At 67.9% G+C, this 56,089-nt stretch carries 48 protein-coding genes and 1 pseudogene (1 of these 49 cut by a window edge); 30 read left to right on the plus strand and 19 right to left on the minus strand.

The window, feature by feature from the left end:
• A pseudogene (locus AC1RVW_RS11700) lies at positions 1–1,136 on the minus strand (lytic transglycosylase domain-containing protein); the annotation flags it as partial.
• A 102-nt stretch (positions 1,137–1,238) separates the two neighbouring features.
• Between AC1RVW_RS11700 and AC1RVW_RS11705 the strand changes: the two are divergent.
• Positions 1,239–1,856: a 5-formyltetrahydrofolate cyclo-ligase gene (locus tag AC1RVW_RS11705; protein WP_081265672.1), complete on the plus strand. Its 618-nt coding sequence runs from the start codon at positions 1,239–1,241 to the stop codon at positions 1,854–1,856.
• 9 nt (positions 1,857–1,865) lie between these two features.
• On the opposite strand, the gene AC1RVW_RS11710 is transcribed toward AC1RVW_RS11705, so the two are convergent.
• On the minus strand, positions 1,866–2,849 hold the full coding sequence (locus AC1RVW_RS11710; protein ID WP_081265673.1) for a LysR substrate-binding domain-containing protein: 984 nt from the start codon (positions 2,847–2,849) through the stop codon (positions 1,866–1,868).
• A 173-nt stretch (positions 2,850–3,022) separates the two neighbouring features.
• Here AC1RVW_RS11710 and AC1RVW_RS11715 point away from each other — a divergent pair, with 173 nt between their 5' ends.
• Positions 3,023–3,346 (plus strand): DUF2917 domain-containing protein, encoded by a 324-nt coding sequence (locus AC1RVW_RS11715; protein ID WP_106935654.1) that lies wholly within the window; start codon positions 3,023–3,025, stop codon positions 3,344–3,346.
• A 65-nt stretch (positions 3,347–3,411) separates the two neighbouring features.
• Here the strand turns inward: AC1RVW_RS11715 and AC1RVW_RS11720 are convergent, their stop codons facing one another.
• The gene (locus tag AC1RVW_RS11720) at positions 3,412–3,816 is read right to left on the minus strand and encodes a BLUF domain-containing protein (protein ID WP_106935653.1); all 405 of its coding nucleotides are present in this window, start codon (positions 3,814–3,816) and stop codon (positions 3,412–3,414) included.
• Between the two features lie 92 nt (positions 3,817–3,908).
• Here AC1RVW_RS11720 and AC1RVW_RS11725 point away from each other — a divergent pair, with 92 nt between their 5' ends.
• On the plus strand, positions 3,909–4,679 hold the full coding sequence (locus AC1RVW_RS11725) for a Crp/Fnr family transcriptional regulator (protein WP_172839755.1): 771 nt from the start codon (positions 3,909–3,911) through the stop codon (positions 4,677–4,679).
• Here the strand turns inward: AC1RVW_RS11725 and AC1RVW_RS11730 are convergent.
• Positions 4,663–5,610, minus strand: a complete 948-nt coding sequence (locus tag AC1RVW_RS11730; protein WP_081265677.1) for a LysR family transcriptional regulator — start codon at positions 5,608–5,610, stop codon at positions 4,663–4,665. The genes AC1RVW_RS11725 and AC1RVW_RS11730 overlap by 17 nt on opposite strands.
• Before the next feature lie 130 nt (positions 5,611–5,740).
• Between AC1RVW_RS11730 and AC1RVW_RS11735 the strand changes: the two genes are divergently transcribed.
• The 7 genes from AC1RVW_RS11735 to AC1RVW_RS11765 are packed head-to-tail and all read left to right on the plus strand — an operon-like array spanning position 5,741 to position 13,833.
• Positions 5,741–6,727, plus strand: coding sequence for a tripartite tricarboxylate transporter substrate binding protein (locus tag AC1RVW_RS11735; protein WP_081265678.1), 987 nt, complete (start codon positions 5,741–5,743; stop codon positions 6,725–6,727).
• Positions 6,724–8,880, plus strand: a complete 2,157-nt coding sequence (locus tag AC1RVW_RS11740) for an acetate--CoA ligase family protein (protein ID WP_493200032.1) — start codon at positions 6,724–6,726, stop codon at positions 8,878–8,880. The genes AC1RVW_RS11735 and AC1RVW_RS11740 overlap by 4 nt, the downstream gene beginning before the upstream one ends.
• 12 nt (positions 8,881–8,892) lie before the next feature.
• Positions 8,893–9,762 (plus strand): MaoC/PaaZ C-terminal domain-containing protein, encoded by an 870-nt coding sequence (locus tag AC1RVW_RS11745; RefSeq protein ID WP_493200034.1) that lies wholly within the window; start codon positions 8,893–8,895, stop codon positions 9,760–9,762.
• A 37-nt stretch (positions 9,763–9,799) separates the two neighbouring features.
• Positions 9,800–10,549, plus strand: a complete 750-nt coding sequence (locus AC1RVW_RS11750; protein WP_493200036.1) for an SDR family NAD(P)-dependent oxidoreductase — start codon at positions 9,800–9,802, stop codon at positions 10,547–10,549.
• The gene (locus AC1RVW_RS11755; RefSeq protein ID WP_493200038.1) at positions 10,542–11,354 is read left to right on the plus strand and encodes an enoyl-CoA hydratase/isomerase family protein; all 813 of its coding nucleotides are present in this window, start codon (positions 10,542–10,544) and stop codon (positions 11,352–11,354) included. Before AC1RVW_RS11750 ends, AC1RVW_RS11755 begins: the two co-directional genes overlap by 8 nt.
• A 4-nt stretch (positions 11,355–11,358) precedes the next feature.
• Positions 11,359–12,555 (plus strand): acetyl-CoA C-acetyltransferase, encoded by a 1,197-nt coding sequence (locus tag AC1RVW_RS11760; protein ID WP_493200040.1) that lies wholly within the window; start codon positions 11,359–11,361, stop codon positions 12,553–12,555.
• 15 nt (positions 12,556–12,570) lie between these two features.
• A complete protein-coding gene (locus tag AC1RVW_RS11765; RefSeq protein WP_106935648.1) occupies positions 12,571–13,833 on the plus strand; it encodes a CoA transferase in 1,263 nt (420 codons plus the stop codon).
• Between the two features lie 16 nt (positions 13,834–13,849).
• Here the strand turns inward: AC1RVW_RS11765 and AC1RVW_RS11770 are convergent, their stop codons facing one another.
• Positions 13,850–14,704: a DUF6279 family lipoprotein gene (locus tag AC1RVW_RS11770; protein ID WP_199851853.1), complete on the minus strand. Its 855-nt coding sequence runs from the start codon at positions 14,702–14,704 to the stop codon at positions 13,850–13,852.
• A 31-nt stretch (positions 14,705–14,735) separates the two neighbouring features.
• On the opposite strand from AC1RVW_RS11770, the gene glmU reads away from it, so the two are divergent.
• Complete coding sequence (glmU, locus tag AC1RVW_RS11775; RefSeq protein ID WP_493200043.1) at positions 14,736–16,163, plus strand: bifunctional UDP-N-acetylglucosamine diphosphorylase/glucosamine-1-phosphate N-acetyltransferase GlmU; 1,428 nt, start codon at positions 14,736–14,738, stop codon at positions 16,161–16,163.
• 9 nt (positions 16,164–16,172) lie between these two features.
• Here glmU and AC1RVW_RS11780 read toward each other — a convergent pair whose 3' ends face one another.
• A complete protein-coding gene (locus AC1RVW_RS11780; protein WP_081268440.1) occupies positions 16,173–16,667 on the minus strand; it encodes an Lrp/AsnC family transcriptional regulator in 495 nt (164 codons plus the stop codon).
• Between the two features lie 138 nt (positions 16,668–16,805).
• On the opposite strand from AC1RVW_RS11780, the gene glmS reads away from it, so the two are divergent.
• Positions 16,806–18,686 carry a glutamine--fructose-6-phosphate transaminase (isomerizing) gene (glmS, locus tag AC1RVW_RS11785; RefSeq protein ID WP_081268439.1) on the plus strand — a complete coding sequence of 627 codons (1,881 nt, stop codon included), beginning with the start codon at positions 16,806–16,808 and terminating at the stop codon, positions 18,684–18,686.
• Positions 18,687–18,719: 33 nt separating this feature from the next.
• Here the strand turns inward: glmS and AC1RVW_RS11790 are convergent, their stop codons facing one another.
• Positions 18,720–20,858, minus strand: a complete 2,139-nt coding sequence (locus AC1RVW_RS11790; RefSeq protein WP_493200046.1) for a TonB-dependent siderophore receptor — start codon at positions 20,856–20,858, stop codon at positions 18,720–18,722.
• A 191-nt stretch (positions 20,859–21,049) separates the two neighbouring features.
• On the opposite strand from AC1RVW_RS11790, the gene AC1RVW_RS11795 reads away from it, so the two are divergent.
• Together AC1RVW_RS11795 and AC1RVW_RS11800 are read left to right on the plus strand one after the other, a co-directional pair.
• Positions 21,050–21,490 carry a YbaN family protein gene (locus AC1RVW_RS11795; RefSeq protein ID WP_234382081.1) on the plus strand — a complete coding sequence of 147 codons (441 nt, stop codon included), beginning with the start codon at positions 21,050–21,052 and terminating at the stop codon, positions 21,488–21,490.
• A 48-nt stretch (positions 21,491–21,538) separates the two neighbouring features.
• Positions 21,539–21,931, plus strand: a complete 393-nt coding sequence (locus tag AC1RVW_RS11800) for a carboxymuconolactone decarboxylase family protein (protein ID WP_081268437.1) — start codon at positions 21,539–21,541, stop codon at positions 21,929–21,931.
• 9 nt (positions 21,932–21,940) lie between these two features.
• On the opposite strand, the gene putA is transcribed toward AC1RVW_RS11800, so the two are convergent.
• On the minus strand, positions 21,941–25,681 hold the full coding sequence (gene putA, locus AC1RVW_RS11805; protein WP_493200049.1) for a trifunctional transcriptional regulator/proline dehydrogenase/L-glutamate gamma-semialdehyde dehydrogenase: 3,741 nt from the start codon (positions 25,679–25,681) through the stop codon (positions 21,941–21,943).
• Positions 25,682–25,857: 176 nt separating this feature from the next.
• Between putA and AC1RVW_RS11810 the strand changes: the two genes are divergently transcribed.
• From AC1RVW_RS11810 to AC1RVW_RS11820, 3 genes are read left to right on the plus strand one after another with little or no spacing between them, the layout of a single operon-like run.
• Positions 25,858–26,934, plus strand: coding sequence for a hypothetical protein (locus AC1RVW_RS11810; RefSeq protein WP_493200051.1), 1,077 nt, complete (start codon positions 25,858–25,860; stop codon positions 26,932–26,934).
• Between the two features lie 57 nt (positions 26,935–26,991).
• The gene (locus tag AC1RVW_RS11815) at positions 26,992–27,588 is read left to right on the plus strand and encodes a helix-turn-helix domain-containing protein (RefSeq protein WP_493200052.1); all 597 of its coding nucleotides are present in this window, start codon (positions 26,992–26,994) and stop codon (positions 27,586–27,588) included.
• A gap of 5 nt (positions 27,589–27,593) precedes the next feature.
• A complete protein-coding gene (locus AC1RVW_RS11820) occupies positions 27,594–28,127 on the plus strand; it encodes a GNAT family N-acetyltransferase (RefSeq protein WP_493200054.1) in 534 nt (177 codons plus the stop codon).
• Here AC1RVW_RS11820 and AC1RVW_RS11825 read toward each other — a convergent pair.
• Positions 28,124–29,257, minus strand: coding sequence for an NADH:flavin oxidoreductase/NADH oxidase (locus AC1RVW_RS11825; RefSeq protein WP_493200056.1), 1,134 nt, complete (start codon positions 29,255–29,257; stop codon positions 28,124–28,126). The two genes, AC1RVW_RS11820 and AC1RVW_RS11825, sit on opposite strands and share 4 nt — an antisense overlap.
• Positions 29,258–29,637: 380 nt before the next feature.
• On the opposite strand from AC1RVW_RS11825, the gene AC1RVW_RS11830 reads away from it, so the two are divergent.
• A complete protein-coding gene (locus AC1RVW_RS11830; protein ID WP_493200058.1) occupies positions 29,638–29,907 on the plus strand; it encodes a hypothetical protein in 270 nt (89 codons plus the stop codon).
• A gap of 25 nt (positions 29,908–29,932) precedes the next feature.
• On the opposite strand, the gene AC1RVW_RS11835 is transcribed toward AC1RVW_RS11830, so the two are convergent.
• The 5 genes from AC1RVW_RS11835 to AC1RVW_RS11855 form a co-directional block, all read right to left on the minus strand.
• On the minus strand, positions 29,933–30,235 hold the full coding sequence (locus AC1RVW_RS11835) for a putative quinol monooxygenase (protein ID WP_081268433.1): 303 nt from the start codon (positions 30,233–30,235) through the stop codon (positions 29,933–29,935).
• A gap of 583 nt (positions 30,236–30,818) precedes the next feature.
• The gene (locus tag AC1RVW_RS11840; protein WP_493200061.1) at positions 30,819–31,478 is read right to left on the minus strand and encodes a tRNA-uridine aminocarboxypropyltransferase; all 660 of its coding nucleotides are present in this window, start codon (positions 31,476–31,478) and stop codon (positions 30,819–30,821) included.
• 217 nt (positions 31,479–31,695) lie between these two features.
• The gene (locus tag AC1RVW_RS11845) at positions 31,696–33,036 is read right to left on the minus strand and encodes a metal-dependent hydrolase family protein (RefSeq protein ID WP_106935637.1); all 1,341 of its coding nucleotides are present in this window, start codon (positions 33,034–33,036) and stop codon (positions 31,696–31,698) included.
• Between the two features lie 61 nt (positions 33,037–33,097).
• Complete coding sequence (locus tag AC1RVW_RS11850; RefSeq protein ID WP_493200063.1) at positions 33,098–33,886, minus strand: alpha/beta fold hydrolase; 789 nt, start codon at positions 33,884–33,886, stop codon at positions 33,098–33,100.
• 10 nt (positions 33,887–33,896) lie between these two features.
• Positions 33,897–34,766 (minus strand): fumarylacetoacetate hydrolase family protein, encoded by an 870-nt coding sequence (locus AC1RVW_RS11855; protein ID WP_493200065.1) that lies wholly within the window; start codon positions 34,764–34,766, stop codon positions 33,897–33,899.
• A gap of 182 nt (positions 34,767–34,948) precedes the next feature.
• Here AC1RVW_RS11855 and AC1RVW_RS11860 point away from each other — a divergent pair, with 182 nt between their 5' ends.
• Positions 34,949–35,815, plus strand: coding sequence for a helix-turn-helix domain-containing protein (locus AC1RVW_RS11860; protein ID WP_081268428.1), 867 nt, complete (start codon positions 34,949–34,951; stop codon positions 35,813–35,815).
• Between the two features lie 187 nt (positions 35,816–36,002).
• Here the strand turns inward: AC1RVW_RS11860 and AC1RVW_RS11865 are convergent, their stop codons facing one another.
• The 3 genes from AC1RVW_RS11865 to AC1RVW_RS11875 all read right to left on the minus strand — a co-directional run bounded on the left by AC1RVW_RS11865 (position 36,003) and on the right by AC1RVW_RS11875 (position 37,825).
• On the minus strand, positions 36,003–36,359 hold the full coding sequence (locus AC1RVW_RS11865) for a hypothetical protein (RefSeq protein ID WP_081268427.1): 357 nt from the start codon (positions 36,357–36,359) through the stop codon (positions 36,003–36,005).
• 53 nt (positions 36,360–36,412) lie between these two features.
• On the minus strand, positions 36,413–36,784 hold the full coding sequence (locus AC1RVW_RS11870; protein ID WP_493200067.1) for a hypothetical protein: 372 nt from the start codon (positions 36,782–36,784) through the stop codon (positions 36,413–36,415).
• A 309-nt stretch (positions 36,785–37,093) separates the two neighbouring features.
• The gene (locus AC1RVW_RS11875) at positions 37,094–37,825 is read right to left on the minus strand and encodes a hypothetical protein (RefSeq protein ID WP_155742526.1); all 732 of its coding nucleotides are present in this window, start codon (positions 37,823–37,825) and stop codon (positions 37,094–37,096) included.
• Positions 37,826–37,996: 171 nt separating this feature from the next.
• On the opposite strand from AC1RVW_RS11875, the gene AC1RVW_RS11880 reads away from it, so the two are divergent.
• The 4 genes from AC1RVW_RS11880 (at position 37,997) to AC1RVW_RS11895 (ending at position 46,151) form a co-directional block, all read left to right on the plus strand.
• Positions 37,997–39,196: a cation:proton antiporter gene (locus AC1RVW_RS11880; protein ID WP_493200069.1), complete on the plus strand. Its 1,200-nt coding sequence runs from the start codon at positions 37,997–37,999 to the stop codon at positions 39,194–39,196.
• A gap of 222 nt (positions 39,197–39,418) precedes the next feature.
• Positions 39,419–44,110, plus strand: a complete 4,692-nt coding sequence (locus AC1RVW_RS11885; RefSeq protein WP_493200071.1) for a CapA family protein — start codon at positions 39,419–39,421, stop codon at positions 44,108–44,110.
• Positions 44,107–45,075, plus strand: coding sequence for an alpha/beta hydrolase family protein (locus AC1RVW_RS11890; protein ID WP_106935631.1), 969 nt, complete (start codon positions 44,107–44,109; stop codon positions 45,073–45,075). Before AC1RVW_RS11885 ends, AC1RVW_RS11890 begins: the two co-directional genes overlap by 4 nt.
• On the plus strand, positions 45,072–46,151 hold the full coding sequence (locus AC1RVW_RS11895; RefSeq protein ID WP_106935630.1) for an aldose epimerase family protein: 1,080 nt from the start codon (positions 45,072–45,074) through the stop codon (positions 46,149–46,151). The genes AC1RVW_RS11890 and AC1RVW_RS11895 overlap by 4 nt, the downstream gene beginning before the upstream one ends.
• Before the next feature lie 11 nt (positions 46,152–46,162).
• On the opposite strand, the gene AC1RVW_RS11900 is transcribed toward AC1RVW_RS11895, so the two are convergent.
• The gene (locus AC1RVW_RS11900; protein WP_106935629.1) at positions 46,163–47,104 is read right to left on the minus strand and encodes an SMP-30/gluconolactonase/LRE family protein; all 942 of its coding nucleotides are present in this window, start codon (positions 47,102–47,104) and stop codon (positions 46,163–46,165) included.
• Positions 47,105–47,245: 141 nt separating this feature from the next.
• On the opposite strand from AC1RVW_RS11900, the gene AC1RVW_RS11905 reads away from it, so the two are divergent.
• Positions 47,246–48,019: an SDR family NAD(P)-dependent oxidoreductase gene (locus AC1RVW_RS11905; protein WP_081268559.1), complete on the plus strand. Its 774-nt coding sequence runs from the start codon at positions 47,246–47,248 to the stop codon at positions 48,017–48,019.
• A gap of 21 nt (positions 48,020–48,040) precedes the next feature.
• Here the strand turns inward: AC1RVW_RS11905 and AC1RVW_RS11910 are convergent, their stop codons facing one another.
• Positions 48,041–49,000, minus strand: a complete 960-nt coding sequence (locus tag AC1RVW_RS11910) for a LysR family transcriptional regulator (RefSeq protein WP_081268558.1) — start codon at positions 48,998–49,000, stop codon at positions 48,041–48,043.
• A 143-nt stretch (positions 49,001–49,143) separates the two neighbouring features.
• Here AC1RVW_RS11910 and AC1RVW_RS11915 point away from each other — a divergent pair, with 143 nt between their 5' ends.
• The 6 genes from AC1RVW_RS11915 to AC1RVW_RS11940 all read left to right on the plus strand — a co-directional run.
• On the plus strand, positions 49,144–50,610 hold the full coding sequence (locus tag AC1RVW_RS11915) for an aldehyde dehydrogenase family protein (RefSeq protein WP_493200075.1): 1,467 nt from the start codon (positions 49,144–49,146) through the stop codon (positions 50,608–50,610).
• A 75-nt stretch (positions 50,611–50,685) separates the two neighbouring features.
• Positions 50,686–51,651, plus strand: coding sequence for an ABC transporter substrate-binding protein (locus AC1RVW_RS11920; protein WP_081268556.1), 966 nt, complete (start codon positions 50,686–50,688; stop codon positions 51,649–51,651).
• A 12-nt stretch (positions 51,652–51,663) separates the two neighbouring features.
• On the plus strand, positions 51,664–52,734 hold the full coding sequence (chvE, locus tag AC1RVW_RS11925) for a multiple monosaccharide ABC transporter substrate-binding protein (RefSeq protein ID WP_081268555.1): 1,071 nt from the start codon (positions 51,664–51,666) through the stop codon (positions 52,732–52,734).
• A gap of 41 nt (positions 52,735–52,775) precedes the next feature.
• Positions 52,776–54,302 carry a multiple monosaccharide ABC transporter ATP-binding protein gene (mmsA, locus tag AC1RVW_RS11930; protein ID WP_493200147.1) on the plus strand — a complete coding sequence of 509 codons (1,527 nt, stop codon included), beginning with the start codon at positions 52,776–52,778 and terminating at the stop codon, positions 54,300–54,302.
• Positions 54,289–55,503, plus strand: a complete 1,215-nt coding sequence (gene mmsB / locus AC1RVW_RS11935) for a multiple monosaccharide ABC transporter permease (RefSeq protein ID WP_285413295.1) — start codon at positions 54,289–54,291, stop codon at positions 55,501–55,503. The genes mmsA and mmsB overlap by 14 nt, the downstream gene beginning before the upstream one ends.
• Before the next feature lie 9 nt (positions 55,504–55,512).
• Positions 55,513–56,089, plus strand: partial view of a sugar ABC transporter ATP-binding protein gene (locus AC1RVW_RS11940; RefSeq protein ID WP_493200078.1) — the start only. It continues 947 nt past the right edge of the window; 577 of the gene's 1,524 nt are visible here — the first part of the coding sequence; it begins with the start codon at positions 55,513–55,515; the stop codon falls past the right edge of the window.

Raw genomic sequence — 56,089 nt, forward strand, 5'->3', positions numbered from 1 at the left:
CGGGTGGGCACCACGGTGCGCTGGCCCAGCTCCTCGAGCGCCAGCATTTCGTAGAAGCCGCGCGAGCCGGCAATGCTCTGGTAGAGCTCGCGGGCCTGGGCGCGGCGCTCTTCGCTGCCGCTGTTGGCCAGCGCGCGGGCCTTCCAGTAGACCCAGGTGGGGTCGAGCTGGGCGGTTTCGCTCATGGCGTTGATGGCGGGCGCCACCTCTTTCCATTGGCCGGCACGCAAGGCGGCGCGCACGCGCCAGCCGAGCATGTCGTCCGAGAGGTCGCTGTTCTTGGTGACGTTGGCGAAGTAGGTGCCGGCCTGCGGCGACAGCTTGTTCGCTGCCTGGCGGCCGATGGTGCCCCAGAGCCAGTTGCGCTCCTCGGCCGAGAGCATCGGGCCCCATTTGCCGTCGAGCTGCGATGCGGCCATGTCGGGATCGGCGATGGCCACCTTGATGAGTGCGAGCACCACCAGCTCCTTGCGCGACTTGGCGGCCACGAAGGCGCGCCCGGCCAGGAACTTGGCGGCGCTGGCGTTCACCTCCTCGAACAGCGGCAGCGCGTCGGGCGCGGCGATGGTGACCGCGCCGCGCGCGGCCTGCGGGCGGTTGGCCTCCATGGCCAGGCGCGCCTTCTTCCAGGCGTCGGCCGGCGTCATGAGGCGGGCGGCGACCATGCGGTCGGCCGCGGTGAGGCAGCCGTCGTCGGCGTCTTTCTGCGCGAACCAGTTGCGGCGCACCTCGTCGGCCTGCGCCTGCGTGGCGGTGCCGCTGCGCAGCGTGTCGACCAGCGTGGCGTAGCAGCGCACCTGCGCGTCGTCGCCCATGCGGAAGCCGGCGATGGCGGCGGAGAAGTTGTCCCAGTCGCGGCGCTGGCCGGTGAGCAGCAGCCAGTCGTTGCGCAGGCGGTCTTCCTGGTAGGTGCCGGCATAGCGCGCGAAGAAGTCCTGCACCTCGGTGGGCGAGGCTTCCTGCAGGCGCGCCTTGAGTTCCCAGTAGGCGGCCCAAGGTTCCAGTGCATGCCCGCGGGCCTGCGGCAGCAGGGCCGACAGGCGGGCCTTGTCGCCGCGCTGGAAGGCCTGCTTCATCTGGATGAGCACGTCGTCGTTGGTGTTGTTCTGGGCCGCGGCGGGTTGCTGGGAGAGCAACGCGGCGAGCGCCAGGACAGCAGAAAAGACGAGTGCGGGAGTTGCGCCGCGCGGGCGGCGGCGCTTGGATGCCAAAATGCTTGGGAACTGCATCGGGGGATTATGGACAAGTCAAAGGATGCCGACACCTCGGCGACCGCGAGTTTTCTTAAGGATCAGCTGCGAAAAGCACTGATCGAGCAGCGACTGGCAATGCCCGACCGCCTGGCGCGCGCCGATCTCCTGCAGCGCGTGATGCGGATCTGGCTGGTCGGCCGGCCCGACACCGTGATCGGCGCCTACTGGCCGATCAAGGGCGAGTTCGATCCGCTGCCCGCTCTGCACCGCTGGAAGGAGGACGGCGAGCTCATGGAAGAGCCGCAGCGCCGCCGCATCGGACTGCCGGTGATCGACAAAGTTCACAAGACCCTGACCTTCCATGCCTGGTATCCGGGCTGCCAGATGGAAGAAGACGCCTACGGCATCCCCAAGCCCAAGGACACCGAGCTGATCGTGCCGACGCTGCTGTTCGTGCCCTGCGTGGGCTACAGCGCGGGCGGGTACCGGCTGGGCTACGGCGGGGGCTTCTACGACCGCACGCTGGCGGCGCTGGAGCCGCGGCCGTTCACGGTGGGGCTGGGCTTCACCCACGGCTTCCTGGACGACTTCGAGCCCGAGGCGCACGACCTGCCGCTGGACGCCATCCTGAACGACAACGGCGTGGTCTGGCCGACCAGCTGAGCCCCCGGCTCAGTCGAGGTTGTCCACCGTGTCCGGGTCGGGCACCTCGCCGATGGTCTCGCGCGTGGTGATGGCCTGCGTCTGCAGCCAGTCCCAAAAGGCCTTGATCTCGGGCCGCAGCGCGTTGCGCGGGCCGGCGATGAGCCAGTAGGCCATCGGCGAGTCCATGCGGTGCTGCGGCAGCACCTCGACCAGGTCGCCGTTGGCCAGGCTCTCGGCAATCAGCGAGCTGCGCGCCAGCGTCACGCCCTGGCCCGTGAGGGCGGCCTGCACCATCTGGTAGGCGTAGTTGAAATAGAGCCAGCGCTTGGGTTGCGCGCGTTCCTGGCCGTTCACCTCGAACCAGCGGCGCCAGGTCAGCCACTCGAGGTGGGTGCGGTGGGCGTCGCCGGCCTCGATCAGCGTGAAGCGGGTGATGTCGGCCGGCGTCTTGATGGGCGGGCTGCTCTTCAGCAGCCAGGGGCTGGCCACCGGCGTCAGCGTTTCGCCGAACAGGCGCACCGCGCCGGCCGGCATGACCTCGCGCGGGCCGTAGCGCAGCGCGATGTCGACGTCGGCCACTTCGAGGTCGACCGCCACGTCGCTGGCGTCGATGCGGATGTCGATCTCGGGGTTGTCGCGCTGGAAGGCTTCCAGCCGGGGAATCAGCCACATCGACGCAAATGAGGCGAAGGTGGTCAGCGACACGCTCTTGCGCCCCGCGCTCTGCCTGATCTGTCGCACCGCCGTGTCGATGCGCGGCAGCGACTGCTGCACCGCCAGCAGCAGCTGCGCGCCGGCGCTGGTGAGCTCCACCGCCCGCGTGTGGCGCAGGAACAGCGCCACGCCCACTTCTTCTTCCAGCGACTGGATCTGCCGGCTGACGGCCGACTGGGTGAGCGCCATTTCCTCGGCGGCGGCGCGGAAATTCAGGTGGCGGGCGACGGCCTCGAAGGCGCGCAGATGCCCGGCCGAGATCGGGCGGGAGCGCAAATGGGTTTGCGAATGTTGCATGGGTATGACTTCGGGCGGCAATCCGGCGGCCGGATGCATTGATGCGAAACAGGCATCAGTAGGCTACCTCCTTTTCATTGGACTGCCAACGGGCCAGAAACGATCATTCATTCCCGAACTGCGCAATTGCCTTCTGTCTGTCAAGCGCTTCGGCAAGCCCAGGAGTCCTCATCATGTCCACCGCCGTCTGCACCACCGAATCGCTCTCGTCCCTGTCCGTTCCCGCCCGCACCGCCACTGCTGCAGTGCCGCCAGCCGTGCGCCGCGGCGCCTGGCAGATCGCCCCCGGCGAGGCGATGAGCCTGAAGGCGCGTTCGACCAGCGTGCTGCGGGTCAAGCAGGGCCGCGTGTGGGTCACCCCCGACGCCACGCTCGCCAATCCCAGCGAAGATCTGGTGCTCGCACCCGGGGAATCGCTCACGGTGGCGGCGGGCCAGCGCATCGTCATGGAAGCGTGGGACGGCTACGGCGCGACCTACAGCTGGGACAACGCCTGACCCTCCGCCAACCCTGCGCTCGAGAGAGGCGGCTTCGGCCGCCTTTTTCTTTGCTTGGGCGTTCCTCAGCCGTTGATGTCGAAGCTGGGCCGCAGCGCCAGGAAATGCAGCAGGGCGGTTTCGCCTTCCAGTGCGTGCACGCCCGACATCAGGTGCGGCCCCTCGCTTTCCGCCAGGCCCAGCCCGAAACCGGTGTAGCGCCGGTTGCTCAGTGCGCCTTCATAGGCGATGCGTACATCGACATGGCGCGGGTCGCGTTCGATCCGCTGCATCAGCGCCTGAACCTCCTCGCGCGGCCCTTCCAGGTGCTGGCAGAACCGCAAGCCGTCGAAAACCAGCAGTCCCGTGATGCCATGCTCGGCGTTGCGCCCACGCGCCTGGCTGACGATCGCGCCCACCGTTCGGGGTGACAGGTCCTGCACGAGGGTGCTGCAGTAAAGGATTTCGTAAAGCGTCTGGTCTTGCGTCATGCGTCTTGTCAAGGGAGGGCGCTGCGCAGTCTAGTGACGCAAAAGACACCCTGAAATGTCAAAAGACACAGCCGGACGGCCTATAGTTAAGCGTGAAATTCGAGGACTACCCCGCCGCCGCAGCGCCGCCTCAAGGCGTCAATCCGTGCGACCAGTGCGCGTTGCGCCAGCTCGACGCCTTCCTTCCTGCCACCGACGAAGAACTCAAGACCATCCAGTCGTTCCGGGTCGGGGCCCGGCGCGTGGAGGCCGGAAGCTCGATCATCGAGGAGCATCGGCCCAGTTCGCAGCTCTTCACTCTCTATTCGGGCTGGGCCTTTCGCTACAAGACGCTGAGCGATGGCCGGCGGCAGATCCTGAGCTTTCTCCTGCCCGGCGACTTCATCGGCCTGCAGGACGAGTTCGCCGATGGACAGACGCACGGCGTCGAGGCCGTCACCGACGTCACGCTTTGCGCCTTCTCGCGCGACCGGCTCTGGGGCCTGTTCCACGCCCAGCCCAAGCTCGGCTACGACATCACCTGGCTCGCCGCGCGCGAGGAAAAGATGGTGGACGACAACCTCGTCACCACCGGCCGGCGCAACGCCGGCGAGCGCGTGGCGATGCTGCTGATGCACCTGTACCGCCGCGCCGAGCGCGTGGGCATGGTGCGCGACGGCTGGGTCGAGTTTCCGTTCAACCAGCAGCACATCGCCGACGCGCTTGGGCTTTCGCTGGTGCACACCAACAAGACGATGCGGCGGCTGCAGCGGCTCGGGTTCTACAAGATCGACACCGGCTGGCTGCGCATCATGGAGCCGCATGCGCTGGAGACGCTGGGCGACTACTTCGAGCGGCCGATGCGGCCTACGCCGCTGATCTAGCGGCGGTACCCGCGGGTCCGGCGACAGGCGTCGCCATTCCTTCGTTCTTCTCGACGGTGATTTCCAGAAAGCGCTTCAGCGCCGGGTTTTCGGTGTTGGCCCGGTAGGCCAGCGCAATGCCGATGCGCGCGTCGTCCGGCAGGTCGAGGATCGGCCTGAACACCGCTCCCAGAGACCGCTGGTAAGGCGTGTTGGCAGCCGGCACCAGGGCCATTCCCAGGCCGCTGGCCACCAGTCCCAGCGCCGTCTGCACTTGAATGGCCTCCTGCGTGATGCGCGGCGCCACGCCCGCGCGCTGGAACACCAGGCTTACCGCCGCATGCAGCCCGCCGACGGGCGAGGGGGCGTAGCCGATGAAGGGTTGCCCCTCCAGCGCCGCCAGGGCCACGGCAGGCTTGCGCGCGAGCGCATGGCCGCGCGGCAGCGCCAGGCAGAAGCGGTCTTCCTCGACCATCTGAAAGCGTAGCTCGGGCGGCCGGTTGGTGGGAACGCGCACGAAGCCGAGGTCGAGCGTGCCCGCCTCCACGCGGGAGAGCAGCTCCAGATTCGTGCCTTCCTTCAGGTCGAGGTGAACCGCGGGGTGGCGCAGCCGGAACGCCTGCACCAGCCGTGGCAGCAGGCGCAGCGTGACCGAACCGCTGAATCCGATGGCCAGCTTGCCCGACTCGCCCGCTACCGCGAGCTGCACCGCGGCCTTGATGTGCGTGGCCGCATCGAGGCATTCGCGCGCCGCCTTCAACGCCGCGTCGCCCGCGGCCGTGAGCTTCACGCCGCGCGAGCTGCGCACGAAGAGCAGCGTGCCCAGTTCTTCTTCCAGCTTGCGGATGGCCACCGACAGCGGCGGCTGCGCCATGTGCAACCGTTCGGCCGCGACGCTGAAGCTGCCGGTTTCGGCGAGTGCCAGGAATTGGCGCAGTTGTCTCAGGTCCATCCATACACCCCGTATATAGGAGAGTCCATCAAAAGTATTGGATTGAATATAGCGTGGTCCCTACGATTCGGTCTCCATCACGGTGGCGCTGAGCGGTCAGCGGCACACCGGCCATCAGGAGACAAGACAAATGAACACCATCACACGCCGCGCCGCCGTGGGCTGCTGCATCGCATGGCTGGCCCTCGCCGGCATTTCCCCCGCCGTTCTGGCGCAGGGCGCTTACCCCAGCAAGTCCGTGAAGATCGTCGTGCCCTACCCGCCGGGCGGTACCAACGACAGCGTGGCGCGCCTGCTCGCGCAGCGCCTGGGCGAACGCATGGGCCAGCCCTTCATCGTCGAGAACAAGCCCGGCGCGTCGGGCAACCTGGGCGCCGAGCTGGTGGCGCGCTCGCCGGCCGACGGCTACACGCTGGTCCTGGTGACCATGGGGCACACCATCCACCCGTCGCTCTACAAGAACCTGCGCTACGACATCCGCACCGACCTGGCGCCCATCACCGAACTCACCAGCGGGCCGGCGCTGCTGATGGTGAATCCCGCTCTCGGCATCAACAGCGTGAAGGACCTGATCGCACGCGCCAAGGCCAGGCCCGGCGAGCTGAACTTCACGTCGGCGGGCAACGGCTCATCGACCCATCTGGCGACCGAGTACTTCGATTCGCAGGCCGGCATCAAGATGACGCATATCCCGTTCAACGGCAGCGCGCCGGCCATGATGGACGTGATCGCCGGCAACTCGCAGGTCGTCATGGACATGATGTATTCGGCCATGCCCCAGGTGAAGGGCGGCAAGCTCAAGGCCATTGCGCAGACCGGCGCGAAGCGCTCGCCCGCCTTGCCGGACGTGCCCACCGTGGCCGAGGCCGGCTTGCCGGGCTTCGAGGTGACCGTGTGGAACGGCCTGATGGCGCCGGCCGGCACGCCCAAAGACGTGATCGCCAGGCTCAACACCGAAATCCGTCACGAACTCGACAGCGCCGATTTCAAGGAACGCCTGGCCGCGCAGGGCTACGAGCCCGCGGGAAACACGCCCGAGCAGTTCGGCAAACTCATCGCTGCCGACATCGAACGCTGGTCGAAGGTGGTCAAGACCTCGGGCGCCAAGGCCGAATGAGCGCCGCCGACCAGATGCCCGGATCCCTTGCGGACATGCACGCCGATCTCGCGCTCGGCCGCCTGCTGAATCCCCGTTCCGTGGCCGTGATCGGCGCCTCCGACGACGCGTTGCGCATCGGGGGCAGGCCCATCGCCTACATGCGGTCGCAGGGCTTTTCGGGCCGGCTGATGCCGGTGAACCCGAACCGCACGCAGATACAGGGCCTGCCCGCCTTCGCCAGCGTGGCCGCACTGCCCGAGACGCCCGACGTGGCCATCGTGGCCGTGGCGGCGCACCTCGCGCCACAGGTGGTGGCCGACCTCGGTGCGCGCGGCACGCCCGCGGCCATCGTGTTCTCGGCCGGCTTCGCCGAGATGGGCGAGGACGGCGAGCGGCTGCAGCGGCGCATGGTGGAGGCGGCGCGCGCCCACGGCGTTCGGTTGCTCGGCCCCAATTCGCTGGGAGTGCTCAACCCGCGCATCGGCTTCTACGGCAGCTTCAGCTCGGTCGTGGAAATGGGCTTTCCGAAGCCCGGGCGCGTGGGCATCGCCAGCCAGTCGGGCGCCTATGGCAGCCACATCCTGGGCATTGCGCGCGAGTTCGGCATCGGCGTGTCGTCCTGCGTCATGAGCGGCAATGAATGCGACATCAGCCTGGGCGACCTCGTGCAGGCCTTCGTGAACGACGGCGACACCGACGTGATCGCGGTGTACTCGGAAGGCATCCGCGACGGCGCGCGCCTGCTGGAGGCGCTCGAGGCGGCCCGGCTCGCCCGCAAGCCGGTCGTGATGATGAAGGTCGGCACCAGCGCCGTGGGCAGCGCCGCGGCGCAGTCGCACACCGCGTCCATCGCGGGCAACGACGCGGTGACCGATGCCGTGCTGGCCGAGTTCGGCGTGGTGCGGGCGCGCTCCACCGAGCACATGCTCGACGTGGCTCGCCTGGCCACGCGCCGCATCTACCCGGCCGACAACTCGCTGGGCGTGATCACCGTGAGCGGCGGCGCGGGCGTGATCGTGTCCGACGCGGCCGAACTCGCGGGGCTGCCGATGCCCGAGATGCCCGCCGCCGCGCAGCGTCAACTGAAGGCGCTGATCCCCTTCGCCGCGCCGCGCAATCCCGTGGACTGCACCGCGCAGTTCATGAACGACCTGAGCATTGCCGGGCGCTTTGCCGAGGCTGTGGTGGCCGAGGGCGGCTACCGTTCGGTGCTGGGCTTCTTCACCTACACGGTGGGTGCCGAATCCATTGCCGATGGCCTGCGCGCGCAGCTCAAGGCCGTGCGCGACAAGCATCCGGACCGGCTCTTCGTGCTGTCGATCCTGGCGTCCAGGGAACGTGTGCAGCAGTACGAGGCCGACGGCTTCACCGTGTTCGAGGACCCGGCGCGCGCCGTGGTCGCCATCGAGGCCATGGGCCGTTTCGGCCGGGCTTTCGCGCGCCGGCCCGCGCAGGAGCCCCCGCGGGTGCCTGCGGTGGCATTGCCGGGCGCCACCCCAAGCGAAGCCGAGGCCAAGCGTGTGCTGGCCGAAGCCGGCATTGCCGTGGCGCCGGAGCGGGCCTGCGCGAACGCACGGGACGCGGTGGCCGCGGCCGAAGCGCTCGGCTTTCCGGTCGTGCTGAAGATTCTGTCGCCCGACATCGTGCACAAGTCTGAAATGGGTGGCGTGCTGCTGAACGTGGCGAACGCAGGCGCCGTGCGGGAGGGCTTCGCCCTGCTGATGGAACGCGCCGCCCTGGCCACGCCCGATGCGCGCATCGAAGGCGTTCTGGTCGCGAAGCAGCTGAGCGGCGGTGTCGAATGCATCCTGGGCATCCAGCGCGACCCGGTGTTCGGCCCAGTGGCCATGTTCGGCCTGGGCGGCATCTTCGTCGAGGTGATGAAGGATGTGGTGCTGCGCCGCTGCCCCTTTGGCGAGGACGTGGCAGAGCAGATGATCCGCGGCATTCAGGGCGCGCCGCTGCTGCTGGGCGCGCGCGGCAAGCCGGTGGCGGACGTGAAGGCGCTGGCCGCGATGCTCTCGCGCCTTTCTGTGTTCGCGCACCAGGCCGGCCCGCGCCTGCAGTCGATCGACCTGAACCCCGTGCTGGCCTTGCCGCAGGGGCAGGGCGCCTTCGCCGCCGATGCCGTGGTCGTGCTTTCGTCCGCGTCCGACCCGGTGCCGGGTTGACGGGAGCGTCGCATGGCTCTCGATGTGCAGCGCCTGCTCGCGCGCGAATTCGCACCGGTCGAGCATGCCTATGGCATGCGCGACACGCAGCTCTATGCGCTCGGCGTCGGCCTGGGCGCCGACCCGCTCGATGCCGGGCAGCTGCGCTATGTCTACGAACGCGCCGAAGGCGGGCTTCGGGCGCTGCCCACGCTGGTCAACGTGCTCGGCTACGGCGGCTTCTGGGCCGACCAGCCCGACACCGGCATCAACTGGCGCCAGCTCGTGCATGCCGAGCAGGCCTTCGTGCTGCAGCGTCCGCTGCCGGCCGAAGGCCGCGTGCTGGGCACGAACCGCGTCGCCGCGCTGCACGACAAGGGCGCCGGCAAGGGCGCGCTGATGCTGCAGGAGCGCCGCGTCACGGACGCAGCCAGCGGCGAGTTGCTGGCCAGCGTCAGCCAGACCAGCATGCTGCGCGCCGACGGCGGCTTCGGCGGAGCGCATGGCGCGCCGTTGGCGGCGCCGCACGCCATGCCGGCCCGGCCGCCCGACGCCGTCTGCGACTTGCCGACCTTGCCGCAAGCCGCGCTGCTCTACCGCCTGAGCGGCGACTTCAATCCCCTGCACGCCGACCCTGGCGTCGCGCTCTCCGCCGGCTTTCCAAGGCCGATCCTGCACGGCCTTGCCACGATGGGCATCGCGTTGCACGCGGTGCTCTGCATGCTGCTGGGCTACGACGCCTCGGCCGTGCGCGGCATGCGCGTGCGCTTCACTGCGCCGGTGCTGCCGGGCGAGACGCTGCGCACCGAACTCTGGCGCGACGGCTGCCTGGTGTCGCTGCGAACCACGGCACTGGAGCGCAACACCCTGGTGCTGAACGCGGGCCGCGTGGACCTGGCCTGAACCAACACCCCCCAAGCATCGAAGGAAAGAAACAAGCATGGACCTGCAGATCAAGGACAAAGTCGCCATCGTCACCGGCTCGGCGCGCGGCCTGGGCGCCGCCACCGCGCGCCGCCTGGCCGAGGAGGGCGCGAAGGTCGTCATCACCGACATCCTGCGCGAGCAGGCCGAAGCCACCGCCGCCGCGCTGCGCGACGACGGCCTGCAGGCGCATTGCGTCGTCGCCGACATCACCAAGGGCTCCGAGGTGCAGGGCCTGGTGGACGAGGCCGTCGCGCACTTCGGCGGCTTGCACATCCTGGTCAACAACGCCGGCTTCCCGCGCGACCGCTACCTGGTGAAGATGAGCGAGGACGACTGGGACCTGGTGATGGAGGTGATGCTCAAGGGTGCCTTCCTCGCCAGCAAGGCCGTCATGCCGCGCTTCATCGAACAGGGCTGGGGCCGTGTCATCAACATCAGCTCGCGCGCGCATTTCGGCAATCCGACGCAGGCCAACTATTCGGCCGCGAAGGCCGGCCTGATCGGCATGGCCAAGGCGCTGGCCATCGAGGAGGGGCGCTACGGCATCACGGTGAATTGCGTTGCGCCGGGCTTCATGGAAACCGAGATGGTGCAGGCGCTGGCCACCTACGAAACCATCAAGGAGCGCGCGGTGGCCATGCAGCCGATCAAGCGCGTGGGCAAGCCCGCCGACATCGCGGACGCGGTGGCCTTCCTGGCTTCGGAGCGCGCCGGCTTCATCACCGGCGAGGTGCTTCACGTGACGGGCGGGCGCTATGGTTGAGATCGAGTGCGGCCCGGTGCGCTGCCGCATGCAGGGCGGCGTGGCCGTCCTGACGCTGGACAACCCGCCGCTCAACGTCGTGTTCCGCGGCCTCACCGAGGCGTTGGGCAGTGAGCTCGATGCCCTGGCGCTCGACGCCGACGTGCGCGCCGTGGTCCTGACCGGTGCCGGCACGCGCGCCTTCTGCGCAGGCTCGGACATCGCCGAGTTCCAGCCGTTGATGCAGCCCGGGCGCATCGGTCCGGAAAAGCTCGCGTTGCAGCAGGCGGTGTTCGCCCGGCTCGACGACTTTCCCAAGCCCACCGTGGCGGCCGTCAATGGCCTGGCCTTCGGCGGCGGGCTGGAGATCGCGGTGTGCTGCGACCTCATCGTGAGCGACGAGCGCGCGCGCTTCGCGCTGCCCGAGATCAAGCTGGGGGTGTTTCCCGGCAGCGGCGGGCCGGTGCGCGTCACCCGCCGCGTGGGCCAGGGCCGGGCCAAGGAAATGATGTTTCTCGGCGAACCCGTCGACGCGGCCACGGCGCTGGCCTGGGGCCTCGTCGACCGCGTGGTGCCGCAGGGCACGGCGCTCGAGGCCGCGCTGGCGCTCGCCGCCACGCTCGCCGGCCGGCCGCCGCTGGCACTGGCGCTGTGCAAGCAGGCCATCGGCTTCAGCTTCGACATGCCGCGCGACGCGGCAATAGCGGCCGCGCTGCCGCTGTCCGAACGCGTCTTCACTTCGGCCGAATCGAGGGAAGGCGTGCGCGCCTTCCTTGCCAAGGAGGCGCCGGATTTTCCCAACGCACTGCATTCCGAGAAAGAGTGACACCATGAAACGCGCTGCCATCGTCTCCCCCCTTCGCACCCCCATCGGCGCCTTCGGCGGTTCGCTGCGCGGCGTGCCCGTGGAAGAACTCGGCGCCACGGTCGCGCGCGCCGTGATCGCCCGCACCGGGCTCGACCCCGCGCGCATCGAAGACGTGGTCTTCGCCCATTCCTACGCCAACGGCGAGGTGCCGTGCACCGGCCGCTGGGTGGCGCTTCAGGCTGGCTTTCCCGTCGAGGTGGCCGGCATGCAGCTCGACCGCCGCTGCGGCAGCGGCCTGCAGGCCATCGCCACCGCCGCGATGATGGTGCAGACCGGCGCCGCCGACGTGGTGATGGCCGGCGGCGTCGAGAGCATGAGCAATGTCGAGTACTACACCACCGACATGCGATGGGGCAAGCGCGCGGGCACGGTCAAGTTTCACGACCGGCTCGAACGCGGGCGCGAGCGCTCGCAGCCCGAGTCGCGCTTCGGCCGCATCTCCGGAATGATCGAAACCGCCGAGAACCTGGCGCGCGACTACGCCATCACGCGCGAGGAGGCCGACGCCTTTGCGCTGCGCAGCCATCGGCGCGCGGCGGCGGCATGGGCCTCGGGCAAGTTCGCCGACGAGGTGGTGCCGGTGAGCGTGCCGCAGCGCAAGGGCGAGGCGCTGGTGGTCGACCGCGACGAGGGCATCCGCGCCGACCTGACGCTGGAGCAACTGGCCGGGCTCAAGCCGCTGGTCAAGGACGGCATCGTCACCGCGGGCAACGCCTGCCAGCAGAACGACGCCGCCGCCGCCTGCCTGATCGTGGCCGAGGACCGGCTCGAGGAACTCGGGCTCGCGCCGATCGGATACCTGCACAGCTGGGCCGCCGCAGGCTGCGAGCCTTCGCACATGGGCATCGGGCCTGTGCCCGCCGTGAAGAAGCTGTTCGGCCGCAACGGCCTGGGTTTCGACGACATGGGCCTGGTCGAGCTGAACGAGGCCTTCGCCTGCCAGGCTCTGGCCTGCGCCAAGGGCTGGGGCTGGAACGACCCGGAGCGATTCAACGTCAACGGCTCGGGCATTTCGCTCGGTCATCCGGTGGGCGCGACCGGCGTGCGCATCATGACCTCGCTGCTGCACGAGATGCAACGGCGCGGCGTGCGCTATGGCCTGGAGACCATGTGCATCGGCGGCGGCCAGGGCCTGGCCGCGGTGTTCGAGCGCGCCTGAGCCGGAGCCGCGCGCATGACCTATCCCTTTCTCGGCCGGCTCCGGGTCATCGAGAGTTCGGCCTTCATCGCTGCGCCGCTGGCGGGCCTGACGCTCGCGCAGTTCGGCGCCGACGTGATCCGTGTCGACATGATCGGCGGCGGCATCGACTACGCGCGCATGCCCCGCATGCCGCACCCGCGTGGCCAGGGCCGCAGCCTCTACTGGACCGGGCTCAACAAGGGCAAGCGCTCGGTGGCGGTCGATCTGCGCCGGCCGGAAGGCCGCGAGCTGATCCAGGCGCTGGCCACCGCGCCGGGCCCGGATGCCGGCGTGCTGCTGACCAACATCGGCACGCCCTGGCTGGCCCACGAGATGCTGGCCGCGCGGCGCCCCGACCTGATCAGCTGCACCATCCAGGGCAATGGCGACGGCAGCACGGCGGTCGACTACACGGTGAACTGCGCCACCGGCTATCCCGCCGTCACGGGCGGCGGCTCGCGCGAGCATCCGGTCAATCATGTGCTGCCCGCCTGGGACATCGCGTGCGCGTACCAGGCGGCCTTCGCGGTGCTTGCCGCGGTCGACCATCGGCGCCGCGGCGGGCAGGGCGCCGAACTCAAGCTGGCACTCTCGGACATGGCCTTCGGCATGCTGTCGCACCTCGGCGTGCTGGCCGAAGCGGAGCTGCTGGGGCAGGAGCGGCCTTCCATCGGCAACCATCTCTACGGTGCCTTCGGGCGCGACTTCGGAACCGCGGACGGCGGCCGCATCATGGTGGCGGCAATCTCCGCCGGCCAATGGAAGGCGCTGGTGGCGTGCTGCGGCATCGCGGAACCCGTCGACGCGCTGCAGCAACGTCTTGGCCTCGACTTTGCAGACGAGGCGCAGCGCTTCGAGGCGCGCGACGCCATCGCGGAACTGGTCGAGCCCTGGTTCGCCGCTCGTACGCAGCAGGCGGCGGAAGCGGCGCTCGAACAGTACAAGGTCTGTTGGGGCCGCTACGGCACGGTGTGCGAAGCGCTGGCGGGAGATGCACGCGCGAGCCTGGCCAACCCGGTGTTCGAGCGCATCGACACCCCCGGCATCGGCGCCCACCTCGCGGCGGGTGCGGCGGTGCGTGCAACTTGCATGGAACGCGAAGCCACGTCGCCGGCCGCGCTGCTCGGTACCCATACCGACGAGGTGCTGCATGAAGTACTGGGCCTGAGCGGCGCAGCCATCGGGCGGCTGCACGACGCACGCCTCGTGGCTGGACCGCAGCGCGATCCGACGGTGGCGGACCCGGTCGCTCCCTAGGGGCCGCCCGGCGCCTTCAGCGCGCCGCCACCAGTTGGCGCAGATCCTCCTGGTAGGCCTGCAGCCGGCGCACCGCCTGTGCGCGCTGGCTGGCGGTCGTGCCGTTGTGCAGTGCGGCGGTGTTGCGGCAGCCTTCTTCCAGCAGCGCCTGCTGCTGGTCGCGCCAGCGGCCGGGCGGCGGCTCGGCGACGCGCTGGATGTAGGCGTGAAGCGCGGCGCGCGCCTCGGCCGGCGTGGGCTTGTCGGCGACGAAGCCGCGCAGCAGCGCCAGCGCTTCCTGCTGGCGCTGGCGGCGTTCGGCGTCCGCCAGCTTCGGGTCGAACACCGACTGCGCGACCTGCTGCCTGAGCAACTCGCGCTGCTCGGTGCTCAGGCGGCCGTAGAAGTCCTCGGTGCGGTCGAGGAACTGGTCGTAGCGCTTTTCCTGCACCTGGGCCGGCGTGCGGTCGAGCCATTCCTTGCGATAGGTGGCGTTGTTCTTGGCGTATTTGCGTTCCAGCTGCTGCAGCTGGGCGGCCGTCAGGCTCAGCGCGAGCTGGGCGCCGGCGGTTTCCGCATGGTCGGTCACGGCCAGCAGGCGCTCGCGGATGCGGTCGGCCATGGTGCAGACCTGCGCCGGCGTCACCTCGCCGGGCGCCAGCGCCTGTGCTTCCTGCAGCAGCGAGGCGATGCGCGGCAGCTCGTTCTGCCGGTGCCAGTCCAGAAGCTGGGCGAGTTCGTCGCGCACCTTCGGGGCCTGCTCGCTGTCGAAATCGAGGTAGCCGTCCAGCCACCAGTAGCTCACGGTGGGCAGGTTGTTGTAGGCCAGCCGGATCGCGCTGCAGGCCCCCAGCGCGGCGGCCAGGAGCAGCACGCCGATAATCCGCGCCATTGCCGCGCAACGAAATCGGGAAGAAAAACGCATGAATCAGACTCCGCAACAACACACGCCGGGACCGGTGGACATCGTCATCATGGCCGCCGGCAAGGGCACGCGCATGAAGAGCAAGCTGCCCAAAGTGTTGCATCGATTGGCCGGCCGCGCACTGCTGGCGCATGTGACGGGCACCGCCGGGCGCATCGGCGCGCGCGACGTGGTGGTGGTCACGGGCCACGGCGCCGCCGAGGTCGAGGCGGCCATGGCCGGCGGCATTGCCGGCGCCACGCTGCGCTTTGTGCGCCAGGAGCCGCAGCTGGGCACCGGCCACGCGGTGCTGCAGGCGGCGCCGCTGCTGCCCGACGACGGCACGGTGGTCGTGCTGTCGGGTGACGTGCCGCTCATCGGCGAAGACACGCTGCGCGCGCTGGTGGCGGCCAGCGCGGGCGGCAAGCTGGCGCTGCTGACCATCGAATTCGACGACCCCACCGGCTACGGCCGTGTGATCCGCTCGGCCGCCGCCGGCGACGTTACCGCCGTGGTCGAGCACAAGGACGCCACCGAGGCCCAGCGCGCGGTGCGCGAGATCTACAGCGGCGTGATGGCCGTGCCGGCACGGCTGCTCAAGGGCTGGCTCGCGCGGCTGGACAACAGGAACGCCCAGGGCGAGTACTACCTGACCGACGTCGTGAAGCTCGCGGCCGCCGACGGCGTGCCCGTTGTCGCGCACATCACCACCGACGCGCTGCAGGTGGCCGGCATCAACAGCCCGGCCCAGCTCGCCGCGCTGGAGCGCGCCTGGCAGCTGCGCCAGGCCCAAGCGCTGATGGAGCAGGGCGTGCGCCTGGCCGACCCGGCGCGCTTCGACCTGCGCGGCACGCTCGAGTGCGCCGGCGACGTGGAGATCGACGTCAACTGCATCTTCGAGGGTGCCGTGTCGCTGGGCGAGGGCGTGCGCATCGGTGCCAACTGCGTCATTGCCAATGCGCGCATCGAGGCCGGCGCGGTGATCCACCCGTTCACGCACATCGAAGGCGAGAAGGCCGGCGTGAGCGTGGGCGCGGGCGCGCTCATCGGCCCGTTCGCGCGGCTGCGGCCCGGCGCGCAACTGGGCGCGGAGGTGCACATCGGCAACTTCGTCGAGGTCAAGAACTCCACGCTGGCCGCGGGCGCCAAGGCCAACCACCTGGCCTACCTGGGCGACGCCACCGTGGGCGAGCGCGTCAATTACGGGGCGGGTTCCATCACGGCCAACTACGACGGCGCCAACAAGCACCGCACCGTGATCGGCGACGACGTGCACGTGGGCAGCAACTGCGTGCTGGTGGCGCCCATCACGCTGGGCGCGGGCGGCACCATCGGCGGCGGCTCGACCATCAACAAGTCGACCGAGCCCGGGGCGCTGACCGTCTCGCGCGCCAAGCAGGTCAGCTTTCCCAACTGGAAGCGTCCGCAGAAGAAGCCGAAGGCCTGAGGACGGCCTTCAGGCCCCGGGTGCCGACAGCGGCAGCCGGGGCTCGAACTTGGCGCGCTTGAGGCTGAAGAAAGCCTTGACGTTGCGCACGTTCGCATCGGCCGTGAACAGGCGCTGCGCGAGCGCGCCGTAGTCCGGCATGTCGCGCGCCGCGACGATCAGCACAAAGTCGGGGCCGGGCGACACGCGCCAGCACTGCTGCACCGCGTCGTCTGCGATCACGCGCGCCTCGAAGGCGTCGAGCGAGCCTGCGTCCTGCCTGTCGAGCGAAATCTCGACCACCGCCTGCAGGCCGTGACCCAGCACCGTGGCCAGCCGGTCGGGCGACAGCAGCGCGACCTGGCGCTCGATGAGGCCTTCTTCTCGCAGCCGCTGCACGCGCCGCAGGCAGGTGGGCGGGGAGATGCCGACGTCGGCGGCCAGGCGCTGGTTGGTCTGCGAGGCGTCGCGCTGCAGGGCGTCGAGCAGGCGCAGGTCGGTTGAATCGAGGGTGATTGATTCCATATTCAATCGAATTATGGAATAAATATTTAAATAGCCGAAAGAGAGAAATAAAAGTCCAAATTCAGATGAATTTCGAATGCATATTTCTTGGATGTCTTCCTACCATCGAGCCTCTTCTTCATTCAAAGGCAGATCACCATGTGCGGCATCGTCGGGGCAGCGTCCCATCGCAACATCGTTCCGGTCCTGGTACAGGGCCTTCAGCGGCTCGAGTACCGCGGCTATGACTCGTGCGGCGTGGCGGTGCATGCCGGCGGCCTGACGCGGGCGCGCACCACCTCGCGCGTGGCCGACCTCGTGGCGCAGGTGCGCGACGACAAGGTCGAAGGCCTCACCGGCATCGCCCACACACGCTGGGCCACCCACGGCGCGCCGGTCGTGCACAACGCCCATCCGCACTTCAGCCACGGCCCCGGCGCCGGTGCGCAGGGCGCGCGCCCGGGCCGCATCGCGCTGGTGCACAACGGCATCATCGAGAACCACGAGCCGCTGCGCGCCGCGCTCGAAGCCAAGGGCTATGTGTTCGAGAGCCAGACCGACACCGAAGTCATCGCCCACCTGGTCGACAGCCTTTACGACGGCGACCTGTTCGAAGCCGTCAAGGCCACGGTGCTGCAACTGCACGGCGCCTACGCCATTGCCGTGATCTGCCGCGACGAGCCGCATCGCGTGGTCGGCGCGCGCGCAGGCTCGCCGCTGATCCTGGGCGCCGGCAAGGACGGCGCGGAGAACTTCCTCGCGAGCGACGCGATGGCCCTGGCCGGCGTGACCGACCAGATCGTGTACCTGGAAGAAGGCGACGTGGTCGACTTGCAGCCGGGCAAGTACTGGATCGTCGACAGGAACCACAAGCCGGTGACGCGCCAGGTGCGCACCGTGCTCGCCCACAGCGGCGCGGCCGAACTGGGCCCCTACCGCCACTACATGCAGAAGGAAATCTTCGAGCAGCCGCGCGCCATCGGCGACACGCTCGAGGGCGTGGAAGGCATCGTGCCCGAGCTGTTCGACGGCATCGGGCAGGACGGCGCCACCGGAGCCAGCGCGCACCGCGTGTTCCAGGACATCGACAAGATCCTCATCCTCGCCTGCGGCACCAGCTACTACAGCGGCTGCACCGCCAAGTACTGGCTCGAGAGCATCGCGAAGATCTCCACGCAGGTCGAGATCGCGAGCGAGTACCGCTACCGCGACTCCGTGCCCGACCCCAGGACGCTGGTCGTCACCATCAGCCAGTCGGGCGAAACCGCAGACACGCTGGCCGCGCTGAAGCATGCGCGCTCGCTGGGCATGGAGCAGACGCTGACCATCTGCAACGTCGCCACCAGCGCGATGGTGCGCGAGTGCAAGCTGGCGTACATCACGCGCGCCGGGGTGGAAATCGGCGTGGCGTCGACCAAGGCCTTCACCACGCAACTCGCCGGCCTGTTCCTGCTGACGCTCGCCATCGCGCAAAGCAAGGGCCACCTGAGCGAAGCCGACGAGGCGCGCTACCTGAAGGAGATGCGCCACCTGCCCGTCGCGCTGCAGTCGGTGCTGGCGCTGGAGCCGCAGATCATCGGCTGGGCCGAAGACTTCGCGCGCAAGGACCACGCGCTGTTTCTGGGCCGCGGGCTGCACTATCCGATCGCGCTCGAAGGCGCGCTCAAGCTCAAGGAAGTGACCTACATCCACGCCGAGGCCTACGCCGCCGGCGAACTCAAGCACGGCCCGCTCGCGCTGGTCACGAGCGAAATGCCCGTGGTGGCCGTGGCGCCCAACGACGCGCTGCTCGAAAAGCTCAAGAGCAACCTGCAGGAAGTGCGCGCGCGCGGCGGGGTGCTCTACGTGCTGGCCGACGGCGACACGAAGATCACCAGCAGCGAAGGGCTGCACGTGATCCGCATGCCCGAGCACTACGGCGCGCTCTCGCCGATCCTGCACGTGGTGCCGCTGCAGCTGCTGGCGTATCACACGGCGGGTGCGCGGGGCACCGACGTGGACAAGCCGCGCAACCTGGCGAAGAGCGTGACGGTGGAGTGAGGCTGTGGGCTGCGGTGCCGTCGCGGCGGGCCGTCAGAACTTCGCCTGCAGGCCCGCCACCACTTGCCGGCCCAGTCCGGGCAGCACCGTCAGGTTGTTCCACGAGGCGACGTAGAAGGTCTTGTCGAACAGGTTGTTGACGTCGAGGGTGACGCGAACGCGCGGATTGACCTGCCAGTAGGCCGTCAGGCGCACGGTGGTGTAGGCAGGCAGCCGGTAGGTGTCGGTGGCGTTGCCGGTGCGCTCGCCCACATGCACCACGCCGCCGCCTATGCCGTAGCGGCCGTCGAACAGCCTGTCCTCGCGGATGGCGAACAGGCCGCCGCTGACGCGCGGAATGTTGGCCAGCCTGCGCCCGAGCATCGCCGGGTTGTTGTCGCGGGTGACTTCGGTGTCGGTATAGGCCAGGTTCCCGGTGAGGCGCCAGTGCGCGTCCAGCTGGCCGGCAACGTCGGCCTCGATGCCGCGGCTGCGCGCCTGGCCGGCGGCCACGTTGAAGTTGGCGTTGGTCGGGCTGCGGGTGAGCACGTTGCTCTTGCGGATGTCGAACACCGCCATCGTGGCGGTCAGCCGCTCGTCGGCCGACAGCCATTTGGCGCCGGCTTCCAGCGCGCGGCCCGATTGCGGCGCGAACGCGTTGCCGTTCTCGTCTCCGCCCGAATTGGGCTTGAAGGACTTGCCGGCGCTGGCATAGAAGGACAGCCGGTCGCTCACGAGATACGTGATGCCCACGCGCGGCGAAGTGGCCGAATGGCTCTGGGCGGTGGACTTGCGTGCCAGCAGGTCGTCGTAGTCCTGGTGGAAGCGGTCGAAGCGCACGCCGGCCAGCAGCTTCCATTGCGGCGACAGGTCGATCTGATCCTGCACGAAGACGCCGGTGGCGCGCTGGTCGTCGCGTGTGTTGAACAGGGGCGAGAGCGGCGCCGTGCGGGCCTGGCCGTAGAGCGGCTGGTAGATATCGATCGCATACGGCGCCCTGGCCACGCTCGAATACTCGCCGTACTGACCCATGAAGAGCCGCCAGGACTCCACGCCCGCCAGCAGCGTGTGGCCGATGCCGCCCGTGCTGAACTTGCCCTCGACTTCGGCCTGCACCGACGTGTCGCGCGACGGCAGGCTGCGCCAGCTGTCCCGTCGATTGAGGGTGCGGGCGTCGGCGCGCAGCGTGCTGTTGAGGTCGACCGCGTCGCCGAAGTAGCGGGTCTCGCGGTAGGACGTGCCGACCCGGGCGCGCCAGCCCTGGCCCAGCTCGCGGTCCACCGTCAGTTGATGGGTGTCGCCCTCGATGTGCATGTTGTCCCGGTCGGGCTCGCCGAGGAAGCGGTCGCGCGGAAGAACGCCGACATTGCCGTTGATCTGGATCAGGCCGCGGTCGAGCGGCGCGCGGATGCGCACGAGTTCGGCTTCGTACTGCACCACAGTGCGGCTGTCGGGAGTCCAGGTGAGCGCCGGTGCCAGTACCTGCTTGCGGCTGTCGATCAAGCTGCTGCGGCTGGCGCCGTCCTCGGCCACCGCATTGAGCCGGTAGGCGAAGCTGCTGCCCAGCGGGCCGGTGGTGTCCAGCGTCGTGCGACGGAAGCCCAGCGTGCCGAACTCCACGCCGACGTTGTGCGCGGCGGTGAATTGCGGCTTCTTGGTCACGATGTTGATGGTTCCGCCGGGCTCGCTGCTGCCGTAGAGCGCCGCGGCCGGGCCCTTGAGGAATTCGACGCGTTCGACGCTCGCCACGTCGCGCTGCGGTCCATAGCCCCGGCCCGAGGGAAAGCCATTGAGCAGCGAGCCGCCTTCCGTGTTGCTGAAGCCCCGGATCGCGAAGTTGTCCCAGGTGCCGCCGAAGTCGTTGAGCCGCGCGATGCCGCTGACGTAGTCGATGGTGTCGCCCAGCCGCGTCGCGCCCAGGTCTTCGATCAACTGGCGCGGCACCACCCGCACCGCCTGCGGCACCTCGATCAGCGGGGTCTCGGTGCGCGTTGCCGCGGTCCCGCCGCGCGGGCCTGCGTAGCCGGAAGCCGCGCCCTCCGACTGGTCGTGGATCTCGGTCGTCTTGAGCGTGTTGGCGGAGCCGGCATCCGGCGCCTGCTGCGCGAGCAGTTCGGTCACAGGGGACAGCGCCAGCAGGGCGGCAAAAGCACGCGCGAAAGGAAGAGGAGAAGAAGAGGTTGGAAAAATCACGGGGAAGTTGCGCTGTGAGAGGGCCGATGGCCGGGCGACAGGAGATGCCCGGATCGCGACGTCGAAACAACGCCGCGAAGGGTCGTGATGATAATGAATCTCATTTGTGAATTCCTGTTATCAAGACGCCTTGGTCGGCAACTGCAACGGCCGGTGGCGCTGCGCGTCGTGCGCTGAAAGACAATCGGCTCGTGATCCCCGCCGAAGAAAAGAACCCGCCCGCCGCGGATGCCGCCGTCGCCGTGCCGCGCCCGTTGCCATTGGCCGCCCGCTGGCTGCTGCTGGCCTTTGCCGCGCTGTGCCTGGTGCTGGCCGTCATCGGCGTGATCGTGCCGGGCATGCCGACGACGGTGTTCGTGCTGATGGCCGCGTGGGCCGCGGCGCGCAGCTCGCCGCGGCTGCATCGGTGGCTACTGGAGCACCGGCTGTTCGGCCCCATCCTGCGCAACTGGGAGAACGGGCGCACAGTGAGCCGCCGCGCCAAGTGGAGCGCCACCGCGGCGATGGCGTTCTGCGCCGTCGTCATCGCGCTCACCGCGCACAAGGCCTGGCTCGCGGGCCTCGGCATCGGCTCGATGGCCGTCGTGCTCGCGTGGCTCTGGCGGCGGCCGGAGCCGGCGGTGCCTGACTGATGGCGATGGCCGCTCCACAATGCGGCCTTCGTCCCAGGAGATTGAATAGTGAAGCCACAACCCATCGAGTACGCCGCCGCCTCCGACGACGTCAAGGCCGTGTTCGACGACATCAAGACCTCGCGCAACGTGCCCGACGTCAACAACTTCTGGAAGTACCTCGCCAACGATCCCGCCACGCTCAAGCGCACCTGGGGCAGCCTCAAGGAGGTGATGGCGCCCGGCGCGCTCGATCCGGTGGTCAAGGAAATGGTCTACCTCGCGGTGAGCGTCACCAACAACTGCGGCTACTGCATCGCGAGCCATCATGCGGGCGCGGCCAAGGCCGGCATGACGCCGGAGATGTTCGCCGAGCTGATGGCCGTGGTCGGCATGGCCAACGAGACCAACCGGCTGGTCAACGGCTACCGCGTGCCGATCGATCCGGCGTTCGACAAGTAGAAGGCCGGATCAGCCGATCGTCATCAGGCTTGCGTTGCCGCCCGCTGCCGCGGTGTTGACGCTGAGCGCGCGTTCCACCACCAGGCTTTCGAGCGGAATGTCCGCGTCGCCCGGCGCGAAGGCCCGCACGCCGACGATGGGGCCGGGCCGCGCGGCAATGCGCTGCATCGCGTCGGCCAGGGTGCTGTCGTCGCCGTGGTGCAGCGCGGCGTCGAAGGCCACGGTCGGCGAGCGCCAGTCGCTGGCGATGGCCACGCTCTGCTGCACCTCGGCCGGCAGCGACGCACGCAGGGCCTGCGTGTCGGCATCGGCCGGCCAGATGGCGGTGCTGCCCACCGACAGCACGGCCGACAGTTGCGCCAGCCGGTCGGCCTCGGTGCCGGCCAGGCAGAGCACCGCCTCGCGCGGCACCAGCGTGTAGACGTTTCGCTCGCCGGTCGGGCCGGCCAGCGTGCGTGAATCGCCTGCGCGCGACAGCGATGCGAAGCGCGCGCATTGCGCGGCCAGCGCGTCGCGCCCGGTCTTCCGCGCCCAGCGGGCCAGCGCCGACAGGCCTGCGTTCGGCACCGCCTCGCAAGCGCCTTCGCCACCCATCGCCCGCGCCATCGCATCGTCGGGCCGCTTCGACAGCATGCGCAGCATGTACAGCGGCCCGCCCGCCTTCGGCCCGGTGCCCGACAGCCCTTCGCCGCCGAAGGGCTGCACGCCCACCACCGCGCCCACGATGTTGCGGTTGACGTACACGTTGCCCGCCTTCGCGTGCTGCACGATCTGCGCGATGGTCTCGTCGATGCGCGTGTGCACGCCCAGCGTCAGGCCGTAGCCCGTGCCGTTGATCTGCCCGACCAGCGCGCCAAGGTCGCGCCGGCGGTAGCGCACCAGGTGCAGCACCGGGCCGAACACTTCGCGCTGCAGTTCCGAAATGCTGTCCAGCTCGATCAGCGTGGGCATCACGAAGGTGCCGTGGCGCGTGTCCTGCCCATGCTCGCGGCCCTGGCGGTAGACCTTGTGGCCGCGCGCGCGCATGGCTGCGATGTGGCGCTCGATGCCGTCGCGCGCCTCGGCGTCGATCACCGGACCCACGTCCACGGCCAGCCGCGCGGGATTGCCGATGCAGGCCTCGGCCATCGCGCCTTCGAGCATCTCGACCAGCCGGTCGGCCGCTTCTTCCTGCACGCACAGCACGCGCAGGGCCGAGCAGCGCTGGCCGGCGCTGTCGAAGGCCGAGGCCATCACGTCGGTGACGACCTGCTCCACCAGCGCGGAGGAGTCCACGATCATCGCGTTCTGCCCGCCCGTCTCCGCGATCAGCGGCACCGGCGCGCCGTGGGCACCGAGGCGCTGCGACAGCGTCTTCTGCAGGATGCGCGCGACCTCGGTCGAGCCGGTGAACATCACGCCCTGCACACGCGCGTCGGCGACCAGGCTGGCGCCCACCGTCTCGCCGCGTCCCGGCAGCAGCTGCACCGCGGCGCGCGGCACGCCGGCCTGCCACAGCAGGCGCACCGCCTCGGCGGCGACCAGCGGCGTCTGCTCGGCCGGCTTGGCGAGCACCGGGTTGCCGGCCGCGAGCGCGGCCGCCACCTGGCCGGTGAAGATCGCGAGCGGAAAATTCCACGGGCTGATGCACACTATCGTGCCGAGCGCGCGGTGCGTGTCGTTCGAGAAGTCGCTGCGCGCCTGCGCCGCATAGAAGCGCAGGAAGTCCACCGCCTCGCGCACTTCGGCAATGGCGTTGGCATAGGTCTTCCCGGCCTCGCGCGCCAGCAGCCCGAGCAGGCGCGGCATCTGTTCTTCGAGCAGATCGGCGGCGCGCTCGAGCATGGCGGCACGCTCGGCGGGCGGCGTGGCGGCCCAGGCGCCGGCAGTGCCCGCGGCTTGCGAAACGGCGGATTCGACATCGGCCGGCGTGGCCTCCCGCACCTGCCCGACCACATCGCGATGGTCGGCGGGGTTCAGCACATCGGCCGGTTCGCTTTGCGTGTCGGCGCCCACCGCCAGCATCGGCCCGGCATGCCAGCCCTCATGCGCGGTGGCCTGCAGGCTCTGGCCCAGCAGGCGCAGGCTGTCGTCGTTCGCAAGATCGAGCCCGCGCGAGTTTCGGCGCTGCGTGCGGTACAGCGCCGCAGGCAGCGCGATGGCCGGATGCGGCAGCCCCACCGTGCCTTCCTGCGCGGCCATGTGTTCCACCGTTGCCACCGGGTCTTCCACCAGCGCCTCCAGCGAAATCGTCGGGTCGGCGATGCGGTTCACGAACGAGGTGTTCGCGCCGTTCTCCAGCAGGCGGCGCACCAGGTAGGCCAGCAGCGTTTCGTGCGTGCCCACGGGCGCATAGATGCGGCACGGCCGCCCGAGCGGGCCGACCACCTGCTCGTACAGCGGCTCGCCCATGCCGTGCAGGCACTGGAACTCGTACTGCCCCGGCTCGTAGCGCGACGGATCGGCCATGGTGTAGATGGCGGCCAGCGTGTGCGCGTTGTGCGTGGCGAACTGCGGGTACACCGCCTCCGGCGCGGCGAGCAGCCTGCGCGCGCAGGCGAGGTAAGACACGTCGGTGTAGGCCTTGCGCGTGTAGACCGGGTAGCCGTCGAGCCCGTCGATCTGCGCGCGCTTGATCTCGCTGTCCCAGTAGGCGCCCTTCACCAGCCGCACCATCAGCCGGTGGCGGCTGCGGCGCGCGAGGTCGATCACGTAGTCGATCACGAAGGGGCAGCGCTTCTGGTAGGCCTGGATGACGAAGCCGATGCCGTTCCAGCCCGCGAGCGCCGGCTCGAAGCACAGGCGCTCCAGCAGGTCGAGCGACAGCTCCAGCCGGTCGGCTTCCTCGGCGTCGATGTTCAGGCCGATGTCGTAGCGCTGCGCCAGCAGCGTCAGTTCGCGCAGCACCGGGTACAGCTCCGCCATCACGCGCGCGTGCTGCGCGCGGCTGTAGCGCGGGTGCAGCGCCGACAGCTTGATGGAGATGCCCGGGCCCTCATACACGCCGCGCGCATCCGAGGCCTTGCCGATCGCGTGAATCGCCTCTTCATAGGCGAGCTTGTAGCGCCTGGCATCTTCCATGGTGAGCGCGGCCTCGCCCAGCATGTCGTACGAATAGCGAAAGCCCTGCGCCTCCAGCTCGCGCGCGTTGCCCAGCGCCTGCGCGATGGTTTCTCCGGTGACGAACTGCTCGCCCATCATGCGCATCGCCATGTCCACGCCCTTGCGGATCAGCGGCTCGCCGCCCTTGCCGATCAGGCGCGTGAGCACGGCCGACAGGCCGGTCTCGCTGTGCGTGGCCACCAGCTTGCCGGTCAGCAGCAGGCCCCAGGTGGCGGCGTTGACGAACACCGACGGGCTGCGGCCCGCATGCGTCTGCCACTGGCCGTGGGCGATCTTGTCGCGGATCAGCGCGTTGCGCGTTTCGGCATCGGGAATACGCAGCAGCGCTTCGGCCAGGCACATGAGCGCGACGCCTTCCTGGGACGACAGCGCGTACTCCTGCAGCAGTCCCTGCACGAGGCCGGCACGGCCGCTCGCGTTCTTGCGCGAGCGCAGTTGCCGCGCGATGCGATGCGCCAGCGCATGCGCCTCTTCGGCCTGCGCGCGCGGCAGGCGGGCCTGTTCGAGAAGCGGCGGCAATGCCTCGGGTTCGGCGCGGCGCCAGGCCGCGGTGATCTGCTCGCGCAGCGGCGAAGGGCCGGGTGGCAGGCCATCGGCGAATGCCGCGAACGAGGAGGGCAGGGGGTCGGAGTCGGTTGTGGTGCTCATGGGCGGCTCGTGCTGGAGATATGTTGGATGATCTGCGCCTGATCGCCGAATTTGTGTTCGAAGATTTGTTGTTCGACAGATTAAATCGCTAGGTTCAGAGCGGCTGGCGCAGTCAGGTTCGCAGATGGCGGCAGGCAGAGAATCCGCCATCCATCCTTTTTTGGAATTTCGCGAACATGCCCAGCTGCAGAAGGCTCCTTCTTTTCCTCGCGGCCGCGTGCCTGCCGGTGTGCTGGCCGGCCTATGCGGCGGCAGCCGACTCCTCCGCCTGCACCGCCTCGGCGGCCGCGGAATGCCTGCGCAGCCTCACGCCGGACGGTGCCGCAGGTGCGCTGCATTACTACGCGTCGCTCGATCCCGCAGCCGCGCCGACCAGGGCGCTCGTCGCCATGCACGGCCATTCGCGCGACGCCAACAAGACATTCGAGGCAACGCTGCGCACCGTTCGCAATGCCGGCACGCTGGACGACACGCTGGTGATCGCGCCGCTCTTCCAGGTGCCCGCCGACAAAGCCGCGGCAGGCCGCTGCAACACGCCGGGCCTGCCCGCGCCGCAGCCCGGTGACCTGCTGTGGACCTGCGGCTCCTGGCTCGAAGGCGGCCGTTCGGCATCGGGCAGCCGCATCGGCTCGTTCGCGGTCATGGACGCGCTCGTGGCCGAGCTGGTGCAGCGCTGGCCGGGCCTGCGCACCATCACCATCGCGGGCTTCTCGGCCGGCGGGCAGTTCGTGCAACGCTATGCCGCGTTCGCGCGGACCGGCGGGACTGCGGGCAAGGTCGCCATCCGCTACGTGGTCGCCGACCCGAGTACGTGGCTCTATTTCGACCCGGTGCGCCCTCGGTTCGCACCCGACGGCACGTCGGTCGCGGGATTCGCGGTGCCCGACGCCGCCGCATGCCCCGAAACGAACCGCTGGAAGTACGGCACCGACGACCTGCCCGCGCACCTCGGGCGCGGCGCCGAACAGGCCCGCCGGCAGTACGCGGAAGCCGACATCAGCTACCTCGAAGGCGCGCTCGACAGCAACGATGCCAAGGGCACGGCCTACCGCGTTCTCGACCGCTCCTGCGCGGCGCTCGCGCAAGGCACCTTCCGCCTGCAGCGCGGCCTGGCCTATGCGCAGTACGACCGCGCGGTGCTCGCGCCCGAGAAGCAGCGCCAGGTCGCGGTCGTGCCGGGCTGCGCGCACGACGTGGCCTGCGTCTTTCCTTCGGAAGCCGCGCGTGCCGCATTGATCGGCCCTTCCCGGTGAGGGCGAACTGCCGGTAGGCTTGACGTAGATTCCTTCATGGTGGATATTTCATCCAATATGAAGGAAATTGAAGAAGGCTCATCCGGTCTGAACGACCGCATCGCGCAGCGCGTGCGCGACCTGCGCGCGCAGCGCGGCCTTTCGCTCGACGCGCTGGCCACGCACTGCGGCGTGAGCCGTTCCATGATCTCGCTGATCGAGCGCGGCGAAAGCAGTCCCACCGCCGTGCTGCTCGAAAAACTCGCGACCGGTCTGGGCGTGTCGCTGGCCTCATTGTTCGAGGCGCCGGCGCCCGCCGCCGATCCGGTGTCGCGGCTGGCCGGCCAGCTGCAGTGGCGCGACCCGCACTCCGGCTACGTGCGGCGCAACGTGTCGCCCAGCGGCTTCGCTTCGCCCATACAGATCGTCGAGGTGCTGTTCCCGCCCAAGGCCCGCGTGGCCTACGAAAGCTCGGCGCGCGAGCCGCTCATCCACCAGCAGGTGTGGGTGCTCGACGGCGTCATCGAACTCACGCTGGGCGAAGACAGCCACCGGCTTTCCACCGGCGACTGCCTGGCGATGGTGCTGGACCGCCCCATGAGCTACTACAACCCCTCGCGCGAGACCACGCGCTACGCCGTGGTGATCGCGACCCTGCCTTTTTCCTGGAAATGAGCGACATGACCAACCTCGAAGCGCCCCGCATCCGTCTTCTTTCGGCGGTGGATGATGGCCAGCTGCAGGCGCTGGCCGACCTGCTGATCGACTGCGTCGAGGGCGGTGCGTCGGTCAGCTTCATGCATCCGCTCACGCCCGAGCGCGCACAGGCTTTCTGGCGCAACGTGGCCGCGGGCGTGGCCGCCGGCGAGCGCGACTTGCTGGTGGCCGAAGACGCCGAAGGCATCGTCGGCACCGTGCAGGTGGTGCTGGCGCAGCCCGAGAACCAGCCGCACCGCGGCGAGGTTTCCAAGATGCTGGTGCACCGCAGGGCGCGGCGCCGGGGCATCGGCGAACTGCTGATGCGCGCTGCCGAGCAGCAGGCGCGCGAGCGCGGCAAGACGCTGCTGGTGCTCGACACCTCCAGTCCCGAGGCCGAGCGGCTCTACGCCCGCACGGGTTGGACGCGGGTGGGCAGCGTTCCCGGCTTCGCGCTGCTGCCGCGGGGCGAGCCGTGCGCCACCACCTTTTTCTATCTGGACCTGGCCGGGGCCTAGCGCGCGCCGAACGCCGCGTTCTCGAACAGGTCCTTGAACTCGCGCGGCTGCGAGCGCCAGTACTGGTGCGGCGCCTTCACCTGCGCGCCCAGCTCGGCCGCCGCGTGCCACGGCCAGCGCGGGTCGTACAGCATCGCGCGGGCCAGCGACACCGCGTCGGCCTGCCCGTCGGCAATGATTGCCTCGGCATGGGCCGGCTCGGTGATGAGCCCAACGGCGATGGTCGGCAGCCCGACCTCGGCCTTGATGCGTTGCGCGAACGGCACCTGGTAGCCCGCGCCCAGCGTGATGGCCTGCTGAGGCGACACGCCGCCGCTCGATACATGGATGGCCGCGCAGCCGCGCGCCTTCAGTGCTTGCGAGAACGCGACCGTGCCGTCGAGGTCCCAGCCGCCCGGCACCCAGTCGCTGGCCGACACGCGCACCCACACCGGCCGCTCGGCCGGGAAGGCTTCGCGCACCGCGTCGAACACTTCGAGCGGAAAGCGCATGCGGTTCTCCAGGCTGCCGCCGTATTCGTCGTCGCGGTGGTTGGCGATGGGCGACAGGAACTGGTGCAGCAGATAGCCGTGCGCCGCGTGGATCTCGATGCCGTCGATGCCCAGCCGCGCCGCGCGCCGTGCCGCCGCCACGAAGGCATCGCGCACGCGCCGCAGGCCGGCGGCGTCGAGGGCGATGGGCGGGTCTTCGGTGGGCGAATGCGGAACGGGCGAGGGCGCATATGCCTTCCATCCGTCGGGCTCGCCGGGGCGGATCTGCTTGCCGCCTTCCCAGGGCGCGCGGCTCGACGCCTTGCGCCCCGCGTGCCCCAACTGCATGGCGATCTTGATGGGCGAAAAAGCGCGCGTGGCATGCAGCACCCGCGCCAGGCCTTCTTCATTGGCATCGGAATAAAGGCCAAGGTCGCCGGGGGAGATGCGCCCTTCGGCCTCCACGGCCGTCGCCTCGATGATCAGCAGCCCCGCACCGGACAGCGCCAGGTGGCCGAGGTGAATAAGGTGCCAGTCGCCCGGCGTGCCCTCCGTGGCGGAGTACTGGCACATGGGCGCGATGATGATGCGGTTGTCTATCTCAAGCTGGCCGAGCTTCAGGGGCTCGAACAGGCGGGGCGGGAATGTTGGTTGACTCATGATGACGGTGCGGCTCCAGAGGAGCGGCAATTCTGCGGCGCGGGCGCGATTCGCATGCCGGCCGGCGCAGAAGCCTTGCGGCTCGATGCGGTATCGAATGCGTGTGTGTCGGATGCCTTCAGGGCGTGCTCACGCCGACGGGGTGCCTTGCTCCGCGAATGTCCCCCGCCCTTCGGGCTCCTCCTTTATTTCGCTGCGCAAGGCACCCCATCGGCACACCCAACACCGAAATGTTCGAAGGCTGCTTGCCTCGCGGCAGGTCGTCGGTGCGAAAGCAGCGATGCGGATGCGAGGTATCAAAAGGCGACGGCCGGGGTGTAGCAAGCACCCCGACCGTCTAACCAAGTTCGTGCAACCACCTTGGAAGGAACCGCACAAAAATGGCTACCAAGACTATAGCCCGGCCAACTACGCCGGTAGCTTCCGAAGACAACGCCCAGGACCCGGCGGATCTTCTCGAAAACACCCTCTCGCAACTCGAAGCCCTGCTGTGGGCCTGCCATGGCGAAGGCATCGACTGGCACAACGGCGAAGGGCCTCGGCAACTGGACAACCTGCTCTGGCTTGCGGCTGATATGGCTCGCAAGGCGGGGGAACTGTTTCAGGTGAGCGAGACGGCGCGACGCGGAGCGCCCGAGCCCGGCGGCTAGCGGCTGGCGCGCTCTGATGGGTTGCCTAGCCGGGTAGCTTTGCCGCAAGCACGTCGACACTTTGAATGGATGGCGGCTCGGAGAACAACTCCCCCGCCTGTGCCATCAAAGCCGCCGCAACCTTGCCCGACAGATGCGCTTGGCGGCCTGCGTCATCCGGAAAGGCATCGAAGATTCCGAAGGTCGACGGCCCAAGGCGAATGCCGAACCAGGCGGTAGTGGCTGGCTCTTCCATGACGAGAGGAAGACCCCCCTTGAGAAAACTCTCGACCTCTTTCTCTTTACCGGGCTTCGCTTCCAGGCGAACGAACAACGCGACTGTGACCATGACATGCTTCCTTTCTTTCAAAGAATGCGACCGGTCCTGGTCGCATAGGGAAGCGCAGTCTGCGCCATTTCAATGTCCATGTTGCCGACTATTTTTGGTTCATCGGCGCTCGCCGTTCGTAAAAAGCTCCGCGGCGCACCCGCGCATATCCATCTGCAACTCGTTCCAGCGTTCGAACCCCCAACGCCACAGCCGCACTCACCGTGCGCAGGACGCCGGGTGCTCCCCGCAGCGAATGTCCTCCGCCCCTCCTTTATTTCGCTGCGCAGGCCACCTCATCGGCGTGAGCGTTCGGTGCTGCTGTGGAAGGTATGCCACGGCGAAGGCATCGACTGGCACAACGGTGAAGCGGCTCGGCACTGGGCAATCTGCTCTGGCTTGCGGCTGATATGGCTCGCAAGGCGGGAGAGCTGTTTCAGGTGAGCGAGAAGGCGCGACGCGGAGCGCCCGAGCCCGGCTGACAGCGGTCGATCTGCGGGCCGCAGATTTGGGTGCGACAGCTGAAGCTTCCGTGATGGAGGAAATTCGGCTTGATTGAGGTGGCTTGTGGGTCCGCGGCCCAACCGGACATTCAGTTGGTCACTTAGATGAACCCCGTAACCTTTGGAGGGCGGGACTTGCCGGTTTGCGCGTCTCGCTGCCCGCCAGCTTGCTCCAAGTACTCGGCAAACCCGTCGAAGGCATTCAACAAGGGCTGGAACCGCTCCGCGTCTCCTTCCAGTTGGCTCAAGGCGTAGCAGGTCGCCTCCAGCGTGGACAGTTGGTCGGGTCCATGAGCTTTGCGGATACGGTAGTGCGAAGGCGGCAGGTTGCGCAGGGCCAAGCGGGGCAACTGTTGCAGTGGCGGGCTTTGGTAGAGCATTTTTCGGCTTTTGCGCCAGGTGCCGTCCAGCACGACCAGACGCAGGCGCGACTGGGCTTGTAGCCACTCGGGCGGTAGCCGGGGTGAGCCCCGCAAGTCCGGGGCGGTATCTTGCAGACTGTCCGGGTACAGCAGCAGCGTGTGCTTGTCGTCCACCGGCCAGACCGGCACGGCGAATGCCTCACCCACCACCAGGCGGCAGTGCGCCAAGCTGAGATGCAGCAGGCGGGCACTGCCTTTGGCCTGGTGTACCTCCAGCGGGTGCTGCAGCACCAGTACCTCCACAGCATTGGCGGTGGGCGCGACCCAGCGGCAAATGCAGCCGCTCAGCGGACGCAGGCAAGCGGTGCACTTGGGGCGTGGGGCTAGAGCGGCGGACATGGCTGGAGTTTATTCAGCGTGCCTAGCTAGACAGTGCATGGAGGGAGATGTCTTTTGGCTTTGGCGGGACCGGCAGCTTTGGACAATGTGGGAAGACCGCGGTGGGGCCATTGCGGAAGTGCGCAGCGCTCGAAAGCTGCCGTTCGCGCCTCGAATTTTGACGGCCCCGAAGCGATGGCTCCGCGTTTGGCAAAGCCATCGTTGGTAAGGACTGCTTTCAGTGCATCTCCGCCAATGCCTCCTTGACCCCCTGTTCCCGCAGCGGTGTATCGCCGCCTTCCAAGTGCAGAGCGGCATCCGAAGGTACGGGCGTCGCACAATCCTTGTGAATCACGCCGTCTTTCATCACGAGCTGCACCTTGGCCGGATCGGTGAGCAACGAAAGATCTTGCAGCGGATCGCCGTCGACCAGCACGATGTCCGCCAGGAAGCCCGCCTTCAACTGCCCCAGCTCGTCGGGCCGGAGCATGATCTGGCCGCCCAGCCGTGTAGCCGCCATCAGCGCTTCCTTCGGCGTCATGCCGATGTAGTCGACGAAATATTGCAGGTCGTTGGCGTTGGTGCCGTGCGGCATCCAGGCAAAGCCGTAGTCACCGCCGGGCAGGATGCGGATGCCGCGCTTGTGCATTTCGCGCAGTGAAGCCGATGCCACCTCCAGCTCGCGCTTGTAGCCCATCTGCGTCGCCACGGCTTCGGTGATACCGTATTCGGCCGCGTTGTAAGTCGTGCGAATGAGCCAGCCTATGCCGGGCGCCACGAAATGCCGGTCTTTTGCCTCTTCGAGCATGTCAAGTGCTTCGGCATCTGCGAAGCTGGCGTGATAGACCATCTCGATGCCGTGGCGCACGCACTGCTTGACCGACTCGCTCGAGCGCGCGTGCGCAGCCATGCGTTTGCCGTAGCGCTTGGCCTCTAGCGCGAGCATGGCCACCTCGTCTTCCGCGAAAGGTGACATCTCGGCGGGCAGGCCAGCAATGTACTCGCCGGACAGATTGATTTTCAGGTGATCGACACCGTACTTGATGAAGGTGCGCGCCGACTTGCGGATCTCTTCGGGGCCGCTGCACACGCTGCCGAAGCTGAGTTCTTCGAACTTCATGTGTGGCAGCGTGTTGTCGCCCAACGCGCCGATGGTGGTGATCTCCTGGCTGCCGGCCAAGTAGCGCGGGCCTGGGAACTCGCCTGCTTCAATGGCATTGCGCAGCACCACGTCCAGGCGCGGCTTGGCTGCGGCTGCGCCAATCGCCGAGGTCCAGCCCATGTCCAGGTAGCGCTTGGCGACGCGCACGCACCAGAGCATGTGTTCTTCGGGCGGCATGAACTGGATGGCCGCGAGCGAGGGTTGGTCATTCCACGAAAAGTGCGTGTGGGCCTCGGTCATGCCAGGCATGAGGAAGCGCCCCTTTCCGTCGATCACGCGCGCGTCATCGGTGCTCACGCGCTTCGGAAAGCGAGCGACTTCTACGATGCGCTTTCCTTCGACGAGAAGGTCACCGGTATAAGGGTCTTCGCCCGTGCCGTCGAAGATGCGGACATTGGTGAATGCAATACGGGTCATCGTTGTCTCCTCCGGCATGCGGTGCCGGCAATGGGTTGTCGAAATGGAGTCTCGCGACGTCTCAGCGGAGTGCCGCGTAGAAGGCTTCGAGTTCTTGTATGCAGCGCTGCGGCTGCTCGAAAGTCGTCCAGTGACCGCACCCGTCGAGGATGACGAGGCGGCTGCCGGCGATGCGTTCCTGCATGGCGCGGACGTTTGCCGCCGGGGCTACTCCGTCTTGGTCGCCGGTGACCAAGAGCGTCGGCACATCAAGGCGTTCGAGCGCGGCCGACTGCGCATCGGCGAGCGCCGCACAGCTCTGCGCGTAACCCTCGGGCGACTGGCGCATCACGCTCTCACGCACCAGCGCGAGCACCGCCGGTTGCTGCTCCTTCGTTCGCGTGCTCGTCGCGCCCTTCACGATGGCGTCGGCGATCTCCTGCATGGCCGACACACCGCCCCGCGCCGCGTTGGCCCGGGCCGCGATGATGGGGCGCGCGGCATCGGGAGGCGCAGCCAGCGGGCCGAAGAGTGCCAGCGATTTCACTGTACCGGGATCGCGCAGTGCCAAGTGTTGAGCGACGATCGTGCCCATCGAGTGCGCCATCACATGCACCGACCCGATGCCGAGCTCCGCAAGCAGCTGCGACATTGCATCCACGTAGCCCTTGATTGACAAAGCCTTTCCGTCAGCCGGCAGTGGCGATCTCGCGCTGCCTGGCAGGTCGGGCCTGATACGGCGAAAACCGCCAAGCGCCGGCAACAGTGGGGTCCAGTTGTTCGATGAGCCGCCGAGTCCGTGGATGCACAGCAGCGCCTCGCCTTCACCGTCGATCTCGACAGTCAGGCCGTTCAGAACATGAGTCGTCATGCGCAGCCTTTCAGACGAACTTGTTTTCGATGGCGCCGAGCCGGTCGATCTCGACTCGCACCACGTCACCTGCACGCAGGTAGTGCGGCGGGCTCATGCCCATGCCCACGCCTGCCGGTGTGCCGGTCGCGATCACGTCACCGGGGTAGAGCGTGATGCCGCGCGAGATGGTCTCGATCAGCGTCGGGATGTCGAAGATCATGTTCTCGGTCGGCCCGTCCTGGCGCAGCTCGCCGTTGACCCAGCAGCGCACCCGCGTCTTCGTGCCGTCGAACTCGTCGGCCGTGACGATCCATGGGCCCATAGGGCAGAAGGTGTCGAAGGACTTTCCCATGTCCCACTGCGCGTGGCGCATCTGCACATCGCGCGCGGTCACGTCGTTGACGACTGTGTAGCCGAAAACGTGCGCCATCGCAGCTGCGCGCGTGATGTTCTTGCCGCCCTTGCCGACGATGACGGCCAGTTCGGCTTCGTAGTCGATCTGCGTCGACACCTCGGAAGGCACGAGCACGTCGTCGTGCGGGCCGACAACGCACTCGGGCACCTTGGTGAAGACGATGGGCCATTCGTCGGTCCTGGCCGCGTTGTCCTTGAACACCGAAGCAGACAGTTCTTTGGCGTGCGCATGGTAGTTGCGCCCCACGCACCAGAGGTTGCGTCGCGGCTTGGGCAGTGGCGCATCAAGCACCACGTCGCCCAGGTTGACTGCGGGACCGGCTGGCTCCGGAAGCGGGCCGCCCTCGGCCAGGGTTTCGATCAGCGTCAGCACGCCGGTGTCCGCCTGGGCCTGTGTGAGCTTCAGCGGGGTGACGGTCGTGCCGTCGGCGGAAACGAGGCCGACCTTGCGGTGTCCCTCGCTCGTGAAAGTGGCGATTCGCATGAGGTTTGCTCCTGTGTTTTTGCGATGCGCCAACTTTAAAAATTGTGGCCCAGGAGCGCTTATCGACCGGTCCGGCGACGTATCGAATCGTCTGGTGTCGTTCTAAGGACTTACCCGGGGCGCTGTGTTGGCCCGATGCGTGCGAGGGAACAATCGCCGCAAACGACTTCGATGAGAGACAGATGCAGGAAGCCTATGCACTCCATGAAGGCGCGTTCGGCACGGCAATCGTCCTGGAGGCGAGCGCCAACCTGGTGTCGCATGCTCATTCGGAAACACAGCTCGCCCTATGGCTGGGCGGTGCGCGCGCCTGTGCCCATGTGGGCTCTGAGGTCGTGCCTTACGGCGAAGGCGTGGCTTTGGGTGTGAACGCTTTCGAGGCGCATGACATGGTGCGGCTGGAAGACAGCGGATCAAGCCTCTTCATCGTCTTCATGATCAAAAAGGACTGGCTCGACGACCTCAGCCAGGCAAAGGATCGGAGCTTTCGGTTCCCGTCTCCGCGAGTTCTCATCAGCGACGCGTTGCGGCGCTCATGCTGGCGGGTGCTGGACCTGATGATCTCCGCCGGTGCAGGGCGCGAGCAGGTGGACAAGGAGGTGGAGCGCTTACTGGAGGCCGCCATCGCGGCATCCACGACGGGCGCGGATGCCGCTCCGGTGCCCGGGGGCATCGGCGTGACGCTGGACCATCGCCTGCGCGCCGCCATCGCTCACATGCGCACGCATGTCTCCGAGAAAACGAGCATCGACGAGATCGCCGCAAAGGTCGGGCTGTCGCGCGCGCATTTCTTCGCGCTGTTCCGCGATCAGTTGCACACGACGCCGCAGGTGTTCTGGAGCGGCGTGCGCGTCGAGGAAGCCATGCGCCGCGTCAGCGAAGGCGGCGAGTTGACCGACGTCGCGCTCGACCTGGGCTTCTCGGCGCCGGGCAATTTCTCGCGCTTCTTCAAGGAACACACCGGCATCTCGCCGTCGATCTTCAAGCGGGCCACGCGCGCTCCGTATCCTGTCACCGTCACAGGCATCCCGCGCGAGGGACAGTCTTAGTAGACGTGCTTTCAGGTTTCAGGATCTAAAGCGGCGAACAGTGAGGCGGTAAGTCGGTCCGTTTTGGATCGCAAATCAAACGATGCCAACGAATGACCGGTTGAATCCGCCGCCGGATCCTGCCACAGGGGCGAGACAGCTAGATGCCTAGAACGGTCATGTGACTCTTAGTGCCGAGCATAGGCTGTCACGAGAATCGGTAGAAAACCTTGTTGCCCCATTCCGTATCGAAGCCATCCAGCACCTTCCCGTGCTCGACACCAGTGATGATGGGCGAAGCTTGGCTTCGCAAGTCTGCCTCGATTGCATGGCGCACACCTTCCCAGCGGAGGACGTGCATGAGGTATGCCAACGGCTCGCTGCTGATCTGCCGGTCGCGGAACAGACGGATCAGCAGCTGCTCAATGGCCTCGCGGTCTTGTGGTGCAGATTCGATGTGCGCAAGGCAGCGGCGGTAGAACGGCTCAGCCTGATCGAAAGAAAACTTCGTATCGAGAACATGCTCCGCCTGGAGCAACTCGTCGCGCACTTGCAATTCAATCATTCCGTTTCCTCAACCTCTGCTTCTGGCCATGTACGGCTGTCGCGAGTCACCGCCTATTTTGGGGGGAGAACAGGAGCCAACCCGTTCAGCCAAGGCATTTCGTACCAAGTCACGTGGCGTTCAAAAGCGGCGCACTCCTCTGGTGTCAACCACAAGCCATGGGCCTCGACGCCGAAGGAGGAGCCGTCTGCCAATTTCACTGCCTTGGCGATGCCGAAGAGGTCGCCTTTCACTAAAAGCTCCCGGGGTACGACGGCTGTGACGAACACTCGCTCCTCGACGCCCTCGCATTGGCCGACTTCACACAGCACGTATGTGCGAGTACCGTCGCGCCGTTGGACCAACACCAGCTGATAGTCCTGACCTTCAGCGACATCGCCACGCTTCCACATAGTCCCTTCTCCGTGAAAATTCTGAGCAGTCATCGAACGGCCGGTTCTGGCCGACTGTAGCCGGTCGCTCTGCCGTCGCGAAGGCTCAAAGCGGGCCCTACAAGTGACTCGCTATGTCCTCGGCTCTAGCGCCCGGTTGACCGCGTACCAGAATGCGGCTGCCCCGGCATCGCCAGCGTCCTTGGCTTTCTCAGACAGGCGCAGCGCATACCTGTGTGCATCTCGTCCGTGGCGAATCGCCAGCTCGTGCGACTCACGACCTACTTTGACATAGTCCACTGTTGGAGGTACTGGGCAATTTTCTGGCTTCATGGCGAAGGTCCGGTTGTGGCCGGAAGCACTCTAGACATCGAGGGCTCGCTGCCTGCGGATCTGACGTTTCTGCTCGGCACTGGGTGGCTTGTAGGCGCCGGAAAGACGGCGTCGGAGCGACTTCAACGCGGCGGATTTTGCGCGCCTTACGGTCGGGTCGGTCACCGTCTGCGCCTCTGCCCACTCCAGCGCTCCCTCTATTGGAGCCCCTCTCAAGGCACATAGGCAAAGTGTCTGCTGATGTGATGTGGTGGCGCTGGCGAATGTCTCGATCACCAGGTCTCTCAACTTCTCCTGCTGATCTTGCGGCAGTACCAGACCGTCGTCGAAACTCGTCAACGTATTCAGCGCGCTGAGCGCTTGCCAGAATGGATCGCTTGGCTCGTCTGAAAGCGCAGTGGTCGACATGCAGTAGTCCAACAGAGCCGTGACGCAAGACGCGGTGCGAACTTGCTCAAGAACCGCAATGGCAAACGTCGCGAGCGTCCGATCGGTCAGCAAGTGCTGCAGCGACGCAACGCCGCCGCGGCCGTACGCGACGCAGGCCACGGCCCAGCGCGCGAGCGGCGCCACCCTCGAGCCGTCCTCAAGCAGACCGTCTTCGTGCCATCCGTGTTGCTTGGACAGCCGCTCAATCTCATCGGCGCCGTCAGCGCCATACGCCAGAGAAAACCGAATCAAATCTTCTGGATGAACCGAGCCACCATAGGACAGCGGTCCGGGGCCCTTGGCGGCCTTGCGAGCAAGATCATTGAATTTCATCGGAATTCGGTACGCATGCTTTTGTAGCCGTCGTGTCGTTTGCCAGCTCGCCGTGATGAGAGTCCGGACTTGGCCGACTGTAGCCTGTGTCAGCCATCGCAAAAGCCCCTTCGGGGCCGCTCGGCGTATGGCAGACTCGCCGCGATTCAACTTCAGGCTGACGGCGGTCAAGTGAGCACTTCTGAGATTTTCCTGATCGCGATGCTGATCATCTTTTCGCTCCCATATCTGGTGTGGCGTCTTGGTCGAACCGATTATTTCGCGCCGCTTGTCGTGGTGCAGATCATCACGGGCATCGTGCTTGGCCCGGGCGTGCTGGGGGCGATGTTCCCCGACTACTACAAGTTCGTCTTCAACGGGCCGGTGATCCAGTCGCTCAATGGAGTCGCGCAGTGGGCCGTGATGATGTTCGTCTGGATCGCAGGCATCGAGCTGGATCTGCGCAAGGCTTGGGAGCATCGTCGCGAGAGCGGGATCACGGCTGGCCTTGCGCTTGGCGTGCCTCTTGTCTTTGGCGCGGCGGCGGCACTGGCGCTGCTTTCCTATCCAGGCTGGATAGGGGCGAAGGCGACGCATTGGCAGTTCGTGCTGGGCATCGGCATGTCGTGCGCCGTGACCGCGTTGCCGATCCTGATTCTGCTGATGGAGAAGCTGCAGATTCTTCGCCAACCAATCGGCCAGCGCATCCTGCGCTACGCGAGCCTGGACGACATCGCCATCTGGGGTGTGCTGGCGCTGATTCTCATGGACTGGGAGCGGGTGGGCAAGCAGGCTGGCTTCCTCGTGGTCTTCGCAGTCTCCGCGGCCGCGTTTCGCTGGCTGATGGTGCGCGTGCCCGAGCGCGACCGGTGGTATGCGGGTCTTATCTGGCTTGCGGCCTGCGGTCTGGGCGCCGACTGGTGCGGCCTGCACTACATGGTCGGCGCATTCATTGCCGGCGCGGTGATGGATGGGGAGTGGTTCGATCAGGAGCAAATGGACTGGCTGCGCCACAACGTCCTGTTGGTGGTGATGCCGGTCTTTTTCCTGAGCACCGGCCTGCGCACCAACTGGCAGGTGGGCGGCACGGCGGTCTTCCTGGTTGCGGCGGTACTGCTGGTGGCCTCGGTGGCCGGCAAGCTCATCGGACTCGGCATGGCCGGCCGGCTGTTGAAATGGCAGCCGGGCGAGGGCTCTCTGATCGGTTGGCTGCTCCAGACCAAAGCCCTCATCATGATCATCTTCGCCAACGTCCTGCTGGACAAGGCGATCATCACCAACGAGACCTTTACAGCGCTTCTCGTCATGGCAGTTGCGAGCACCATGCTCACCGTGCCCGCGGCGACGCCAAAGCTCCGGAGGATGCAAGAGATCGTGTTTCGCTCGCGTTGACCGGTCCCGCTCGTCGGCTCGTCCTCGCGGTGGTCTTGGGCAAGCCACGCTTCCTGTGAGCGTCAGCTATTGATTGGCCGTCGACAAGACCAATCCCATGGATTGACGGGATGGCAAGCCGCGCGACGCCCTGTCATCATTCGCCGCTGCATGAACATCGATCCGAATCCCCTCGCCGATCTGTTGAACCGAGCCAGGCAAGCCCTGGCGGACCCGGCGGGCATGCTGCCCGTAGCGAACCCCGCCACCCCGGAGGCCGGATGCGTCGTGTTCTTCGCCACCGGCGAAGGCAGCAGCCGCGCCCGCGTGGCATCCGGCCGTGGCGCCGACGTCGAGGCCGCATGGCAAGCCGCCGCCGAAGCCATCGCAGTGCAGGCCGCCCGCGGCGAAAACCCGCCGCAACGCCTGCGCGCCGAAGTCGTCGACAAAGTCGCCCCCATGCGCTGGCGCGAGCTCAAGGCGAAGTTGGCGCAAACCAAGCGCAACTACTTCAACGAAGGCATCGCCTTCGACGCACGCTTCGAGATTGCCCTGCTCGCGCAGGAAATGCACGGCGGCGCGGTGCTCTACAACGGCGACGTCGACCATGCCGAGCCCAACCCCGGCAACCTGCACCTGCTCAGCAAACGCCGCTTCGGCCGCGAGATCGACTTTCCGGCGGACGACGAAGCGCCCGTCTGGTGCTTCACCACCCGCGCCGTGTACGTCGACGCCAAGGGCGCATGGCCCATCACCGCCGAAGGGCAGGCGGCGGGCTTTCGCACCCTCACCGACTGGAACGCGCCGCAGATCCGCACGCTCATCGAAGACGCCAGCACCTACCTCGCCGCCCAGGTCAAGCCCACGGGCGAGTTCGACTACGGCTGGTTTCCCTGCTTCGACCGCCTCATTCCCACCTACAACACGCTGCGCCACGCAAGCTCGACCTACGCCATGCTCGAGGCCTGGGAGCTCACGCGCGACGACATGCTGAAAGCGTCCATCGACCGCTCGATCGGCTTCCTCACGGGCACGCTGATCCGCCCGGCTGTGCTCCCCGACGGCACGCGCGCCGCCTACCTGCTGGACATCGGCAACGAGATCAAGCTCGGCGGCAGCGCCGTGTGCCTGCTCGCGCTGGTCAAGTACACGGAGCTCACGGGCGACAGGCAGTTCCTGCCGCTGCTGGAGCAGCTCGCGCTCGGCATCCGCCACATGCAGGACGCGGAGACCGGCAGCTTCGTGCACGTGCTGAATGCGCCCGCGCTCGACGTGAAGGACAAGTTTCGCGTCATCTACTACGACGGCGAGGCCGCGTTCGGCCTCATGCGGCTGTACGGCCTCACGCGCGACGCGCGCTGGCTCGCGGTGGTCGAGAAAGCCTTCGAGCATTTCATCGCGGCCGAGCACTGGCGCGCGCACGACCACTGGCTGAGCTACTGCGTCAACGAGCTCACCCGCTACCGGCCCGAGACGCGCTACTACCAGTTCGGCCTGCGCAACGTGGCGGGCTACCTGGACTTCGTGCTCGAGCGCATCACCACCTTCCCCACGCTGCTCGAGCTGATGATGGCCGCGCGCGACATGGTGCTGCGGCTCGAAGCCGACCCGGCCCTGCGCCCGCTGCTGGCCGAACTCGACCGCGACAAGTTCGACCGCGCGCTGGCCTACCGCGCGCGCTACCTCGCCAACGGCCACTTCTGGCCCGAGCTGGCGATGTTCTTCCGCAACCCCGACCGCATCGCGGGCTCGTTCTTCATCAAGCACCACAGCTTCCGGGTGCGCATCGACGACGTGGAGCACTACCTGTCGGGCTACGTGGCCTATCACCGCATGCTGAAGGCGAGCGAGGGCCTGCAGCAAGGGCGGCGCGCCGGCACGGTTGCATGGAGCGGCGACGTGAACCTGGGGCGGCGCCAGCATTTCCGCATGCACGAGCTGGGCGGCGCGCGCAGGATGCTCGGCGACATCGCCGCGCTGCGCGATGCCGACCTGCGCATCGTCAACCTCGAATGCGTGGTCGCCACCACGGGAGAGCAGGGCGTGGACAAGGGCGAGGCCGGGCCGTACTACTACCGCGCGCGGCCCGAGATGCTCGCGGTGCTGACCGAGGCCGGCATCGGCATGGTCGCCACCGCCAACAACCACAGCGGCGACTACGGCGCCGAGGCGCTGCTGGAGCAGCGGGCGCACCTCGACGCCGCCGGCATCGCCCATGCCGGCACCGGCCGCACGCTGGAGGCCGCGTTGCGCCCCGCGTTCCGCAGTGCGGGCGGCGTGCGCGTGGCGCTGTTCTCACTCGACGCCACGCAGCCGCGCTTTGCCGCCACCGCCGAACGCGCGGGCGCCGCCTGGCTGCCGCTCGACGACCCCGCCGCATGGACCGCCGAGCTCGCACCGCGCATCGAAGCCGCGCGCCGCGAGTCCGACGTGGTGCTGGTGGCGGTGCACTGGGGCGCCAACCTGGAGACCGAGCCTTCGGCGGCCGAGATCGCCGTCGGCCATGCCATCGTCGATGCGGGCGCCGACGCGGTGCTCGGCACTTCGGCGCATGTGCTGCAGGGCATCGAGGTCTATCGCGGCCGGCCGATCCTGCATGACGCGGGCGACCTGCTGTTCGACTCCGTGCGCAACGACCTCGGCGATTCGGGCGTGTTCACGCTGGCGCTGGGCCTGCACGGCGTGGAGGCGGTGGTGTTCACGCCGGTCGGCGTCGGCTACGGCTTCTCGCGCCAACTGGCGGGCGCGGAGGCCGAGGCGCTCGGCGCGCGCTTCGCGGCGCAATGCCGCGCGCTCGGCACGGAACTGGCGGTGGCGCGGGATGGCCGCTGCACGCTGCGGCTGTCGCCGCCGCAGCGCCCGGTGTTCCAGGCCGACCCGGCCGCGGCCGAGGCGCCGCCCTCGCGGCCCGCGCGGCCCGCGCCGGTCGTCGGCCCGGTGCGCGCGCCGCGCCCCGAATGGCTGGTCGATGCGGTGCCGTTCGACGCACACATCAAGCCGCTGCAGTTCGGCCCGCTGCGCCTGCTGGGGCTGCGCATCGCGCCCCGGCAGATCGCCGGGCGGCGCATGCTGTGGGTCGAGTCTTTCTGGTGCGCCGACGAGCCCGTGGCGGCCGACCTGCGGCTGCAGTTCCGCGCGCTGCCGATGCGCAGCCGCACGATGCCGCCTTGGGGCGAGGGCATGGACCACGACCCCTGCGACTGGATGTGGCCCACCAGCCGCTGGGAGCCCGGGCGCATCTACCGCGACCGCTACGGCCTGCGCCCGCCGCGCGCCGGACTGCTCGAAAGCGACGTGCTGCAGATCGAGGTGCGCCTGCGCGGCAGCCTGCCCGGCCTGCCGCCAGAAATCTCGAGCGCACGGCGCCTGCCTGTGTGGTGCGGCCTGCGCGTGCCGGAACTTCCTGTGCCGCTGCCCGAGCGCCCCGCGCCCGTGCTGGCTGCAGACCGCCTGGGCGAGGGCAACGAGCCCGCGCCGGTGTGGACCGCCGCGCAGCTGCAGCAGGTCACGGGCGGCCGCTGGCTGGTGGAACCGCCGCCGGGCTGGTTCGTGAACTCGGTGGTGCGCGGGCCCACTCACATGTCGATGCTGCCGGCGCCGTCGCTCTTCGTGGCTTCCGATTACCGCACGCTCGCAGTGCACGAGAGCTACAGCAAGCCGCGTACCGACAACTGGGACCGCCACCTCGAACTCCCCAGGCTGCAGCACGCGCTGGCCGGCGCCGTGGTCGCGCACGAGGTCGAGGGGCTGGACGCGGCCTTCCCGCTGCTGAAGGTGGACGACCCGATTGCCGCGATGCTCGCGCTGGGCGCCGCCGCGCGGGCGCGCTACAAGGGCCTGCTGGTGGGCGTGACCGGCACGGTGGGCAAGTCGTCCACCATCGCCATGCTGCGCGACCTGCTGCCCGAACGCGCGCGCGTGCACACCACCATCGACAACTACAACTCGCGCGTCGGCGTGCCGGCCATGCTGGCCAACCTGGCGGCAGACGCCGACGTGTGCATCCTCGAAATGGCGCAGAGCGGCCTGTGGATGGAGCGCGGCCCCATATCGCTGGTGGCGCGGCCGCACGTGGCCGTCATCACCGAGATCGGGCTGTCGCAGACCCGGCAGGCCTCGACGCTGGAGCTCACGGCCGAATACAAGTCGCGCATCTTCCTGGGCCTGGAGCCCGGCGGCGTGGCCATCGTGCCCGACCACATCGCCTGCCTGCAGCAGGTGGTGCAGGCGGCGGCGCGAACGGCCGGCGCGATCTGGGTGGTGGGCCCGGGGCCCGACGCCAACATCCGCATCATCGACACGCAGCCCGAGCCCGGCGGCGGCTGCCGCGTGCGCATCGCGATGGCGGGGCGCACCGTGGCGTATTCGTTCCCGCTGCACAGCGCGGGGCTGGTGCGCAATTCGGCGCTGGCCTTCGCGGCCCTGGTGGCCATGGGCTTCGACGCCGAAGCCGCCTGCGCGCGCATGCCGCATGTACGCCTGCCGGCCTCGGTGATGCAGGTGCATCCGCTGCGCACGCAGGCCGGCGTGCAGGCCACGCTGATCGACGACAGCTGGAATGCCGAGGTCCTGTCGATGCGCAATGCCATGGAGTTCGTGCGCGGCTTCCAGCACGCAGCGCAGGGCCCGGTCGTGCGCAAGATCGGCGTGCTGGGCCGCATCATCAACCTCGACAAGGACGCCGAGGCCATGCACCGCAGCCTGGCCGCGCCGCTGCTGCAGTCGGGCATCGCGCATGTGGTGACGCACGGCGACGAGATGCGCTGGCTGCGCGAGGAAGTGCCGGCCGAACTGCTCGGCCCGCACTTCGACGACGCGGCGCAGCTCGCGGGCTACCTGGGCGCCTTCCTGCGCGACGGCGACCTGGTGCTGGTGAAGGGCGACCGCATCGGGTCCGACTTCGGCGAGGTGCCCGTGCTGCTGCGCAAGCTATGAGCATGCTCGGCTTCATGCGGCGGCACGCCCGCGGCGCCTTCGTCGTGCTGTGCGCGCTGGCGCAGGCTGCCTGTGCGCAGCGCACCGGCCCCGACGTGCCGCGCCCCTTTGCCGCCGGCAACGACGAGGTGCTGCACTGGAACCAGCCCGCCGACCGCGCGAGCTGCCCCGACCGTGCCGGCTACCTGTGGGTGCAGCCGGTGGAGGGGCCGGCGTGCATCCGCTACTTCGCGAGCGACGACATCGACGGCGCGCGCATCGCCATCGTGCAGTTCTCGGGCGACCGCGACAGCGTGATGGACCAGGCGCCCACGCGCATTCCCGGCAACACCGAGCCGCTGCGCACGCTCGACGCGCAGCGCAGCCGCGACCGCGCCGGCGTGCCCTGGGTCTTCGTCGCGCGGCCGGGCACCTACGGCTCGTCGGGCGACCACCGCAAGCGCCGCGAGCTGGTGGAGTTCCATGCGCTGGACGCCGCGCTCGACGCGCTGATGCAGCGCCACAAGCTGCAGCGCATCGTCATCCTCGGCCACAGCGGCGGCGCCACTGCGGGCGCCGCGCTGCTCACGCTGGGGCGCACGCGCGTGGCCTGTGCGGTGCTGACATCGGGCGCCTTCGGGCTGCTGGAGCGCGCGACGCTGCTGGGCCGCTCGAACGGCGGGCGCACCGACACCACCGGCAGCGCGCAGTTCTACGACCCGCTCGACCATGTGGGCGGCATCGCGCGCGACCCGGCGCGGCGCATCGTGCTGATCGGCAACCGCGACGACCGCAACACGCCCTTCGCGCTGCAGCAGCGCTTTGCCGACGCGGTGGGCAAGGCCGGGCACCGCGTGGAAATTCGCACGCACGCGGCCGAGCCGCCCGAATATCACGACCTCACCGACCGCATCGGACTGCGCACCGCCTCGCTGTGCGCGCGCGAGGCGCTGTTTCCCCAGCTTCCAGAACGCACACCTCCATGAGCAGCTCCATCACCTCGCGCGCCTACGGCCGCATGCCCGACGGCCGCGCCGTGACCGAATACACGCTCGACAACGGCCGGGGCCTGAGCCTGAGTGCCATCAACCTCGGCGGCATCGTCACCGCGCTGCGCGTGCCCGACCGGCACGGGCAGGCCGCGAACATCGTGCTGGGGCTGCCGTCGCTAGAGGAATACCTGAAGCCGCATCCGCACTTCGGCACCATCGTCGGCCGCTTCGCGAACCGCATCGCGGCGGGGCGCTTCACGCTCGACGGCGTGGCTCGGCAACTCGTGCTGAACGACGGCCCCAACTCGCTGCACGGCGGCGCGAAGGGCTTCGGCACGCGCTTCTGGGACATCGTGCCGCTGACGGCGCAAGAAGCCGGCGGCGACATCGCCATCGAGCTGCGCTACACCAGCCCAGACGGCGAAGAGGGCTACCCCGGCGAACTGCGCGCCACGGTGCGCTACACCTTGAGCGCGACGGCGAACACCTGGCGCATCGACTACAGCGCGCTGGCCGACCGGCCCACGGTGCTGAACCTGAGCCATCACGACTACTTCAACCTTGCAGGAAATGCCGGCGGCTCGGTCATGGACCACCGGCTCACGCTGCCGGCGAGCCGCTATTGCCCGGTCGATGCCACGCTCATACCGACCGGCCTGGCCGACGTGGCCGGCACGCCGTTCGACTTTCGCGCCGGCACGCTCATCGGCGAGCGCATCCGCCAGGGCCATGAGCAGCTGCTGCTGGCGCACGGCTACGACCACAACTGGGTGCTGGACCGGAGCCCCGCGCACCAGGGGCTGGCGCTGGCGGCGCGGCTCGCGCACGAGGCGTCGGGCCGCGTGATGGAAGTGCACACCAGCGAGCCCGGCGTGCAGTTCTATTCGGGCAACTTCCTCGACGGCACCCTGCTGGGCAGCGGCGGCGCGAGCCTGCGGCAGGGCGACGGGCTGTGCCTGGAAACGCAGCACTTCCCGGATTCGCCGAACCGGCCGGACTTTCCGTCCACGGTGATGCGACCGTCCGAGGTGTTCCGCAGCGCGACCGAGCACCGGTTCGGCATCGGCTGAAGCAGCGAGGCTCAGCCCGCGAAAAGCGCCGCCGGCACGCCGGGGCTGCCGATGCGCACCTTGAAAAGGCCTCCGGCCAGCGGCTCGGCGGCCTGCTGCTCGGGCGTGAGGCTGTTGCGCGCGGTCGTGATGTAGAGCGTGCGCAGGTCGGCGTCGCCGAAGGCGCAGTCGGTGACGTGGCTCGCGGGTATGGCGATGCGGCACAACTCGGCCGCGCTCACCGGGTCGTGGCAGGTGACGCAGGCGCCGCCCCAGTGCGCGATCCACAGGCGCCCGGCGGCGTCGGTGGTCATGCCGTCCGGCAGGCCGTCGGGCTTGGGGAAGCGGTGCCACTCGCGACGGTTCGACACGCTGCCGGCTTCCATGTCGAAGTCGTAGGCGTAGAGCTTGTTGAGCACCGTGTTGTTGAAGTACATGGTGCGGCCGTCGCCCGACCATGTCGGCCCGTTGGTCACCTCGAAGCCGTCGTCGTGCCGGGTGCAGCGGCCGTCGGCGTCGTAGCGGTAGAGCGCGCCGGTGGGTGCCTTGCAGTCGAAGTCCATGCTGCCGGCCCAGAAGCGGCCGCGCGCGTCGCACTTGCCGTCGTTGAAGCGGTTGCCGGTGCGCTCGGTCTCGGGCTGGTGCAGGTAGCGCGGCTTCGCCTCTTCGCCGGGCACGGTGGTGTCGAACAGCGCGAAGCCGCGCCGCAGCGTGATGAAGAGGCCCGGCGCCGAGGCGCGCTCGGCGATGGCGGTGATCTCCTCGTCGAAGGTCCAGGTGCGTTGCGCGCCGGTGGCGGGGTCCAGGCGAAAAAGCCGCGGCGTGAGGATGTCGATCCAGTAGAGCGCCTGCTCGCGCTGCGACCACATCGTGCCTTCGCCGAGGTTGGCGCCCGCGGGCCAGATGCATTCGGGCGGGCCTTCGACGACCGGCGGGGAGTAGGAGGAAGAGGTGTTTGTCTCGTGCTTGTTCATTTGTTGTTTCCGTTGCTCGGTGTCATGTCTTCTTGACGCGGCGGATCGTATCAAGGCATATTGATAACTGAAATCAAAAATACTGGCATCGATTGATATTCATATTGCAATGTCAGTTGCCGGGCATCTGGAGACCATTTCTTGAATTCCCCTCAGCTTTCCATTCATCCGAGCCTGAAGGACCGCACGGTGTTCGTCACCGGCGGCGGCAGCGGCATCGGCGCGGCCATCGTCTCTGCGTTCGCGGCGCAGGGCGCGCGCGTGGCCTTCGTCGACATCGCCGAGAGCGCCAGCGCGGAACTCGCGCGGCAGATCGTGGCGGCCGGCCATGCGGCGCCGTGGTGGCGCACCTGCGACGTGCGCGACATCGCCGCGCTGCAGCAGGCCATTGCCGATGCGGCGGGCGAACTCGGCGACTTCGCGGTGCTGGTCAACAACGTGGCGAGCGACGACCGCCACACGCTCGAATCGGTCACGCCCGACTACTACGACAACCGTATGGCCATCAACGAGCGGCCGGCGCTGTTCGCGATCCAGTCGGTGGTGCCGGGCATGAAGCGGCTGGGCTTCGGCTCGGTGGTGAACCTGGGCTCCACCGGCTGGCAGACCAAGGGCTCGGGCTACCCCTGCTATGCGATCGCCAAGTCGTCGGTGAACGGCCTCACGCGCGGGCTGGCGGTGGACCTGGGCCGCGACCGCATCCGCATCAACACCGTGTCGCCCGGCTGGGTGATGACCGAGCGGCAGGTGAAGCTGTGGCTCGACGAGGAAGGCGAGAAGGCCTTGCACCGCAACCAGTGCCTGCCCGACAAGCTGATGCCGGAAGACATCGCGCGCATGGTGCTGTTCCTCGCATCCGATGACGCGAAGATGTGCACTGCGCAAGAGTTCACCGTGGACGCCGGCTGGACCTGAAGCCGCGGCGGCCATCGGCCGTCAGTCGATCTCGAATTTGCGGCCGTACACGCTGAGGCTCGCGGTCTTCAGCGCCTTCATCATCACCCTGGCTGCCGGCGACAGCAGCCGGTCGGTGCGCGTGATGATGCCGAAGGCGTCCATGTGGCAGGGCATGTTCAGCGGCAGCAGCGACACGATGCCGTGCGACGCGTAGTAGCGCGCCACGTCGGTCGCCAGCACCGCCACCATGTCGCTCTGCTGCAGCATGCGCGTGATGAAGAGCAGGGCGGGGCTCTCGATGGTGTTGGTCGGCGGCGCCAGGCCTTCTTCCTGGAACATCAGCTCGAAGCGGTGGCGCAGCACGCTGCCAGCGGGCGGCACGATCCAGCCGGCGCTCACCACGTCGCGCAGCGTGAGGCCGCTCACGCCCAGCAGCGGATGGCCCGGCCGCACCAGCGCGCACACCGGTTCTTCGCTCAAGGCCTCGTAGCGCAGCTGGGCCTTGTCGTGCTCGGCGAACAGGCGCGCCACCAGGATGTCGAGCTTGCCCTGCTCGAGCCGCTCGATCAGCACCGGGCTGGTTTCTATCTCCAGCGACACCCGCAGGTCGGGCTGCTCGCGCTTGACCATGGCCACGGCCGGCGGCAGCAGCGTGAGCCCCGGCGCGGTGATGGCGCCCACGCTCACCTGGCCGAAGCGCCCGGCCTTCAGCGCGGTGAGTTCGTCGTGCGCCTGGTTCAGGCTGGCGAGCGCGACGCGGGCGTGGCGGATCATGGTCTCGCCGTACCAGGTCGGGCGCATGCCGCGCGGCAGGCGGTCGAACAGCGGCACCTCCAGCACGTCTTCCAGGTCCTTCAGCAGCTTGGAGGCGGCCGGCTGCGTCATGTTGAGCACCTGCGCCGCGCGGTGGATGTTGCCTTCCTCGGCCAGCGCCACGAGCAGCAGCAGTTGCCGCGTCTTGAGCCGGGCGCGGATGAACCAGTGGTTGTAGTTCGTCATTTTCTTAAGACCAAGGACTGATCGGGTTTTCCAGAATCCAGCGATTGATATGCATTTTGCGTAAAAAACGATTGGATCGATATCGATTCTGTTCTTAGACTGCCCTCCAATTCAAGAACAACAGAGACAAGGTCGACGCCACGGTGATTCACGGCGAGATTCATCTGCACGTGCGGCAATACATCAATGGCCGCTGGGAAACCAGCGCGACCACCGGTGTGAGCGCCAATCCGTCGGACACCAGCGAAGTGGTGGCCGAGTACGCACGTGCCGACCGCCGCCAGGCCGAAGCGGCCATTCGCGCCGCCACCGAGGCCTTTCCGCACTGGAGCCACAGCACGCCGCAGCGGCGCGCCGACGTGCTCGACCGCATCGGCGCCGAGCTGCTGGCGCGCAAGGACGAGCTGGGCCTGCTGCTGGCGCGCGAGGAAGGCAAGACGCTGCCCGAGGCCGTGGCCGAAGTGGCCCGCGCCGGCCAGATCTTCAAGTTCTTCGCCGGAGAGGCCATCCGTGGCGGTGCGGGCGGCGGCGGCGGGGAGAACGTGGCCTCGGTGCGCGCGGGCGTGCAGGTCGACGTCACGCGCGAGCCGGTGGGTGTGGTCGGCCTCATCACGCCGTGGAACTCGCCCTTCGTCATTCCCGCCTGGAAGATCGCGCCCGCGCTGGCCCACGGCAACAGCGTGGTGTTCAAGCCGGCCGAGCTGGTGCCGGCCTGCGGCTGGGTGCTGGCCGAGATCATCAGCCGCGCCGCCCTGCCGGCCGGCGCATTCAATCTTGTGATGGGCAGCGGCCGCGAGGTGGGGCAGGCGCTGGTCGACAGCGCGCTGGTCGATGCGCTGAGCTTCACCGGCTCGGTGGCCAACGGCGAGCGCATCCTGCAGACCGCCGCCGCGAGGCGCGCGAAGGTGCAGCTGGAAACCGGCGGCAAGAACGCGCTGGTGGTGCTGGCCGATGCCGACCTCGACCGCGCCGTCGACTGCGCGGTGCAGGGCGCGTATTTTTCCGCCGGCCAGCGCTGCACCGCGTCGAGCCGGCTCATCGTCGAGGCCGCGGTGCACGACGCCTTCGTGGCCAAGCTGCGGCAGCGGCTCAAGGCGCTGAAGATCGGCCATGCGCTGGAGCGCGGCATCGACATCGGCCCGGTGGCCGACGAGGAGCGCCTGGCGCAGAACCTCGCGTGGGTCGGCATCGCGCGCGAGGAAGGCGCCGAGCATGTGTGGGGCGGCGAGGCGCTGGAGCGCGCCACCCGCGGCCACTACATGAGCCCCGCGCTGTTCCTGGCGAAGCCTTCGCACCGCATCGCGCGCGAGGAAGTCTTCGGGCCGCTGGCCTGCGTGCTGCGCGCCGACGACTACGACGAGGCGCTGGCGCTGTGCAACGACACGCCCTTCGGCCTGTGCGCGGGCATCTGCACCAATTCGCTGAAGCACGCCATGCATTTCAGGCGCCATGCCGTGGTCGGCATGACGATGGTCAATCTGCCGACCGCGGGGGTGGACTTCCACGTGCCCTTCGGCGGCCGCAAGGGGTCGGGCTACGGGCCGCGCGAACAAGGGCGCCACGCCGCGGAGTTCTACACGACGGTGAAGACCGGCTACATGCTGGCCTGACCTGACGGGGTTTCGTTCATCACTACTACCAACAGTCAACTGCAAGTCCTCACGACATCGAGAAGGAGACATCCCATGACCATGAATCGCCGCACCCTCAACACCGCGCTCGCCGCCGCAGCCCTGGGCAGCATGCTGCCCGTGTCCGTCTTCGCGCAGAAGAAGCTCGTGCTGGGCTTCGCGCAGGTGGGCGCCGAAAGCGAATGGCGCACCGCCAACACCGAGTCGATCAAGTCGTCCGCCAAGGACGCGGGCATCGAGCTGAAGTTCTCCGACGCGCAGCAGAAGCAGGAGAACCAGATCAAGGCCATCCGCTCCTACATTGCGCAGAAGGTCGACGTGATCGCCTTCTCGCCGGTGGTCGAGTCGGGCTGGGAAACCGTGCTGCGCGAGGCCAAGGCCGCCAAGATTCCGGTGGTGCTGACCGACCGCTCCGTCAACACCAAGGACGACTCGCTCTACGTGACCTTCATGGGTTCCGACTTCGTCGAGGAAGGCCGCAAGGCCGGCCGCTGGCTGGTCGAGAAGATGAAGGACCAGAAAGGCGACGTGAACATCGTCGAGCTGCAGGGCACCGTGGGCTCGGCCCCGGCCATCGACCGCAAGAAGGGCTTCGAGGAAATCATCAAGGCCGACCCGAAGTTCAAGATCATCCGCTCGCAGACCGGCGACTTCACCCGCGCCAAGGGCAAGGAGGTGATGGAAGCCTTCCTGAAGGCCGACGGCAAGAAGATCAATGTGCTGTTCGCGCACAACGACGACATGGCCATCGGTGCGATCCAGGCCATCGAAGAGGCAGGCCTGAAGCCCGCGAAGGACATCGTCATCATTTCCATCGACGGGGTGAAGGGCGCCTTCGAGGCCATGATCGCCGGCAAGCTCAACGTGTCGGTGGAGTGCAGCCCGCTGCTCGGCCCGCAGCTCATGCAGGCGGTGAAGGACATCAAGGACGGCAAGACGCTGCCCAAGCGCATCGTGACAGTGGAGAGCATCTTCCCCATGGAAGTGGCCGCCAAAGAGTTTCCCAACCGCAAGTACTGAGGACACCCCGACATGAAACGCAAATTCCTCAAGGCATCGCTCGCGGGCATCGCGTTCGCCATCGTCGGCTTCTCGCCGCTGGCCAGCGCGCAGGACAAGGGCCTGATCGCGATCTCGATGCCCACCAAGTCGTCGGCGCGCTGGATCGCCGACGGCGCCAACATGGTCAAGTACTTCAAGGACAAGGGCTACAAGACCGACCTGCAGTACGCCGACGACGACATTCCCAACCAGCTCGCGCAGATCGAGAACATGGTGACCAAGGGCTCCAAGGTGCTGGTCATCGCGGCCATCGACGGCACCACGCTGTCCGACGTGCTGCAGAAGGCGGCCGACAAGGGGGTTAAGGTCATTGCGTACGACCGGCTCATCAAGGGCTCGAAGAACGTCGACTACTACGCCACCTTCGACAACTTCCAGGTCGGCGTGCTGCAGGCGCAGTCGATCGAGGCGGCGCTGGGCCTGAAGAGCGGCAAGGGGCCGTTCAACATCGAGCTGTTCGGCGGCTCGCCCGACGACAACAACGCCTTCTTCTTCTACAACGGCGCGATGTCGGTGCTCGACCCGTACATCAAGAGCGGCAAGCTGGTGGTGCGAAGCAAGCAGATGGGCATGGACAAGGTCGGCACGCTGCGCTGGGACGGCGCGGTGGCGCAGGCGCGCATGGACAACCTGCTGTCGGCCTACTACACCAAGGACCGGGTGGATGCGGTGCTGTCGCCTTACGACGGCCTTTCCATCGGCATCCTGTCGTCGCTCAAGGGCGTGGGCTACGGCTCGGGCTCGCAGCCGATGCCCGTCGTGTCGGGGCAGGACGCCGAGGTGCCTTCCATCAAGTCGATCCTGCGCAAGGAACAGACCTCGACCGTGTTCAAGGACACGCGCGAGCTGGCCAAGGTGACGGTGTCGATGGTGGACGCGATGCTCTCGGGTAAGACGCCCGAGGTGAACGACACCAAGACCTACAACAACGGCATCAAGGTGGTGCCCTCCTACCTGCTCAAGCCGGTGAGCGTGGATGCGTCGAACTGGAAGCAGGTGCTGGTCGACAGCGGCTACTACAAGGAAAGCCAGATCAAGTGAGCATCGAAGGCAGCCTCGCCGATGCCGGCGCCATCCTGGAGATGCGCGGCATCACCAAGACGTTTCCCGGCGTGAAGGCGCTGAGCAACGTCAACCTCGGCGTGCGCGCCGGGGAGATCCACGCCGTGGTGGGAGAGAACGGCGCGGGCAAGTCGACGCTCATGAAGGTGCTCAGCGGCGTCTACCCGTGCGACTCCTACGAGGGCGAGATCCGCTTCGAGGGCGAGGTGCGCCGCTTCCGGGGCATTGCCGACAGCGAGAAGCTCGGCATCATCATCATCCACCAGGAACTGGCGCTGGTGCCGCTGCTGTCGATTGCCGAGAACATCTTCCTGGGCAACGAGATCACGCGCGGCGGCGTGATCGACTGGTTCGCCGCCTATGCGAAGACGCGCGAGCTGCTCGCCAAGGTGGGCCTGCAGGAGCCGCCGACCACGCTGGTGACCGACCTGGGCGTGGGCAAGCAGCAGCTGGTGGAAATTGCCAAGGCGCTGGCCAAGGAAGTGAAGCTGCTGATACTCGACGAGCCCACCGCCAGCCTCAACGAGAAGGACAGCGACGCGCTGCTGATGCTATTGCTGGAACTCAAGCGCCAGGGCATCGCGTCGATCCTCATCTCGCACAAGCTCAACGAGATCGCCAAGGTGGCCGACTCGATCACCGTGCTGCGCGACGGCGCGACCGTCGAGACCATGGACTGCCGCGCGCAGCCTATCAGCGAGGACCGCATCATCCGCGGCATGGTGGGGCGCGACATGGCGCACCGCTATCCGCAGCGCGCGCCGAAGATCGGCGAGACCGTGTTCGAGGTGCGCGACTGGCGCGTGCACCATGCGCTGCACGCCGACCGCGAACAGATCAAGGGCGTGAGCCTGAACGTGCGACAGGGCGAGATCGTCGGCATCGCGGGCCTCATGGGCGCGGGCCGCACCGAGCTGGCCATGAGCGTGTTCGGCAAGTCCTACGGCCAGCGCATCAGCGGCTCGGTGTTCATGCACGGCAAGCCGGTGGACGTGAGCACGGTGCGCAAGGCCATCGACCACGGCATCGCCTACGTCACCGAAGACCGCAAGGGGCTGGGGCTGGTGCTGGAGGAAGACATCCGCAGGAACATCAGCCTGGCCAACCTGGAGGCGGTGGCCGATTCGGCGGTGATAGACACCGGCCGCGAATTCAAGGTGGCCAACGAATACCGCAAGGCACTCAACATCCGCTGCTCCGGCGTGGAGCAGCTGGTGGTCAACCTGTCGGGCGGCAACCAGCAGAAGGTGGTCTTGAGCAAGTGGCTCTTCACCAAACCCGAACTGCTGATCCTGGACGAACCCACGCGCGGCATCGACGTGGGCGCCAAGTACGAGATCTACACCATCATCGACCAGCTCGCGAGCGAGGGCAAAGGCATTCTCATGATTTCTTCTGAACTGCCGGAACTGCTCGGCATGTGCGACCGCATCTACGTGATGAACGAGGGCCGCTTCGTGGCCGAGTTCACCGCGGCCGAGGCTTCGCAGGAACGCATCATGCATGCCATCGTCAGCGCGGGGAGTTCCGTCCATGTCGCAGCCTGAAGTCAACGCGATGAAGCCGGCGGTGCCGGTGCAGGAAGGGGCGGCCAGGCTGCATGCAGGCTTCCTGAAGAACAACCTGCGCGAATACGGCATGCTGATCTCGCTGGTCGCGATCATGGTGCTGTTCCAGGTGCTGACCGACGGCACCTTGCTGCGCCCGCTCAACCTCACCAACCTGCTGCTGCAGAACAGCTACGTGGTCATCATGGCGCTGGGCATGCTGCTGGTGATCGTGGCGGGGCACATCGATCTTTCGGTGGGCTCCGTGTGCGGCTTCATCGGCGCGCTGGCGGCGGTGCTGATGGTGGAATACGAGTGGCACTTCGTGCCGACGGCCATCGTGAGCATTCTTGCGGGCGCCGTCATCGGCGCGGCGCAGGGCTGGTTCGTCGCGTTCCGCAAGATTCCGTCGTTCATCGTCACGCTGGCGGGCATGCTGGTGTTCAAGGGGCTCACGCTGGCCTTGCTGGCGGGGCAGTCGGTGGGGCCGTTTCCGGTGGCGTTCCAGCGGCTCAGCTCGGGCTTCATTCCCGATCCGCTGGGCGGCGACACGCTGCGCCTCACGTCGCTCATCGTGGGCGCGCTGGCCGCCGTGGCACTGGTGTTCTTCAAGCTGCGGGGCCGCGCAAAGCTGGCGGCGCACGGCATGGAGCAGGAGCCGTATGCCTTCTTCCTGGTGAAGAACCTGTTCTTCGCGGCCATCATCCTGTTCTTCAGCTACCTGCTGTCCACCTACAAGGGCCTGCCGAACGTGCTGATCGTGATGGCGGTGCTGATCGTGGTGTACGACTTCGTCACCAACCGCACCACCCTCGGCCGGCGCATCTATGCGCTGGGCGGCAACGAGAAGGCGGCGCGGCTGTCGGGCGTGAAGACGCAACGGCTCGCGTTCCTCACCTTCGTGAACATGGGCGCGCTGGCGGCGCTGGCGGGCCTGGTGTTCGCGGCGCGGCTCAACACGGCCACGCCCAAGGCGGGCCTGGGCTTCGAGCTGGACGTGATCGCGGCCTGCTTCATCGGCGGCGCCTCGGCTTCGGGCGGCGTGGGCCGGGTGATGGGCGCGGTGATCGGCGCCTTCATCATGGGCGTGATGAACAACGGCATGTCGATCCTGGGCATCGGCATCGACTACCAGCAGGTCATCAAGGGCCTGGTGCTGCTGGCGGCGGTGTTCATCGACGTCTACAACAAGAACAAGTGACGGCTTCGCATGGCTGACGACGACACTCCCTCGCCCGTGCTGGAGCTCAAGGGCATCCACAAGCAGTTCGGCGGCATCCCGGTGCTGCGCGACGTGCAGCTGCGCTTGTACCCGGGCGAGATCCATGCGCTGATGGGACAGAACGGCGCGGGCAAGTCGACGCTGATCAAGGTGCTGACGGGTGTGCTGCCATCGAGCGGCGGCCAGATATTCCTCGACGGCCAGCCGATTCACCCGCATTCGCCGCTGGAGGCGCAGAAGCTGGGCATCAGCACGGTCTACCAGGAGGTGAACCTGTGCCCGAACCTGTCGGTGGCGGAGAACGTGTTCGCCGGTCGCTATCCGCGCTGCGGCGTGGCGCAGGGCTTTCGCATCGACTGGGCCAGCGTCAACCGGCGCGCCGAAGAACTGCTGGCGCGCATCGGCCTGGACATCGACGTGACGCGGCTGCTGTCGAGCTACTCGGTGGCGGTGCAGCAGATGGTGGCCATTGCGCGGGCGCTGGGCGTGTCGTCGAAGGTGCTGATCCTCGACGAGCCGACCTCGAGCCTGGACGACGACGAGGTCGAGAAGCTGTTCGAGGTGC

It is taken from the genome of Variovorax sp. MPBD4-3 (genome assembly GCF_058809745.1).

What these genes read in the sequence shown, in the direction of transcription:
- chvE (WP_081268555.1), top strand. Translation starts at nt 51,664, where the DNA reads ATGAAACGCAAATTCCTCAAGGCATCGCTCGCGGGCATCGCGTTCGCC.
- AC1RVW_RS11875 (WP_155742526.1), bottom strand. Translation starts at nt 37,825, where the DNA reads ATGAAATTCAATGATCTTGCTCGCAAGGCCGCCAAGGGCCCCGGACCG.
- AC1RVW_RS11780 (WP_081268440.1), bottom strand. Translation starts at nt 16,667, where the DNA reads ATGGAATCAATCACCCTCGATTCAACCGACCTGCGCCTGCTCGACGCC.
- AC1RVW_RS11710 (WP_081265673.1), bottom strand. Translation starts at nt 2,849, where the DNA reads ATGCAACATTCGCAAACCCATTTGCGCTCCCGCCCGATCTCGGCCGGG.
- AC1RVW_RS11845 (WP_106935637.1), bottom strand. Translation starts at nt 33,036, where the DNA reads ATGACCCGTATTGCATTCACCAATGTCCGCATCTTCGACGGCACGGGC.
- AC1RVW_RS11885 (WP_493200071.1), top strand. Translation starts at nt 39,419, where the DNA reads ATGCTGCCCGTAGCGAACCCCGCCACCCCGGAGGCCGGATGCGTCGTG.
- AC1RVW_RS11740 (WP_493200032.1), top strand. Translation starts at nt 6,724, where the DNA reads ATGAGCGCCGCCGACCAGATGCCCGGATCCCTTGCGGACATGCACGCC.
- AC1RVW_RS11825 (WP_493200056.1), bottom strand. Translation starts at nt 29,257, where the DNA reads ATGAGTCAACCAACATTCCCGCCCCGCCTGTTCGAGCCCCTGAAGCTC.
- AC1RVW_RS11870 (WP_493200067.1), bottom strand. Translation starts at nt 36,784, where the DNA reads ATGACTGCTCAGAATTTTCACGGAGAAGGGACTATGTGGAAGCGTGGC.
- AC1RVW_RS11900 (WP_106935629.1), bottom strand. Translation starts at nt 47,104, where the DNA reads ATGAACAAGCACGAGACAAACACCTCTTCCTCCTACTCCCCGCCGGTC.
- AC1RVW_RS11735 (WP_081265678.1), top strand. Translation starts at nt 5,741, where the DNA reads ATGAACACCATCACACGCCGCGCCGCCGTGGGCTGCTGCATCGCATGG.
- AC1RVW_RS11855 (WP_493200065.1), bottom strand. Translation starts at nt 34,766, where the DNA reads ATGCGAATCGCCACTTTCACGAGCGAGGGACACCGCAAGGTCGGCCTC.
- AC1RVW_RS11895 (WP_106935630.1), top strand. Translation starts at nt 45,072, where the DNA reads ATGAGCAGCTCCATCACCTCGCGCGCCTACGGCCGCATGCCCGACGGC.
- AC1RVW_RS11860 (WP_081268428.1), top strand. Translation starts at nt 34,949, where the DNA reads ATGCAGGAAGCCTATGCACTCCATGAAGGCGCGTTCGGCACGGCAATC.
- AC1RVW_RS11815 (WP_493200052.1), top strand. Translation starts at nt 26,992, where the DNA reads ATGAAGGAAATTGAAGAAGGCTCATCCGGTCTGAACGACCGCATCGCG.
- glmU (WP_493200043.1), top strand. Translation starts at nt 14,736, where the DNA reads ATGAATCAGACTCCGCAACAACACACGCCGGGACCGGTGGACATCGTC.
- AC1RVW_RS11850 (WP_493200063.1), bottom strand. Translation starts at nt 33,886, where the DNA reads ATGACGACTCATGTTCTGAACGGCCTGACTGTCGAGATCGACGGTGAA.
- AC1RVW_RS11755 (WP_493200038.1), top strand. Translation starts at nt 10,542, where the DNA reads ATGGTTGAGATCGAGTGCGGCCCGGTGCGCTGCCGCATGCAGGGCGGC.
- AC1RVW_RS11750 (WP_493200036.1), top strand. Translation starts at nt 9,800, where the DNA reads ATGGACCTGCAGATCAAGGACAAAGTCGCCATCGTCACCGGCTCGGCG.
- AC1RVW_RS11720 (WP_106935653.1), bottom strand. Translation starts at nt 3,816, where the DNA reads ATGACGCAAGACCAGACGCTTTACGAAATCCTTTACTGCAGCACCCTC.
- AC1RVW_RS11760 (WP_493200040.1), top strand. Translation starts at nt 11,359, where the DNA reads ATGAAACGCGCTGCCATCGTCTCCCCCCTTCGCACCCCCATCGGCGCC.
- AC1RVW_RS11715 (WP_106935654.1), top strand. Translation starts at nt 3,023, where the DNA reads ATGTCCACCGCCGTCTGCACCACCGAATCGCTCTCGTCCCTGTCCGTT.
- AC1RVW_RS11920 (WP_081268556.1), top strand. Translation starts at nt 50,686, where the DNA reads ATGACCATGAATCGCCGCACCCTCAACACCGCGCTCGCCGCCGCAGCC.
- glmS (WP_081268439.1), top strand. Translation starts at nt 16,806, where the DNA reads ATGTGCGGCATCGTCGGGGCAGCGTCCCATCGCAACATCGTTCCGGTC.
- AC1RVW_RS11910 (WP_081268558.1), bottom strand. Translation starts at nt 49,000, where the DNA reads ATGACGAACTACAACCACTGGTTCATCCGCGCCCGGCTCAAGACGCGG.
- AC1RVW_RS11830 (WP_493200058.1), top strand. Translation starts at nt 29,638, where the DNA reads ATGGCTACCAAGACTATAGCCCGGCCAACTACGCCGGTAGCTTCCGAA.
- mmsA (WP_493200147.1), top strand. Translation starts at nt 52,776, where the DNA reads ATGCGCGGCATCACCAAGACGTTTCCCGGCGTGAAGGCGCTGAGCAAC.
- AC1RVW_RS11730 (WP_081265677.1), bottom strand. Translation starts at nt 5,610, where the DNA reads ATGGACCTGAGACAACTGCGCCAATTCCTGGCACTCGCCGAAACCGGC.
- AC1RVW_RS11865 (WP_081268427.1), bottom strand. Translation starts at nt 36,359, where the DNA reads ATGATTGAATTGCAAGTGCGCGACGAGTTGCTCCAGGCGGAGCATGTT.
- putA (WP_493200049.1), bottom strand. Translation starts at nt 25,681, where the DNA reads ATGAGCACCACAACCGACTCCGACCCCCTGCCCTCCTCGTTCGCGGCA.
- AC1RVW_RS11835 (WP_081268433.1), bottom strand. Translation starts at nt 30,235, where the DNA reads ATGGTCACAGTCGCGTTGTTCGTTCGCCTGGAAGCGAAGCCCGGTAAA.
- AC1RVW_RS11770 (WP_199851853.1), bottom strand. Translation starts at nt 14,704, where the DNA reads ATGGCGCGGATTATCGGCGTGCTGCTCCTGGCCGCCGCGCTGGGGGCC.
- AC1RVW_RS11765 (WP_106935648.1), top strand. Translation starts at nt 12,571, where the DNA reads ATGACCTATCCCTTTCTCGGCCGGCTCCGGGTCATCGAGAGTTCGGCC.
- AC1RVW_RS11705 (WP_081265672.1), top strand. Translation starts at nt 1,239, where the DNA reads ATGGACAAGTCAAAGGATGCCGACACCTCGGCGACCGCGAGTTTTCTT.
- AC1RVW_RS11890 (WP_106935631.1), top strand. Translation starts at nt 44,107, where the DNA reads ATGAGCATGCTCGGCTTCATGCGGCGGCACGCCCGCGGCGCCTTCGTC.
- AC1RVW_RS11840 (WP_493200061.1), bottom strand. Translation starts at nt 31,478, where the DNA reads ATGTCCGCCGCTCTAGCCCCACGCCCCAAGTGCACCGCTTGCCTGCGT.
- AC1RVW_RS11810 (WP_493200051.1), top strand. Translation starts at nt 25,858, where the DNA reads ATGCCCAGCTGCAGAAGGCTCCTTCTTTTCCTCGCGGCCGCGTGCCTG.
- AC1RVW_RS11820 (WP_493200054.1), top strand. Translation starts at nt 27,594, where the DNA reads ATGACCAACCTCGAAGCGCCCCGCATCCGTCTTCTTTCGGCGGTGGAT.
- mmsB (WP_285413295.1), top strand. Translation starts at nt 54,289, where the DNA reads ATGTCGCAGCCTGAAGTCAACGCGATGAAGCCGGCGGTGCCGGTGCAG.
- AC1RVW_RS11745 (WP_493200034.1), top strand. Translation starts at nt 8,893, where the DNA reads ATGGCTCTCGATGTGCAGCGCCTGCTCGCGCGCGAATTCGCACCGGTC.